Source organism: Bradyrhizobium sp. R2.2-H, assembly GCF_004346455.1.
In the GTDB taxonomy this organism is placed as follows: Bacteria; Pseudomonadota; Alphaproteobacteria; order Rhizobiales; family Xanthobacteraceae; genus Bradyrhizobium; species Bradyrhizobium diversitatis.
Genome location: NZ_SMBR01000001.1, coordinates 57,672 through 113,013 on the forward strand (window position 1 = coordinate 57,672; position 55,342 = coordinate 113,013).

The 55,342-nt window shown below is 64.7% G+C and carries 54 protein-coding genes (2 of these 54 only partly in view); 33 read left to right on the plus strand and 21 right to left on the minus strand.

From position 1 onward, the window contains the following. Window positions 1-672, minus strand: partial view of a hypothetical protein gene (locus EDE08_RS00245; protein ID WP_165935711.1) — the 5' portion only. It extends 498 nt beyond the left edge of the window; 672 of the gene's 1,170 nt are visible here — the first part of the coding sequence; it begins with the start codon at window positions 670-672; its stop codon lies beyond the left edge, outside the window. Window positions 673-674: 2 nt separating this feature from the next. Next, window positions 675-1,376 (minus strand): FecR family protein, encoded by a 702-nt coding sequence (locus EDE08_RS00250; RefSeq protein WP_165935710.1) that lies wholly within the window; start codon window positions 1,374-1,376, stop codon window positions 675-677. A 51-nt stretch (window positions 1,377-1,427) separates the two neighbouring features. On the opposite strand from EDE08_RS00250, the gene EDE08_RS00255 reads away from it, so the two are divergent. Further along, on the plus strand, window positions 1,428-2,858 hold the full coding sequence (locus tag EDE08_RS00255) for a phospholipid carrier-dependent glycosyltransferase (protein WP_131866090.1): 1,431 nt from the start codon (window positions 1,428-1,430) through the stop codon (window positions 2,856-2,858). A 56-nt stretch (window positions 2,859-2,914) separates the two neighbouring features. Here the strand turns inward: EDE08_RS00255 and EDE08_RS00260 are convergent, their stop codons facing one another. Beyond that, a complete protein-coding gene (locus EDE08_RS00260; protein ID WP_131866092.1) occupies window positions 2,915-3,556 on the minus strand; it encodes an OmpA family protein in 642 nt (213 codons plus the stop codon). 337 nt (window positions 3,557-3,893) lie between these two features. Between EDE08_RS00260 and EDE08_RS00265 the strand changes: the two genes are divergently transcribed. Together EDE08_RS00265 and EDE08_RS00270 are read left to right on the plus strand one after the other, a co-directional pair. Next, on the plus strand, window positions 3,894-4,139 hold the full coding sequence (locus EDE08_RS00265; RefSeq protein WP_131866094.1) for a hypothetical protein: 246 nt from the start codon (window positions 3,894-3,896) through the stop codon (window positions 4,137-4,139). Window positions 4,140-4,249: 110 nt separating this feature from the next. After that, window positions 4,250-5,416: a winged helix-turn-helix domain-containing protein gene (locus EDE08_RS00270; protein ID WP_131866096.1), complete on the plus strand. Its 1,167-nt coding sequence runs from the start codon at window positions 4,250-4,252 to the stop codon at window positions 5,414-5,416. A gap of 39 nt (window positions 5,417-5,455) precedes the next feature. On the opposite strand, the gene EDE08_RS00275 is transcribed toward EDE08_RS00270, so the two are convergent. Then, entirely contained in the window at window positions 5,456-5,884 is a 429-nt protein-coding gene (locus tag EDE08_RS00275) for a ribosomal maturation YjgA family protein (RefSeq protein WP_165935709.1), read from the minus strand. Window positions 5,885-5,963: 79 nt separating this feature from the next. Here EDE08_RS00275 and EDE08_RS00280 point away from each other — a divergent pair, with 79 nt between their 5' ends. The 10 genes from EDE08_RS00280 to EDE08_RS00325 all read left to right on the plus strand — a co-directional run bounded on the left by EDE08_RS00280 (window position 5,964) and on the right by EDE08_RS00325 (window position 20,274). Beyond that, a complete protein-coding gene (locus EDE08_RS00280) occupies window positions 5,964-7,304 on the plus strand; it encodes an MFS transporter (RefSeq protein WP_131866100.1) in 1,341 nt (446 codons plus the stop codon). 297 nt (window positions 7,305-7,601) lie between these two features. Continuing rightward, a complete protein-coding gene (locus EDE08_RS00285; RefSeq protein WP_131866102.1) occupies window positions 7,602-8,708 on the plus strand; it encodes an efflux RND transporter periplasmic adaptor subunit in 1,107 nt (368 codons plus the stop codon). Between the two features lie 282 nt (window positions 8,709-8,990). Further along, window positions 8,991-12,128, plus strand: coding sequence for an efflux RND transporter permease subunit (locus EDE08_RS00290; RefSeq protein ID WP_131866104.1), 3,138 nt, complete (start codon window positions 8,991-8,993; stop codon window positions 12,126-12,128). Window positions 12,129-12,162: 34 nt separating this feature from the next. Beyond that, window positions 12,163-12,762 (plus strand): TetR/AcrR family transcriptional regulator, encoded by a 600-nt coding sequence (locus tag EDE08_RS00295; RefSeq protein ID WP_061878580.1) that lies wholly within the window; start codon window positions 12,163-12,165, stop codon window positions 12,760-12,762. A gap of 155 nt (window positions 12,763-12,917) precedes the next feature. Next, on the plus strand, window positions 12,918-13,541 hold the full coding sequence (locus EDE08_RS00300) for a flavin reductase family protein (RefSeq protein WP_165935708.1): 624 nt from the start codon (window positions 12,918-12,920) through the stop codon (window positions 13,539-13,541). A gap of 269 nt (window positions 13,542-13,810) precedes the next feature. Continuing rightward, window positions 13,811-16,078 carry an acyl-CoA dehydrogenase gene (locus tag EDE08_RS00305; RefSeq protein WP_165935707.1) on the plus strand — a complete coding sequence of 756 codons (2,268 nt, stop codon included), beginning with the start codon at window positions 13,811-13,813 and terminating at the stop codon, window positions 16,076-16,078. Continuing rightward, complete coding sequence (locus EDE08_RS00310; protein ID WP_131866108.1) at window positions 16,078-17,361, plus strand: acetyl-CoA C-acetyltransferase; 1,284 nt, start codon at window positions 16,078-16,080, stop codon at window positions 17,359-17,361. The genes EDE08_RS00305 and EDE08_RS00310 overlap by 1 nt, the downstream gene beginning before the upstream one ends. Before the next feature lie 2 nt (window positions 17,362-17,363). Then, a complete protein-coding gene (locus EDE08_RS00315) occupies window positions 17,364-19,460 on the plus strand; it encodes a 3-hydroxyacyl-CoA dehydrogenase NAD-binding domain-containing protein (protein ID WP_165935706.1) in 2,097 nt (698 codons plus the stop codon). A 7-nt stretch (window positions 19,461-19,467) separates the two neighbouring features. Further along, entirely contained in the window at window positions 19,468-19,878 is a 411-nt protein-coding gene (locus tag EDE08_RS00320; RefSeq protein WP_028179661.1) for an acyl-CoA thioesterase, read from the plus strand. Window positions 19,879-20,082: 204 nt separating this feature from the next. Continuing rightward, window positions 20,083-20,274: a hypothetical protein gene (locus EDE08_RS00325; RefSeq protein WP_024341426.1), complete on the plus strand. Its 192-nt coding sequence runs from the start codon at window positions 20,083-20,085 to the stop codon at window positions 20,272-20,274. A gap of 138 nt (window positions 20,275-20,412) precedes the next feature. Here the strand turns inward: EDE08_RS00325 and EDE08_RS00330 are convergent, their stop codons facing one another. Beyond that, window positions 20,413-20,850, minus strand: coding sequence for a nuclear transport factor 2 family protein (locus EDE08_RS00330; protein WP_131866112.1), 438 nt, complete (start codon window positions 20,848-20,850; stop codon window positions 20,413-20,415). 154 nt (window positions 20,851-21,004) lie between these two features. On the opposite strand from EDE08_RS00330, the gene EDE08_RS00335 reads away from it, so the two are divergent. Together EDE08_RS00335 and EDE08_RS00340 are read left to right on the plus strand one after the other, a co-directional pair. Next, window positions 21,005-21,691, plus strand: coding sequence for an HAD family hydrolase (locus tag EDE08_RS00335; protein WP_131866114.1), 687 nt, complete (start codon window positions 21,005-21,007; stop codon window positions 21,689-21,691). Between the two features lie 107 nt (window positions 21,692-21,798). Next, on the plus strand, window positions 21,799-22,644 hold the full coding sequence (locus tag EDE08_RS00340; RefSeq protein WP_131866116.1) for a DeoR/GlpR family DNA-binding transcription regulator: 846 nt from the start codon (window positions 21,799-21,801) through the stop codon (window positions 22,642-22,644). A gap of 3 nt (window positions 22,645-22,647) precedes the next feature. Here EDE08_RS00340 and EDE08_RS00345 read toward each other — a convergent pair whose 3' ends face one another. Both EDE08_RS00345 and EDE08_RS00350 read right to left on the minus strand, forming a co-directional pair. Beyond that, window positions 22,648-23,073, minus strand: coding sequence for a type II toxin-antitoxin system VapC family toxin (locus tag EDE08_RS00345; protein ID WP_131866118.1), 426 nt, complete (start codon window positions 23,071-23,073; stop codon window positions 22,648-22,650). Continuing rightward, on the minus strand, window positions 23,070-23,354 hold the full coding sequence (locus EDE08_RS00350; protein ID WP_131867378.1) for a type II toxin-antitoxin system Phd/YefM family antitoxin: 285 nt from the start codon (window positions 23,352-23,354) through the stop codon (window positions 23,070-23,072). The genes EDE08_RS00345 and EDE08_RS00350 overlap by 4 nt, the downstream gene beginning before the upstream one ends. A 188-nt stretch (window positions 23,355-23,542) precedes the next feature. Here EDE08_RS00350 and glpD point away from each other — a divergent pair, with 188 nt between their 5' ends. From glpD to EDE08_RS00385, 7 genes are all read left to right on the plus strand, one after another. Beyond that, window positions 23,543-25,093 carry a glycerol-3-phosphate dehydrogenase gene (glpD, locus tag EDE08_RS00355; protein WP_131866120.1) on the plus strand — a complete coding sequence of 517 codons (1,551 nt, stop codon included), beginning with the start codon at window positions 23,543-23,545 and terminating at the stop codon, window positions 25,091-25,093. Next, window positions 25,090-26,229: an ABC transporter ATP-binding protein gene (locus EDE08_RS00360; RefSeq protein ID WP_131866122.1), complete on the plus strand. Its 1,140-nt coding sequence runs from the start codon at window positions 25,090-25,092 to the stop codon at window positions 26,227-26,229. Before glpD ends, EDE08_RS00360 begins: the two co-directional genes overlap by 4 nt. Before the next feature lie 12 nt (window positions 26,230-26,241). Beyond that, the gene (locus tag EDE08_RS00365; protein ID WP_131866124.1) at window positions 26,242-27,327 is read left to right on the plus strand and encodes an ABC transporter ATP-binding protein; all 1,086 of its coding nucleotides are present in this window, start codon (window positions 26,242-26,244) and stop codon (window positions 27,325-27,327) included. Next, a complete protein-coding gene (locus EDE08_RS00370; protein WP_131866126.1) occupies window positions 27,327-28,301 on the plus strand; it encodes a carbohydrate ABC transporter permease in 975 nt (324 codons plus the stop codon). Before EDE08_RS00365 ends, EDE08_RS00370 begins: the two co-directional genes overlap by 1 nt. After that, window positions 28,301-29,107 carry a carbohydrate ABC transporter permease gene (locus EDE08_RS00375; protein ID WP_131866128.1) on the plus strand — a complete coding sequence of 269 codons (807 nt, stop codon included), beginning with the start codon at window positions 28,301-28,303 and terminating at the stop codon, window positions 29,105-29,107. The genes EDE08_RS00370 and EDE08_RS00375 overlap by 1 nt, the downstream gene beginning before the upstream one ends. A 64-nt stretch (window positions 29,108-29,171) precedes the next feature. Then, complete coding sequence (locus tag EDE08_RS00380; RefSeq protein ID WP_131866130.1) at window positions 29,172-29,501, plus strand: DUF2160 domain-containing protein; 330 nt, start codon at window positions 29,172-29,174, stop codon at window positions 29,499-29,501. A gap of 130 nt (window positions 29,502-29,631) precedes the next feature. Then, on the plus strand, window positions 29,632-31,374 hold the full coding sequence (locus tag EDE08_RS00385) for an ABC transporter substrate-binding protein (protein WP_165935725.1): 1,743 nt from the start codon (window positions 29,632-29,634) through the stop codon (window positions 31,372-31,374). A 112-nt stretch (window positions 31,375-31,486) separates the two neighbouring features. Here the strand turns inward: EDE08_RS00385 and EDE08_RS00390 are convergent, their stop codons facing one another. After that, on the minus strand, window positions 31,487-32,194 hold the full coding sequence (locus tag EDE08_RS00390) for a TetR/AcrR family transcriptional regulator (protein WP_131866134.1): 708 nt from the start codon (window positions 32,192-32,194) through the stop codon (window positions 31,487-31,489). Between the two features lie 161 nt (window positions 32,195-32,355). Between EDE08_RS00390 and EDE08_RS00395 the strand changes: the two genes are divergently transcribed. Beyond that, the gene (locus tag EDE08_RS00395; protein ID WP_131867380.1) at window positions 32,356-33,552 is read left to right on the plus strand and encodes an ABC transporter substrate-binding protein; all 1,197 of its coding nucleotides are present in this window, start codon (window positions 32,356-32,358) and stop codon (window positions 33,550-33,552) included. A gap of 18 nt (window positions 33,553-33,570) precedes the next feature. After that, window positions 33,571-34,614, plus strand: a complete 1,044-nt coding sequence (locus EDE08_RS00400; protein WP_131866136.1) for an aromatic ring-hydroxylating dioxygenase subunit alpha — start codon at window positions 33,571-33,573, stop codon at window positions 34,612-34,614. Between the two features lie 209 nt (window positions 34,615-34,823). Here the strand turns inward: EDE08_RS00400 and EDE08_RS00405 are convergent, their stop codons facing one another. The 5 genes from EDE08_RS00405 to EDE08_RS00425 form a co-directional block, all read right to left on the minus strand. After that, the gene (locus tag EDE08_RS00405) at window positions 34,824-35,924 is read right to left on the minus strand and encodes an alkene reductase (RefSeq protein ID WP_131866138.1); all 1,101 of its coding nucleotides are present in this window, start codon (window positions 35,922-35,924) and stop codon (window positions 34,824-34,826) included. Between the two features lie 181 nt (window positions 35,925-36,105). Further along, the gene (locus EDE08_RS00410; RefSeq protein WP_131866140.1) at window positions 36,106-36,609 is read right to left on the minus strand and encodes a DUF1993 domain-containing protein; all 504 of its coding nucleotides are present in this window, start codon (window positions 36,607-36,609) and stop codon (window positions 36,106-36,108) included. Between the two features lie 110 nt (window positions 36,610-36,719). Further along, entirely contained in the window at window positions 36,720-38,015 is a 1,296-nt protein-coding gene (locus EDE08_RS00415) for a lytic murein transglycosylase (RefSeq protein ID WP_131866142.1), read from the minus strand. A gap of 120 nt (window positions 38,016-38,135) precedes the next feature. Further along, the gene (locus tag EDE08_RS00420; RefSeq protein WP_245524687.1) at window positions 38,136-40,073 is read right to left on the minus strand and encodes a glycosyltransferase; all 1,938 of its coding nucleotides are present in this window, start codon (window positions 40,071-40,073) and stop codon (window positions 38,136-38,138) included. Continuing rightward, complete coding sequence (locus EDE08_RS00425; protein WP_131866146.1) at window positions 40,073-41,428, minus strand: HlyD family secretion protein; 1,356 nt, start codon at window positions 41,426-41,428, stop codon at window positions 40,073-40,075. The genes EDE08_RS00420 and EDE08_RS00425 overlap by 1 nt, the downstream gene beginning before the upstream one ends. 284 nt (window positions 41,429-41,712) lie before the next feature. Here EDE08_RS00425 and htpX point away from each other — a divergent pair, with 284 nt between their 5' ends. After that, a complete protein-coding gene (htpX, locus tag EDE08_RS00430; protein WP_131866148.1) occupies window positions 41,713-42,660 on the plus strand; it encodes a zinc metalloprotease HtpX in 948 nt (315 codons plus the stop codon). Window positions 42,661-42,795: 135 nt separating this feature from the next. Continuing rightward, window positions 42,796-43,437 (plus strand): tetratricopeptide repeat protein, encoded by a 642-nt coding sequence (locus tag EDE08_RS00435; RefSeq protein WP_207912870.1) that lies wholly within the window; start codon window positions 42,796-42,798, stop codon window positions 43,435-43,437. 5 nt (window positions 43,438-43,442) lie between these two features. On the opposite strand, the gene EDE08_RS00440 is transcribed toward EDE08_RS00435, so the two are convergent. Further along, on the minus strand, window positions 43,443-43,793 hold the full coding sequence (locus EDE08_RS00440) for a hypothetical protein (protein ID WP_131866152.1): 351 nt from the start codon (window positions 43,791-43,793) through the stop codon (window positions 43,443-43,445). Between the two features lie 175 nt (window positions 43,794-43,968). Then, a complete protein-coding gene (locus EDE08_RS00445; protein ID WP_131866154.1) occupies window positions 43,969-44,769 on the minus strand; it encodes a hypothetical protein in 801 nt (266 codons plus the stop codon). Between the two features lie 228 nt (window positions 44,770-44,997). On the opposite strand from EDE08_RS00445, the gene EDE08_RS38165 reads away from it, so the two are divergent. After that, entirely contained in the window at window positions 44,998-45,291 is a 294-nt protein-coding gene (locus EDE08_RS38165) for an antibiotic biosynthesis monooxygenase (RefSeq protein WP_014497428.1), read from the plus strand. 170 nt (window positions 45,292-45,461) lie between these two features. Here EDE08_RS38165 and EDE08_RS00455 read toward each other — a convergent pair whose 3' ends face one another. After that, window positions 45,462-46,907: a helix-turn-helix domain-containing protein gene (locus tag EDE08_RS00455; RefSeq protein ID WP_131866156.1), complete on the minus strand. Its 1,446-nt coding sequence runs from the start codon at window positions 46,905-46,907 to the stop codon at window positions 45,462-45,464. A 230-nt stretch (window positions 46,908-47,137) separates the two neighbouring features. Between EDE08_RS00455 and EDE08_RS00460 the strand changes: the two genes are divergently transcribed. The 3 genes from EDE08_RS00460 to EDE08_RS00470 all read left to right on the plus strand — a co-directional run bounded on the left by EDE08_RS00460 (window position 47,138) and on the right by EDE08_RS00470 (window position 49,767). Continuing rightward, complete coding sequence (locus tag EDE08_RS00460) at window positions 47,138-48,769, plus strand: isocitrate lyase (protein WP_131866158.1); 1,632 nt, start codon at window positions 47,138-47,140, stop codon at window positions 48,767-48,769. 32 nt (window positions 48,770-48,801) lie between these two features. After that, entirely contained in the window at window positions 48,802-49,014 is a 213-nt protein-coding gene (locus EDE08_RS00465) for a DUF4170 domain-containing protein (protein WP_027575539.1), read from the plus strand. Between the two features lie 198 nt (window positions 49,015-49,212). Continuing rightward, window positions 49,213-49,767 carry a hypothetical protein gene (locus EDE08_RS00470; protein ID WP_131866160.1) on the plus strand — a complete coding sequence of 185 codons (555 nt, stop codon included), beginning with the start codon at window positions 49,213-49,215 and terminating at the stop codon, window positions 49,765-49,767. Window positions 49,768-49,888: 121 nt separating this feature from the next. Here the strand turns inward: EDE08_RS00470 and EDE08_RS00475 are convergent, their stop codons facing one another. Beyond that, window positions 49,889-50,770 (minus strand): metallophosphoesterase family protein, encoded by an 882-nt coding sequence (locus EDE08_RS00475; RefSeq protein ID WP_131867382.1) that lies wholly within the window; start codon window positions 50,768-50,770, stop codon window positions 49,889-49,891. A gap of 107 nt (window positions 50,771-50,877) precedes the next feature. On the opposite strand from EDE08_RS00475, the gene EDE08_RS00480 reads away from it, so the two are divergent. Beyond that, window positions 50,878-51,369 (plus strand): NUDIX domain-containing protein, encoded by a 492-nt coding sequence (locus tag EDE08_RS00480; RefSeq protein WP_131866162.1) that lies wholly within the window; start codon window positions 50,878-50,880, stop codon window positions 51,367-51,369. A gap of 224 nt (window positions 51,370-51,593) precedes the next feature. Beyond that, the gene (locus EDE08_RS00485) at window positions 51,594-52,109 is read left to right on the plus strand and encodes a GNAT family N-acetyltransferase (RefSeq protein ID WP_131866164.1); all 516 of its coding nucleotides are present in this window, start codon (window positions 51,594-51,596) and stop codon (window positions 52,107-52,109) included. A gap of 116 nt (window positions 52,110-52,225) precedes the next feature. Here EDE08_RS00485 and EDE08_RS00490 read toward each other — a convergent pair whose 3' ends face one another. Genes EDE08_RS00490 through EDE08_RS00500 form a run of 3 tightly spaced genes read right to left on the minus strand, consistent with a single transcriptional unit; the run spans window position 52,226 to window position 54,397 of the window. Further along, on the minus strand, window positions 52,226-53,338 hold the full coding sequence (locus tag EDE08_RS00490) for a helix-turn-helix transcriptional regulator (protein ID WP_131866166.1): 1,113 nt from the start codon (window positions 53,336-53,338) through the stop codon (window positions 52,226-52,228). A gap of 32 nt (window positions 53,339-53,370) precedes the next feature. Then, window positions 53,371-53,550, minus strand: coding sequence for a hypothetical protein (locus EDE08_RS00495; RefSeq protein WP_131866169.1), 180 nt, complete (start codon window positions 53,548-53,550; stop codon window positions 53,371-53,373). A gap of 16 nt (window positions 53,551-53,566) precedes the next feature. Next, entirely contained in the window at window positions 53,567-54,397 is an 831-nt protein-coding gene (locus tag EDE08_RS00500) for a sulfite exporter TauE/SafE family protein (protein WP_131866171.1), read from the minus strand. A 350-nt stretch (window positions 54,398-54,747) separates the two neighbouring features. On the opposite strand from EDE08_RS00500, the gene EDE08_RS00505 reads away from it, so the two are divergent. Next, entirely contained in the window at window positions 54,748-54,936 is a 189-nt protein-coding gene (locus EDE08_RS00505) for a hypothetical protein (RefSeq protein ID WP_131866174.1), read from the plus strand. A 74-nt stretch (window positions 54,937-55,010) separates the two neighbouring features. Here the strand turns inward: EDE08_RS00505 and EDE08_RS00510 are convergent, their stop codons facing one another. Beyond that, window positions 55,011-55,342, minus strand: the 3' portion of a protein-coding gene (locus EDE08_RS00510; protein ID WP_131866176.1) for a TonB-dependent receptor. The gene runs 2,047 nt beyond the window's last position; 332 of the gene's 2,379 nt are visible here — the last part of the coding sequence; its start codon lies beyond the right edge, outside the window; its stop codon occupies window positions 55,011-55,013.

Sequence of the window (55,342 nt, forward strand, 5' to 3'; positions counted from 1 at the left end):
CGGGCCGAGACTGGTATCGTAGCTGCGCGTGTAGCGCGCCTTCTCCCATGGCGTCAGGATCGTGCCGACGTCGAAGAACGGCCGCGACGAGCCCCAATCGGTAAAGTCATAGCGCAACGCGAAAGCGCCGATCGGTGCGCTCGTGATCTTGTAGCCGCCCTCGTCGTAATGCGTGTAGGCGATGCCGGCGAGCAGCGACAGATTGTTGGTCAGCGCCTTGCGGCCGTGGATGCCGGCCGAGAACGAGCCGGCCGAGCCGAATGCGCTGATGCAGTCGCCGCAATTGATCTGCTCGTTGACGCCGAGCAGCACCGTGCCGAGCACCCGGTTGGTGATCATCTGATTGAAGCGCTGGTTGGCGAGGCCGCCGATCGAATTGCCGCTGGAAGCCGCGCCGGTCGGTGTCGGGCTCGGCGACGGATATGGGCTGGGAGAAGGATACGGACTCGGCGACGGTGAGGGCGCAGGGCTTGGTGAGGGCGCAGGACTCGGGGAGGGCGCTGGCGAGGGCGAGTAGGTCGGCGATGGATAAGGCGTCGGCTCGCCGCACTCGGACCCGCACTCCGACGTCTGCGCAGCCGCCGGACGGGCCCCCGAGGCGACAAGCGCAAACGCGGCAAATGCGGCGAGCACGCCGATGAGGATGAGGCGCTGGAAGCGGTATTTCGTCATCGTCAGCGCCCGCACAGCATGCCGTCGTCCTGGACGGCAGGCATGATGGTCGGCGAGGCGCCGGCGTACTGGTTGACCGCGCACAATCCGGCACTCGCGGCGCAGTTGGCGGCAAACGTCCAGGGCGGCGTATTGGACTTGGTGATGCTCACCTTGCCGCCGGTTGAGGTGATGATCGCGGTGTCGCCTGGCTGGGTGAGCTGCACGCACTGGGAGCTCTTGGTGCAGACGCTGGCCGCGCCGTCCTGAAGCACGACCACGGAGCGCCCGCGTTGCGAGAGGATGTCGAGCGTGGTGCCGCGCACACCGATGGTCGCAAGCGGCGTCGTGATCTTGTAGGCGGCTTTGTCGGAACGCCCGGTGACGAAGCGGAAGGCGCCGGTGGTCATGCGGATCGCGACGTCGCGATAGCTGCGCTCGTCGTTGAAGACGGTGCGGTCGAGCTTCAGCGTGGCGCTCGGGCCGAGCGACAGATTGGTGCTGTCCGCCATCACGAAACGCGCCGCGCTGTCGGCGCCGGTCCGCACGGTCTCGTCGCGCAGCATGCTGTCGCCGACATTGATCGGCGTCGTGGTCGCGGCCACGCGCACGACCTCGTTCTGGATCACGACGGCTTCGCCGACGCGAGTCTGCGCCTGCGCGCTGGAGCCGGCGCACAATGCGGCCGACGAGAGGATGGAGAAAAGCCAAAAACGCAAATTCATTTCGCAACCGATCGATGTGCCCCTGATCGTACCGGATCGCGCTCGCTTGCGATGTGGCGTAATTATCACAAGCGGCGCGGGACGTGCGCTATGCTTAGTGACAGTTGCGGCAGAATGCGTTCAATGAAAACGACGATCCTTGTTTTTGTCCGCGGTGACGCAAATTTGCCACGCAAGATATCTCAACAGCAGCCGTTCGAGGCGTTCGCAGTTCCAAAACTGTCGCGGAGCGCAGTGCTTGCTGTCGCGATTTTCCTGGTAGCGCATCTGGCGCTGCTGATCGGTCTCGCCACGCCGGAAAAATTCGTCTTCGACGAGGTGCATTACGTCCCGGCGGCGCGGCAGATGCTGGCGCCCGTGATGTCGCAGCCGATGCTCAATCCGATGCATCCGCCGCTCGCCAAGGAGCTGATCGCGGCATCGATCGCAGCCTTCGGCGACAACGCGCTTGGCTGGCGTTACCCCGCGACGTTGTTCGGTGCGTTGGCGATCGTCGCAATCTATCTGTGCGGGCTCGCGCTGTTTTCCGCGCAAGGGCCCGCGATCGCCGCGGCGCTGATTGCGGCGTTCAACCAGATGCTGTACGTGCAGGCGCGCATCGCGATGCTCGACATCTTTGCGCTCGGATTCGGCCTGCTTGCGACCGCCGCCTTCATGCATGGTTTTCGCAGAGAGCGGCCGCAGGCAATGTTCGCGCTCGCGGGCAGCTTGTTCGGCTGTGCTGCGGCCTGCAAATGGAGCGGCCTGTTTCCGCTGGGCGTCTGCATCGTCATCGTTGCGGTGATCCGCCTGATGCAGGGCTGGCGTACGCTGTTCGCCGACGCGAGGCCGGACGACTGGTATCGGCCGGAGCTGTGGCCCGGCTTGAGGCTGCATAATGTCGCGCTCTGCTTCGTCGCCTTGCCGATGGTGACCTACCTTGCCGCTTTCGTCCCGCTCCATGGCGTGTCGCTGCCGGATCTGATCGAGGCGCAGCGGCGGATCTTCGCCGACAACACCACGACGGCCATCGCCGGCCACACCTATATGAGCGCATGGCCGTCCTGGCCGTTGCTCGCGCGCCCGGTGTGGTTCCTGTTTGACAAGACGGGAGATGACAACGTCGCTGCGATCGTCTTTCTTGGCAATCCGCTGGTGCTCTGGCCGGCTCTGATCGCGCTGGTCATCGTGTTGTGGGATTTCATCCTGGCGCGGCGGTGGGATGCATTCCTGATCGCGGCATTCTATTTCGGTCCCTGGCTCGCCTGGGCGTTGCTGCCGCGTACGCTTGGCTTCATCTATTACTACCTGCCGGCCGCGACCGCGGCGTCGCTGGCGCTGGTCTATGTGCTGCGCCGGGAGGGGCTGCCACGCTGGCTGCTGTGGGCCTATGTCGGCGTCGCTGCGGCCGGCTTTGCGGTGATGCTGCCGATCTCCGCGGCCTTCATCGGCACGTCCATGCGAACATTCGGCCGCCTGATGCTGTTTCAAAGCTGGATATGACGTCGCCGCCTGCCGGGTTGCGGCAGGCGGCGTGTCTCTTGCGCCACGATCGCGCGTTACTTCGCTGCGGTCTTGGTGTCCATGTTCACGACCTGGACGCGGCGGTTGATCGCGTCGGTGCCGTTGGCGGCATCCTTCAGCTTGGTCTCGCCGTAGCCGACGGTGACGAGATCGGTGCCGTTGAGGCCGTAGTTCTGCACCAGGTATTTCTTGATGGTGTCGGCGCGCCGTTCGGAGAGCCCTTGATTGTACTCTTCGCCGCCGGTCGCGTCGGTGTGGCCGGCGACCACGAAGGTCGAGCCCTTCAGCGCCGGATCGGACAGCGCCTTGCCGAGCGCCTGCACCGATGCCAGCGACGTCCTGGCGATGTCGGCCGAGTTGTAGTCGAACTGGATCTCCAGATCGATCTTCGGCTTGGTCGCAGCTAACTCGGCGATCTGCTCGCGCTCGCCGGTCGAGAGCGACCGGGTCGGGCGGTTGCGCACCGTGTTCAGGAAGGTCGCTTCCTTGGCTTGCGCGGTCGTGTCGGCCTGCGGACCGACGGACAGGCCCCGGGTTGCCGGCTTGGGCTTCAGTGCATCGATGATTTTGTCGGTGGAGACATTGCTGTCGCCGGCCAGTGCCAGCCCCGCCGTCATCGACAGGGCTGCGGAAAGAGCAATCGCCTTCAGTGCAAAAGACTTATCAAAACGGGTCATTGTCGAATCCTCGCTGCTACGCCTGATGGCGATTTGATGCTGGGAGCCTAGGGGAGGTTCAAAAGCCCCGATGTGATCTTCCTCACATTCGAAATTGGCCGCGGAGACTCTGATCCGGTTCGATCGTCTGCGGTTGGGGCGGAACTGGGAACCCCGGAAATCCCCGTTCCCGGTCGTCGAAAGAGCGTCGGGGGAGCGCCCAAAAGCCGCACGCCGAGATGGGGCTGATTCGGCTGTGCAGCAACGAAATGTCTTCTCCCTGAAAAACTTGCCGTCGAAGAATGGCAGTTGTGGTGGCCGGCATCAGGCCGGCTGCCTTTTCCGGAGGAGAAGATTGATGAAGACCCTGTTGCTCGCGACGGCATTCGTGGCGCTTGCGCTGTCCCCCGCATCCGCCGCCAAGATGGCGTGCACCAGTGCAAATATGGCCAAGCTCGTTGCCGGGATGGGCGGCGAAGACACGCCGGGCAAGATCGCAGCGAGGAAATCGATGGCCGCTGCCAATTCCGACATGAGCAAAGGCAACATGCGCGGCGCCTGCAAGCATTATATGAGCGCCGAGAAGGCGATGGCGATGAAGTAGGCTCCCGCGATCCCGGACGTGATGGCCGCGCTGGCAGCAGATGGCAGCGCGGCTTTTTCGTGTCCCAGCTTCTTTGCCTCGCGGCGAATCCGGCTACATTGCATTCCGCAATGCCCCGCGCCCCGAAACCACTTCCGCTCTCGACCAAACAGGCCCGGCAGATCTGGCTGCATGCCCAGCGGCTCGACGTGCGCGAGCCGTTCGGGGAGGGCGCGCAGGCCGTCGCCGACGCGACTGCTCATCTCGGCTACGTGCAGATCGACACCATCAACGTCATCGAGCGCTGCCATCATCATATCCTGTTCAGCAGGATCCCGTCCTACCGCCGCGACGATCTTCGCCAGGCCCACAGCGTCGACAAGAGCGTGTTCGAGTACTGGACGCACGCGCTCTCCTACGTGCCGGCCGCCGACTTCCGCTTCTTCCTGCCGGCGATGCGCGAGCACCGGCGCGAGGGACACAGATGGTTCGGCTCGGTGAAGCCGGCCGACACGCGCAAGGTGATGCGACTGCTGCGCGCCGGCCCGCTGACGATCCGCGACATCGAGGATGACGTGCTCGTCGAAAAGGAGCACCTCTGGCAGAGCCGCAAGCCGTCCAAGCGCGCGTTGCAACTCGCCTTCTATACCGGCGCCGTCACCATCAGCGAGCGCCAGGGCATGCTCAAGACCTATGAGCTGATGAACCGTCATTTCGGCTGGGACAAGCTGCCGAGGCCGGCATCGGCAAGGGAGATCACGGCCTATCTGCTCGACCGCGCGCTGCGCGCGCAGGGCGTGGTCAGTCTCGATTCGATCTGCCATCTCGACGCGCCGAGCAAGAAACCGGTCGCGCGCCTGATCGCCGCGCGCGTCCGCCGCGGCGAGCTCGTGCCTGTTACGCTCGAGGGCGCCGGCAAGCAGGAGCATTGGGCCTCGCCCGCAGCGCTGGAGGCGGGCGGCGAAGGGCCGCCGCCCGATCTCGTCCACATTCTTTCGCCGTTCGATCCCCTGATCATCCAGCGCAAGCGCACCAATCTCATCTTCGGCTACAACCATCTGTTCGAAGCCTACGTGCCGAAGGCCAAGCGCAAGCTCGGCTACTTCGCGCTGCCCGTGCTGGTCGGCAACGAGATCGTCGCCGCGCTCGATCTCAAGACCGACCGGCAGGCGAAGAAGCTGTTGATGCAGAAATGGACCTGGGTCGGGCAGGGCAGGAAGACGGCGGGGCGCAGGGAGCTCAAGCGTGTGATCGAGGACGAGCTCGATCGCTTCGAGCGGTTTCAATTGGCGGAGTGAAATCTGCGCAGGGCGATCAGCGCTCTGCGCAGCCGCGCGCTATCCCTCCCTACGCCGTTGGACGAGCCGATCGATCCAAACGCCGAAAGCGATCCCGACCGCGTAAGCGGCCAAATTCCACAGCGAAAAGATTCTCCCGAGCAACAGCGCGCCGGCCGCTGTCAGCCGGAACGCATCGAGCCATGGCGTGTGCATCAACCGGGAGAATTCCACGATGACCGCAATCACGGCCGCGATGGCCGCAATCTGCGTCCGCGTCAGGCGTGGCAGCACAACCCCGACCAGCAAGAACACCATCGTCGCCCATAACAGCGAGCCGCCATATTTCACCACGAAGGCGGGAAGCCCGAGCGGAAAGCCGTACCAGCGCAGCGACAACCCGCAGACGATCACCATCGCGGCGAGGGCGGCGCGGATCAGCGATGTCAGGCGCGGCGCAACAGGTTGATCCGGCTGCGCCCCGCGCATTGCTCGCTCCATTGACTCTTTGCCCGCGATGCTCAAAACCGCCACTCAGCCCTAGAAAAGCAACAACCCGGGGGAAGCCATGAGCCAGACCACCTATGCCGGTTCTGCCGGCGGTGCCAACAGCGCCAGCAAGAGCGACATCGAGACCTTGACCATCCGCGCGATCTCCTGGCGCCTGATTCCATTCCTGGTGCTGGCCTACTTCTTCTCCTATCTCGACCGCGTCAATCTCGGCTTCGCCGCGCTGACCATGAATGCGGAGCTGAAGTTCACGCCGCTGATCTTCTCCTGGGGCGCCGGCATCTTCTTCATCGGCTATTTCATCTTCGAGGTGCCGAGCAACCTTGCGCTGGAAAAATTCGGCGCCAGCCGCTGGATTGCCCGCATCATGGTGACCTGGGGCATCATCTCGGCACTGATGGCGATGGTCAGCGGCGTGACGAGCTTCTACGTGCTGCGCTTCCTGCTCGGCGTCGCCGAGGCCGGCTTCTTCCCCGGAATCATCCTCTATCTCACCTACTGGTATCCGGCCCAATATCGCGCCCGCTTCCTCGCGGCCTTCGCCATCGCCGTTCCGGTTTCGACCGTGATCGGCGCGCCGATCTCGGGCCTGCTGCTTGGGCTCGACGGCATGATGGGGCTGAAGGGCTGGCAGTGGCTGTTCATCATCGAGGGCGTTCCTTCCGTGCTGCTCGGCATCGTCACATGGTTCTATCTCACCGACAGACCGGAGAAGGCGGACTGGCTCTCGGCCGAGCAGAAGGCCTGGCTGAAGGCGAAACTCGATTCGGAGATCGCGGCAAAGCAGGCGGTGAAGCACTTGTCGCTGGGCGAGGCGCTGTCCTCGCCGAAGGTGATCGCGCTCAGCCTGATCTATTTCGGCTTCGTCGGCGCGCTGTATGGCATGCAGTTCTGGTTGCCGCAGATCGTCAAGGCGTTCGGCCTCACCAACGCGCAGACCGGTTTCGTCACCGCAATTCCCTATCTGTTCGGCACCATTGCCATGGTCCTGTGGGCGAGACATTCGGATGCGAGTCGCGAGCGCGTCATGCATGTCGGCGCACCGCTGCTGCTCACAGCCGTCGCTCTCGGCATCTCCTCCTCTCTCTCAGATCCCACCCTGACGATGGTGGCGCTGACGGTCGCTGCGATCGGCGTATTCTGCTGCTTCGGTGTGTTCTGGACGTTGCCGACCGCCTGGCTCTCCGGCACGGCGGCGGCCGGCGCGATCGCCCTGATCAACTCGATCGGCAATCTCGCCGGTTTCGGCGGGCCCTATTTGATCGGCTGGGTCAAGGAAGCCACCGGCCAGACCTCCACCGGTTTGCTCGTCCTCGCCGTGCTGCCCCTGATCGCCGGTTTGCTAGTCTTCGTCGGCGGCCACGACAGCAAGCACGAGTTCGCCGAGCAGGGGCGGTAGGCGCACTAGCCTTGCAAGCCTTATAGAGAGGGCAAAGGCGCGCCCTTGCGCACCATCTTTCCCTACGCTGGCCGGGTTGGTGGGCACGCTCCGCTTTGCCCGCCCTTCACTCGCTGCCTTCCCCGTCAGGGCTTGGCGGACGCGCCCTTGCGCGCTCTACAATTGCAACCTTCGCAGCCTGGCCGTCCCAATCCTTACCACCCCTTAACGATCACGCATTCCTGATGACTGACGATTATTGACTTTCGTCAGTGATTAGTCGACATTCCTCAAATCGAGATACAGGAGTGTCCTTCGATGTTCGTCCGGTCGGTTTTATCCAGCTATTCCAAGCTCTTGGCGGGTGTGTCGCTGGCTCTGATGGCCGCGGCCCTGGCCGGGTGCAATGATACTGTCGCCGAGAAGGCCGAGCCGCCGCGGCCGGTTTTGGTTGCGACGGCGCATTATAGTGCCGAGACGCCGGAGCGCAGCTTCGTCGGCACCATCAGGCCGCGGATCGAGAGCGATCTCGGCTTCCGCGTCGCCGGCAAGGTTGCCAAGCGCCTGGTCGAGGTCGGCCAGACTGTCGAAATTGGCCAGCCGCTGGCCACCCTCGACGAGGTCGACCTGAAGCTCCAGGCCGAGCAGGCCGTCGCCGAGCAGACCGCCGCGACCGGTGTGCTGGCCCAGGCCGCCGCCGCCGAGCAGCGAGCCAAGGACCTGAAGGCCAAGGGCTGGACCACCGATGCGCAACTGGATTCGAGTCGTGCCGCCGCCGACGAGGCCCGTGCGCGCCTGGACCGGGCCGAGCGCTCGGTCGAACTGACCAAGAATTCCCTTTCCTACGCGACGCTCAACGCCGACGCCCGAGGCGTCGTCACCGCAACGCTGATCGAGCCCGGCCAGGTGGTTGCCGCGGGCCAGGCCTCGATCCGTGTCGCCCGCTTTGCCGAAAAGGAAGCGGTCGTCGCGATCCCTGAGACGCTGGTCGGACGCGCCAAGTCGGGCGTCGCCAGCGTCACTCTTTGGTCCGAGCCGAACAAGAAGTATGCGGCCAAGCTGCGCGAGATCGCGCCGGCGGCCGACCCGGCCACGCGCACCTATCTGGCAAAGTTCTCGCTGCCCGAGGCCGACGACAAGGTCGCGCTCGGCATGACGGCGACGCTGACGCTGTCTGACGCCGCGACCGAACGCGTCGCTCGGCTGCCGCTGTCGGCGCTGTTCAACGAAGGCGGCAAGCCGTCCTTCTATGTCGTCGACGACAATGGCGGCGTCACGCTCAAGCCGGTGGCGGTGAAGTCTTACGAGAGCAAGGACGTCGTCATCACGGGCGGAGTCGAGGAGGGCGCCAAGATCGTCGCCCTCGGCGTGCAGAAGCTCGATCCGGGCCAGCGGGTGCGGGTCGTATCGTCGCTGTCCTTCTAGTTTCCGTCACTCTGGGGCGCGCGCAGCGTGAACTACGGTGCGCAACTACGCACCTGAGAATCTCGAGATTCCGGGTCCGGTCCTTCGGACCATCCCGGAATGACCAGGAAATAGAGTTACGTCGTGTGAGGTGAGTTTCGGCCTTTGTCCCTAAGCAAAGGCTGAAGCGGCGAAGCGATCCAGAACCTGCCCAGCCCCCTGGATTGCTTCGCTGCCTCGCGACGACGGCTTGAATAGAGCGGCTGTCGTATTTGCAACTGGATCTTCTTTTCGGAGAGAGCGATGAAGCGCTTCAACCTTTCGGCCTGGGCCGTCAGCCATCCGACGCTGGTTCTCTTCCTGATGATCGTGCTCGGCGTTGCCGGCTTCTTCTCCTATGAGAAGCTCGGCCGCGCCGAGGATCCGTTCTTCACGGTGAAGGTGGTCAACGTCTCCGTGATATGGCCCGGCGCGACCGCGCAGGAGATGCAGACCCAGGTCGCCGATCCCATCGAGAAGAAGATCCAGGAGCTGCCCTATTTCGAGAAGGTGCAGACCTATTCCAAGCCCGCCTTCACCGCGCTCCAGGTCACGTTCCGCGACAACACGCCGCCGAAGGACGTGCCTTATCTCTTCTACCTCCTGCGCAAGAAGCTGGTCGACGTGCAGGGCCAGCTGCCGTCCGGCATCCTCGGGCCCGTCGTCAACGACGAGTTCTCCGACGTCGATTCCATCCTCTACATGATGACCGGCGACGGCGCCGACTATGCCCAGCTCAAGAAGGTCTCCGAAGGTTTCCGCCAGCGCCTGCTCAAGGTGCCCGGCGTCACCAAGGTCGACGTCTACGGCAACCAGGACGAGCGCATCTTCGTCGAGTTCTCCCACGCCAAGCTCGCCACCCTCGGCATCACGCCGCAGGCGTTGTTCGATTCGCTCGCCAAGCAGAACAACGTGACGCCGGCCGGCACGGTCGAAACCTCCTCGCAGCGCGTGCCGCTGCGCGTCACCGGCGCGCTCGACGGTGCCAAGGCCGTCGCCGAAACGCCCGTCGAGAGCAACGGCCGTGTGTTCCGCCTCGGCGACATCGCCACCGTCACCCACGGCTATGTCGATCCGCCGAGCTTCGTCGTCCGCCAGGAAGGCAAGCCCGCCATCGGCATCGGCGTCGTCACCGCCAAGGGCGCCAACATCCTCGAGCTCGGCAAGGAGGTCCAGAAGGCCACGGACGACTTCATGAAGGCGGTGCCGCAGGGCATCGACGTCAAGCTGATCGCCGATCAGCCCAAGGTGGTCGAGCACGCCGTCGGCGAGTTCGTGCACTCGTTCATGGAAGCACTCGTCATCGTGCTGTTCGTCTCGTTCCTGGCGCTGGGCTGGCGCACCGGCATCGTGGTCGCGCTGTCGGTGCCCCTGGTGCTCGGCATCGTCTTCATCGTCATGAACACGATGTCGCTCGACCTGCACCGCATCACGCTCGGCGCGCTGATCATCGCGCTCGGCCTGCTCGTCGACGACGCCATCATCGCAGTCGAGATGATGGTGGTGAAGATGGAGCAGGGCTGGGACCGCATGCGTGCGGCGTCCTTTGCCTGGGAATCTACCGCGTTTCCGATGCTCACGGGAACGCTGGTCACGGCCGCTGGCTTCCTTCCCATCGGCTTTGCCAATTCCGCGGTCGGCGAATATGCCGGCAGCATCTTCTGGATCGTGGCAATCGCGCTGGTCGCCTCCTGGTTCGTGGCGGTGATCTTCACGCCCTATATCGGCGTCAAGCTGCTGCCCGAGATGAAGGCGCACCACAACCACGATCCGCACGCGGTCTACGAGACCCGCATGTACCGGGGCCTGCGCGCCATCGTGAAATGGTGCGTCAACCACCGCATCACCGTGGTGGCCGCGACCGTCGGCGTCTTCGTCGCCTCGATCGTCGGCTTCGGCCATGTCCAGCAGCAGTTCTTCCCGCTCTCGGAGCGCCCGGAGCTGTTCCTGCAGCTGCGCCTGCCCGAAGGCACCGCCTTCAACGTCACCGAGAAGGCGGTGAAGAAGGCCGAAACGCTGCTGAAGGACGACAAGGACATCGAGACCTATACCGCCTATGTCGGCCAGGGCTCGCCGCGCTTCTGGCTCGGCCTCAACCCGCAGCTTCCGAACGAGGCCTTTGCCGAGATCGTCATCGTTGCCAAGGGGGTCGAGGCGCGCGAGCGCATCAAGGCCAAGATCGAGGCCGCGGCTGCCGAGGGCTTCCTGACCGAGGCGCGCGTGCGCGTCGACCGCTTCAACTTCGGTCCGCCGGTCGGCTTCCCCGTGCAGTTCCGCGTGATCGGCCCCGATGCCAACAAGGTCCGCGAGATCGCCTACCAGGTCCGCGACGTCATGCGGGAGAACAAGAGCGTCAAGGATGTCCAGCTCGACTGGAACGAGCAGTCGCCCTACCTCAAGCTCGTCGTCGACCAGGACCGCGCCCGCGCCATGGGTCTCACCCCGCAGGACGTCTCGCAGGCACTGGCGATGCTGATCTCGGGCTCGCAGGTCACCACCGTGCGCGACGGCATCGAGAAGGTCGGCGTAGTCGCCCGCGCGATCCCGTCCGAACGCCTCGACCTCGGCGGTGTCGGTGATCTCACCATCACCTCGCGCAATGGCGTTGCCGTGCCGCTGCAGCAGATCGCCAAGATCGAATATGCCCATGAGGAACCGATCATGTGGCGGCGTAACCGCGACATGGCGATCACCGTGCGCTCCGACGTCGTCGACGGCGTGCAGGCCCCTGATGTCACCAACCAGATCACGCCGAAGCTCAAGCCGATCATTGACCACCTCGAGCCGGCCTACCGGATCGAGGCGGGTGGCGCCTTCGAGGAATCCGCCAAGGGCAATGCCTCGATCTTCATCCTCTTCCCGGTGATGGTCATGGTGATGCTGACGCTGCTGATGATCCAGCTGCAGAGCTTCTCGCGCCTGATCCTGGTGTTCCTGACCGCGCCGCTCGGTATCGTCGGCGCCTCGCTCGGCCTCAACGTCGCCAATGCCCCGTTTGGCTTCGTGGCGCTGCTCGGCCTGATCGCGCTCGCCGGCATGATCATGCGCAACACGGTCATCCTGGTCGACCAGATCGAGACCGACGTCAGCCACGGCCTGACCCGGCGCGAGGCGATCGTGGAAGCCACTGTCCGCCGCGCCCGTCCGGTGGTTCTGACGGCGCTCGCCGCCATCCTCGCCATGATCCCGCTGTCGCGGTCGGCCTTCTGGGGCCCGATGGCGATCACCATCATGGGCGGCCTGTTCGTCGCGACCTTCCTCACGCTGCTGTATCTGCCGGGCCTCTATGCACTTTGGTTCCGCAAGAGTCTGGACGAGGCCGGTACGCCCGAGCAGCCCGCCGCGCCGCAGCATGGCAGCGATGAACATCCAGCAATTCCGCTTGCTGAAGCGGCTGAATAAGTGAGATGAAGTGCTGAGCGATGAGTCCTGACTGATGGCCCTTATTTCGGAACATATCGAAGGCGACACCCGGGATCGTATCCTCGAGGTGGCCGAGCGGCTGTTCCGCCAGATCGGCTACCAGAAGACCACGGTCGGCGACATCGCCAAGGAGCTCCGGATGAGCCCCGCCAACGTCTATCGCTTCTTCGAATCGAAGAAGGCGATCCACCAGGCGGTGGCCCGCTCGCTGATGGGCGAGGTCGAGCTCGAGGCGCAGCGGATCGTGGCCCGGCCCGGCCCGGTCAAGGAGCGCTTCCGCGAGCTGCTCACCACCATCCATCGCATGAACACCGAGCGCTATGTCGGCGACAACAAGCTGCACGAGATGGTCGCGATCGCGATGGAGGAGGACTGGGACGTCTGCGTCGCCCATATGGAGTGCATCGCCGGCGTCGTCGGCCAGATGATCGCGCAAGGCGTCGCCTCCGGCGAGTTCGAGGCGCCGGACCTGCAACTGGCCGCGCTCTGCTCGTGCACCGCGATGATTCGCTTCTTCCACCCCCAGATGATCGCCCAGTGCGCCACCAAGCCGGGCCCGAACATCGACCAGATGATCGATTTCGTCATCGCGGGTCTGTCGCCGCGCCACTGACGGGCGCAGCGTTTTCTCCTATAAGCTCACCTGCCGTCATTCCGGGGCGCGCGAAGCGCGAACCCGGAATCTCGAGATTCCGGGTTCGGTCCCCGGGGCCGCGCTGGCGCGGTCCCGTTGGACCGCCCCGGAATGACGGAGAGCGGAGAGCCAGCGTGACCGACAAAGACCTGTACTTCTACGAGCCCTCCAAGGGCCACGGCCTCAAGCACGATCCCTTCAACGCCATCATCGCGCCGCGGCCGATCGGCTGGATCTCCTCCCGCGATACCAAGGGCCACGTCAACCTCGCGCCCTACAGCTTCTTCAACGCGTTCTGCTATGTGCCGCCAATCATCGGATTCTCTTCCACGAACTGGAAGGACACGGTGTCGAACATGGAGCAGACCAGGGAGTTCGTCTGGAATCTCACTACCATGGATCTCGCCAAGCACATGAACGCGACCGCGGCGCATGTCGCGCCCGAGGTGGACGAATTCAAGCTCGCCGGCCTTACCGCCGTCCCCGGCAAGCTCGTCAACGTGCCGCGCGTCGGTGAAAGCCCGGTCGCCTTCGAGTGCAAGGTGTCCGATATCGTCCGCCTGAAGGGTGCCGACGGCAAGGAGGCCGACGCCTGGCTGACGCTCGGTGAGGTCGTTGCCGTCCACATCGACAAGGCCTTGATCAAGGACGGCGTCTACCAGACCGCCGCCGCCCGCCCCATCGTCCGCGCCGGCCGCCGCGGCGATTATTTCGAGATCAAGCCGGAAAACATGTTCGAGATGGTGCGGCCGGATTAGGCCACTTCCGTCATTCCGGGGCGACGCGTAGCGTCGAGCCCGGAATCCATTCATCCACCGACGCTGCCGCACGATGGATTCCGGGCTCACGCTTCGCGTGCCCCGGAATGACATTCTCCCCCCATTGCCCCTCCCGGAACCGCCCCCGCACCCCGGCCGTTATCGTCCGGGGCCGTCCGGCCGCGTCAATGTCGCAGCCGAAGTCTTCACATCCGCCACCCACTTTCCGCTAAAATGCCCGCGAAACGCGCCGATGCATGAGGTCTGCCATGAGCTTCCGCCGCGACACCATCACGAAGCCGATCTTCTCCTGGGCGCGCGGCGTGCTGCCGTCGATGTCCGACACCGAGCGCGAGGCCCTGGAGGCGGGTGACGTCTGGTGGGATGCCGATCTCTTCACCGGCAACCCCGACTGGTCGAAGCTGCTGAAGGTGCCGCAGGCGAGACTGACCGATGAGGAACGGGCCTTCCTGAACGGTCCCGTCGACGAGCTCTGCGCCATGCTCGACGAGTGGAAGATCTTCTGGGAAACGCGCGACCTGCCGCAGGATGTCTGGCATTTCGTCAAGCGCGAGAAGTTCTTCGGCATGATCATCCCGAAGGAGTTCGGCGGCCTCGGCTTCTCGCCCTACGCGCATTCGGAAGTGGTGCGCAAGATCTCGACCCGCTCGATCGCGGCGGCCGTCACCGTGATGGTGCCGAACTCGCTCGGCCCGGGCGAGCTCCTGATGCGCTTCGGCACCAGGGAGCAGCAGGAACGCTGGCTGCCACGCCTCGCCGACGGCCGCGACATTCCCTGCTTCGGGCTCACCAGCCCGGAGGCCGGGTCAGATGCCGCCTCGATGATCGACACCGGCGTCATCTGCAAGGGCGAGTTCGAGGGCCGCGAGGTCGTCGGCCTCAGGCTCAACTGGCACAAGCGCTACATCACGCTCGGTCCGGTCGCGACGCTCTTGGGCCTCGCCTTCAAGGCTTACGACCCGGATCGTCTGGTCGGCGATCAGGAAGAGCTCGGCATCACCGTGGCGCTGATCCCGACGAACCTGCCCGGCGTCGAGATCGGGCAGCGCCATCTGCCATCGATGCAGGTGTTCCAGAACGGACCGAATTGGGGACGCGACGTCTTCATCCCGCTCGACTATGTCATCGGCGGCAAGGAGCGCCTCGGGCAGGGCTGGAAGATGCTGATGACGGCGCTTGCCGCCGGCCGTGGCATCTCGCTGCCGTCGCTCTCTGCCGCGGGTGCCGCCTATGCGGCGCGCACCACCGGTGCTTATGCCCGCATCCGCGAGCAATTCGGCATCTCCATCTCCAAGTTCGAAGGTGTCGAGGAGCCGCTCGCGCGAATCGTTGCGACCGCCTACCAGCTCGACGCGGCACGCCGGCTGACCTGTGCTGCGCTGAATGCCGGCATTCATCCCGCCGTCATCTCCGGCATCATGAAGCTGCATGCGACCGAGCGGATGCGCACCGCGATCGACGACGCCATGGACATCCATGGCGGCAAGGCCGTGATCGACGGGCCGCAAAACTATCTCGGCAATCTGCACCGCGCCGTCCCGGTCGGCATCACGGTCGAGGGCGCCAACATCCTGACCCGCAACCTCATCGTGTTCGGGCAAGGTGCCATCCGCGCGCACCCCTATCTGCTCGACGAGATGAATGCGCTCGCCGATTCCGACCGCGAGCGCGGCCTCACCGCGTTCGACAAGGCGTTCTGGAAGCATGTCGGCCATAGTGTCCGGACCCTGTTCCGCGCCTTTGGCCGCAGCTGGACCTTCGGCGCATTCGCGCCGGCGCCCGATGCGGGCGATGCGACGCCATTCTATCGCCAGCTCTCGCGCTACTCCGCGGCCTTTGCGCTCTGCGCCGACATGGCGCTGTTGACGCTCGGCGGCGCGCTCAAGCGCAAGGAGATGCTGTCGGCCCGCTTCGGCGACATCCTGTCCGAGCTCTATCTGCTCTCGGCCGCGCTGAAGCGCTGGCAGGACGAGGGCCGGCAGAAGGAGGATTTTGCTGCGCTGGAATGGTGCATGGCGACGGGATTCCGGACCATCGAGAACCGGCTCGCCGAGATCCTCGCCAATCTGCCCAACCGCTTCGTCGCGGGCTTCCTCAGGCTCGTGGTCCAGCCGTTCGGCGCGCGCGTGCTCGGCCCCTCCGACCGCGTCGTGCACCAATGCGCTGGCATCGTGCTCGAGCCGTCGTCGGCACGCGAGCGCCTTACGGCGGATCTGGCCCGGGTCGACGACGACGGCGGTTTTGCCCGGCTGGAGCGCGCGTTCGAACTGGTCGCCAGCACGGACGCCATCGCCAGGCGCCTGCGCGCCGCGCAGATCCGCGACTGGAAGGAAGCGGTCGCCAAGGGCGTGATCACGCAAGCCGAGGGCGAGCAGCTCGCCGCGGCCCGCGAAGCCGTCACAAAAGTGATAGAGGTCGACGATTTTGCGCCGGAGGCGCTGTCGCCGATTTACAAGAAAACCGTCAATGTGCATCAGTTCTTCCAGGAACTCGGTGAACAGAGGGCGGCGAGCTGATGGCACGACCGGTTTTCATCGTCGACGGCAGCAGGACGCCGTTCCTGAAGGCGCGTTCTGGGCCCGGTCCGTTCACGCCGGTCGATCTTGCCGTGCAGTGCGGCCGGCCGCTCCTGGCGCGGCAGCCGTTTTCGCCTGGCAGCTTCGATCAGGTCATCCTCGGCTGCGTCAACGTGATCGCGGACGAGATGAACCCGGCCCGTGTCGCCACGCTCCGGCTCGGCATGGGCGAGGACATGGTCGCCTTCACCGTGCAGATCAATTGCGGCTCCGGCATGCAGTCGATCGACACCGCCTACCGCTACATCCGAGAAGGCCATGCCGACATGATCCTCGCCGGCGGCACCGAGGCGCTCAGCCACGCGCCGCTGGTCTGGCCGAATTCCGGCGTACGCTGGTTCGCCGGCCTCGCCACCGCCAAGGGCGTTGCCGCCAAGCTCGCGGCGGCCTTCAAGCTGCGGCCGCGCTATCTCAAGCCGATTATCGGCCTCGAGCGCGGGTTGACCGATCCCGTCACCGAGCTGAACATGGGCCAGACCGCGGAAGTGGTCGGCCATCTCTTCGGCATCACGCGCGCGCAGTCCGATGCCTATGCCGCCGAAAGCCATCGCCGCCTTGCGCATGCGCAGGGCGCCGGTTTTCTCAAGGGCGAGGTCGAGACCGCGTTCTCCCGCGACGGCAAGTTCTTCGACCATGACGACGGTGTGCGTCCGGATTCGACGGTCGAGACGCTGGCAAAGCTGCGGCCGGTGTTCGAGCGCCCCTGGGGACAGGTCACCGCCGGCAATTCCTCGCAGATCACCGACGGTGCCTCCTGGGTGATCCTGGCGTCCGACGCCGCGGTCGCAAAGCACGGGCTGACGCCGAAGGCCGTCATCGTCGACAGCAACTGGGCCGCGCTCGATCCCAGCATCATGGGGCTCGGGCCCGTGATGTCGGCGACGCCGCTGCTCACGCGCAACAATCTCACGATCAAGGATGTCGAGACCTGGGAGCTGAACGAGGCCTTTGCGACGCAGGTGCTCGGCTGCCTCGCCGCCTGGAACGACGACAAATTCTGCCGCGAGATTCTTGGGCTGGACGGCGCGGCCGGCGAGATCGACCGTGACAGGCTCAACGTCGACGGCGGCGCGATTTCGCTCGGCCATCCCGTCGGCACGTCCGGCAACCGCATCGTGCTGCATCTCGTCAACGCCATGAAGCGGCTCGGCACGCGGCGTGGCGTTGCCACCGAATGCATCGGCGGCGGGCTCGGCGGCGCCATGCTGATCGAGGCGGTGTGACCATGGATTCGAAGATCATGACCGCGCTGGGCGACCGCGTCCTGACGCTCGGGCCTCCGCCCGCGGCGGACAGCCCATACAGGCATTTCAAGCTGACGCGTGACGCCGATGGGGTTGCTTGGCTGCTGTTCGACCGCGCTGATGCAAGCGCCAACACCCTGTCCTCCGATGTGATGGAGGAGTTCGACGCCGTGCTCGCCGCGATCGAGACCGAGCGTCCGGCCGGCCTCGTGATCCGCTCGGCCAAACCCTCCGGCTTCGTTGCCGGCGCCGACGTCAACGAATTTCGCGGCGCCTCTGATCCCGCCATGGTGGAGACGCGCATCCGCGCCGCGCATGCCGTTGTCGACCACCTGGAAGCCTTGAGGCTGCCGACGGTCGCGGTCATCCACGGCTTCTGCCTCGGCGGCGGACTCGAGGTCGCGCTCGCCTGCCAGGCGCGCATCGCCATCGACGGTGCGCGCTTCGGCTTCCCTGAGGTGATGCTCGGCCTGCATCCCGGGCTCGGTGGCACGGCGCGGTTCACCGCGCTGGTCAATCCGACCCAGTCGATGGCGCTGATGCTGACCGGCCGCATCATCGATGCGCGCCGCGCCAGGGCGCTCGGCCTCGTCGACACCGTGACGCAGGAGCGGCATGTCCAGGGCGCGGTGAAGGATGCGCTGTTCGGCCGCCTGAAGCGAGCCAAGCCCGGTCCGCTCACGCGCGCCGCCAACCTCGGACCGGTGCGCGGCCTGCTGGCCAAGCGCATGCGCGCGGAGGCCGCGAAGGCTGCATCGCGCGAGCATTATCCAGCGCCCTATGCGCTGATCGATCTCTGGGAAGCGCATGGCGGCAGCAAATCCGCGATGCTGAAGGCCGAGCAGGCCTCGTTCGCCAAGCTGATGGTGACGCCGACCGCGCAGAATTTGATCCGCGTCTTCTTCCTGCGCGAGCAGATGAAGAAGGCGGCAGCCGCCGGCAGCACGGTGAAGCATGTCCACGTCATCGGCGCCGGCGCCATGGGCGGCGACATCGCGGCCTGGTGTGCGGGGCAGGGCCTTCGCGTCTCGCTCGTCGACATGAAGGCGGAGCCGATCGCGGGTGCGGTGAAGCGCGCAGCCGAGCTCTATGGCAAGATCATCCGCAAGCCGACCGAGGTGCGTGACGCGCTCGATCGCCTCGTCCCCGACATCGACGGGGAGGGCGTCCGCAACGCCGATCTCATCATCGAAGCGGTGCCCGAGAAGCTCGAGCTGAAGCAGAAGGTCTATGCCGGCCTCGAGCCGCGGATGAAGCCGGGTGCGATCCTTGCGACCAACACGTCGAGCATTCCGCTTCAGGACTTGCGCACCACTCTGGCGCGGCCGGAGCGGCTGGTCGGCCTGCATTTCTTCAATCCGGTGTCGCGGCTACAATTGGTCGAGGTCGTCAGCCACGACGGCAACGATGCACAAGTGCTTAAACAGGCGCTCGCCTTCGTCGGCGCCATCGACCGCCTGCCGCTTGCCGTGAAGAGCTCGCCCGGCTTCCTCGTCAATCGCGCGCTGACGCCTTACATGCTCGAAGCCATGGTGATGCTGGACGAGAAGACGGACCAGCGCCTGATCGATGACGCGGCCGAGCAGTTCGGCATGCCGATGGGCCCGATCGAGCTGGCCGATCAGGTCGGGCTCGACATCTGCCTCGACGTCGGCGACATGCTGCGCACCAAGTTCGGCGATCTGCTGCCGCCGACGCCGGCCTGGCTTCGCGAGAAGGTCGCCAAGGGCGAGCTCGGGCGCAAGACCGGGAAGGGCTTCTACACCTGGAAGGACGGCAAGGCGGAGAAGGCCCAGCTTCCCGAGACCGGTCCGCGCGTTACGGATCAGATGATCGACCGCCTGGTGCTACCGATGTCCAATGTCTGCGTCGCGGCGCTGCGTGAGGGCATCGTCGACGATGCCGACGCGGTCGACGGCGCCATGATCTTCGGCACCGGCTACGCACCGTTCCGCGGCGGCCCGCTGAACTATGCGCGGACGCGCGGAGTCGAAAATGTCGTATCCACCCTGCGCGCGCTGGCCGAGCGATTCGGCGAGCGCTTCGCGCCTGATCCGGGCTGGGACAATTTCAAGTGAGAAAGACATGAGCGAACAAGCGACGACCGGGCCGAGCGGCGATCTCTGCATCCGCACGCTGGCGATGCCGGCCGACACGAACGCAAACGGCGACATCTTCGGCGGCTGGCTGCTGAGCCAGATGGACGTCGGCGGCGGCGTGTTCGCCTCGAAGGCTGCGAGGTCGCGCACCGTGACGGTCGCGATCGAGGCGATGAATTTTCGCAAAGCGGTCTATGTTGGCGATCTCGTCTCGGTCTACGCCAATCTCGTGCGCGTCGGGCGCACCTCGCTGACGGTGCATCTCGAGGCCTGGGCATTGCGGCGCAAGGAGCTTCATCCGTTCCTCGTCACCGACGGCAATTTCACCTACGTCTCGATCGACGACCACGGCCGTCCGCAGGAAATCCAGCGAAATGATCCGCCGATCGCGACGTAATCGCGCGCGACGCTCTGCCTCATCTTGGGAGACGCGGCGTGGGTGAGTCATCCTCGTCGCGGCTTCGCCAAGAACCAGTCATAAAACGGATGAGGTCCCGGCGTACTCAATTGCGTGTCGATTCGGGGTGGAAACGGCCTCAAATGCCTGGGAACCTTTGGGCATGAGTGTCGTTATTTGCCCGCACTGAGGGATCCACGGACCATGCCGGACAGCTACATCATTGAAGTCAATTCGCAGACCGCAGGTATCGTCGTTCGCTCTCAAGGAGGCTACTGCTTCTTCGCCTCGTCCCACCGCTTCAACCGTCTCGAAGGCCAGCTCTTCCGCAACGCCCGCGAAGCCGAACGCGCGGCGCGCAAGCTGGTTAACGGCGACGTGAAGGAAGCGGCGTAAGCGCCGTCATTCCGGGGCGCGCGAAGCGCGAACTATGGTGCGCAATCGCGCACCTGAGCATCTATCGTGCTGCAGAAATTGCCGACCAATGGATTCCGGGCCCGCGCCTTTCGGCGCGTCCCGGAATGACGTCGTTGATCACAACTTCGTCGCGGCCCGCGACAAGAGCTTCCACTCGTCGCCCTGCCTCTGCCAGTTCATCAGGATGTGAAGGTTGGTCGATACTTTTTTCCCGTCGGCCGTCATCTCCTGCTCGCCCAGCCAGTGGAAACGCACGATCGCTGCGGCGCCGACCACCTTGATGGTGGGGTCCTTGTACTCGATCGACAGGAATTTCGACTTGCCGTCGGTGGCGTTGGCGATGAAGGTTGCCTCGTCCTCGACCTTGCCGCTGGAATGGCTGTAGCTGAGATCGTCCCAGCACAGCGCAGCGAGCGCTTTCGGATCGGCCGCGATCTGGGCAAGGCGGAAGGCCTCGACCTTCTTCGCCACGGCTTCCTCTTCCGCTGACGCGGCGAGCGCAAGCGCCGAGATGGCGACAGTGGAGAGAGTCAGATCGCGTCGATCGATGGTCATCGTTTCCTCCTTTTTGATCTTGCGCCGAGTGTTGCAGCCGCGCATGACATTGTCGAGTGTCGCCTTGTCGTCATGTGATTGCGCGATTGCGCGATCGAGGCGGTATTGATACGTCTCGCGCATCGATGCGTCGCGCATTTGGGAAAGTACGGAAATGATCGAGGCCAGCTACGATGCGATGGGCAGGGCGTTGTTGTTCGACATCGACGGCACGCTCGCCGATACCGATCCGTTGCACTTGAAGGCTTTCAACCAGGTGCTCGGCCCGCGCGGCCATGTCTTCGATCACGCGCGCTTCTCCAGGGAGCTTCAGGGTTTCGCCAATGTCGCGATCGGCGAGCGCTTTCTGCCCGACGAGGCGCCGGAGCGGCGCGCCCTGATCCTCGATGAGAAGGAGGAGGTCTTCCGCACGCTCGTGGCCGGGCAGATCGCACCGCTGCCGGGCCTGATGGCGCTGCTCGACCGGGCCGACAGCGCCGGCATCCCCATGGTCGCCGTGACCAATGCGCCGCGCCTCAACGCCGAGCTGCTGCTCTCGGGGCTCGGCATCACGCATCGCTTCAAGGCGCTCGTGATCGGCGCCGAGCTGCCACACGGCAAGCCGCATCCGCTGCCCTATCAGGAAGGATTGCGTTTCGTCGGCGCGAGGCCGGAAACCTCGATCGCATTCGAGGATTCCCGCACCGGCGTGCAATCCGCCACGGCGGCCGGCATTCCTACCATCGGCATTCGCACCAGCCTCAGCCACGCCGACCTGGTTGCATCAGGCGCAGTCGCGTCCGCCAGCGCCTTCGACGATCCGGCGCTGCTCGCGCGTCTTGCGAACGCCATGGCGTGGTAAGAAATGGCGTGGTGAGGGCCCCTCATCCGTTAACCGTGATCAGCGTGCGCATTGACCGAAGACGCGAACCGCCGCACCATGCATCAATCTGATTTGAGGCCGTTGCCGTGACCGGACTAACTCATCGCCAGGCCGAAATCCTCAACATCGCGCGCGCTTCCGGCCGCGTCATGGTCGAGGAGCTCGCGCGTCGCTTCGAAGTCTCGGCGCAGACCATCCGCAAGGATCTCAACGACCTCTGCGAGCGGCGTTCGCTGACCCGCATCCATGGCGGCGCCATCATCGCCTCGGGCGTGGAGAACCTCGCCTACGAGGCGCGCCGCTTCGTTGCCGCCGACGAGAAGAAAGCGATCGGCGCGGCCGCCGCGTCGCTGATCCCGAACGGCTGCTCGCTGTTCATCAACATCGGCACCACGACGGAGGAGGTCGCGAGCGCGCTGACCTCGCACGAGGACCTGCTCGTCATCACCAACAATCTGAACGTTGCCATGCTGCTCTACCGCCATCCCCGCATCGAGGTGGTGGTCGCGGGTGGCACGGTGCGGCGCGCCGACGGCGCAGTGGTCGGCTCGACCGCGACGCAGCTGATCGGCCAGTTCAAGGTCGACTATGCCATCATCGGCGCGTCCGCGATCGACGAGGAGGGGGCGTTGCTCGACTTCGACTATCGCGAGGTGCAGGTGGCGCAGGCCATCATCGCCAATGCCCGCAGCGTCATGCTGGTCGCCGATTCCACCAAGCTGCGCCGCAGCGCGCCGGTGCGGATCGCCCACATCACCCAGATCCAGACCTTCGTCACCGACCAGGAGCTTCCCGAGCGCCTCGCCACCATCTGCCACAGCAAGGGCATCGAGGTGGTCGAGGCGATGCCGAAGGGCGCGGATATCGACGATTCCCCGGCCGAGGTGCAGGATGCGGCACCGGAAGCCGCGCCGGTCGTTCGGCTGAGATAGGTCTCAGGCATCATCCCAGGGATTGAGCAGCGGAACGCCGAACGCCGCAAGATCCTTCACATTGCGCGTGACAAGCGTGAGGTGGTGCACGAGAGCGGTTGCCGCAAAGAAGCCGTCCATGACAGACAATGCGACGCCGCCCATGCGACTCTGCGCCATGAGGTCACCCCAGCGCTCGGCGACCGCATGGTCGATGGGCAGAACGCGGTCGGCAAATCGCGCCGGTAGATCATGCGCCAGCCAGGCGGCCAGCGCCGTGCGCCGGCGGCCATCGTCCAGCAATGCGATGCCGCGGCGAAGTTCGGCGATCGTGGCAACGCTTATGAATGCCCGATCTTCGTCGATCGTATCGAGCCACGCCAAGACCTTCGGCGAAGGCGCTGGGCGCCGAACCTCCGACAGCACGTCGGTGTCGAGCAGCAGGTTCACGGTATCTCGTCGCGTGGCGCGTCCTGGACCCGTTCAAGCTCGAGGTTGGCGCCGCGCAGCGGCGAGCCCAGAAGGAATTCGGCGAGCGTACCGTTGCGTGCGGTCTTGCGCGCCCATTCGTCGGCGGAGACGACAACCGCATTCGGTTTGCCGTGTCGTGTGATGACCTGCGGGCCGGCTTGAGCGCGATCAATCACCTCGGACAGCCGCGCCTTGGCGTTGGCCAGCGTCCAGGTGTCATCAGTAGGAAGGGTGCGGGGCGCAGTAATACGATCGGTCATGCGCATGAACCATCTTGACTATAATGACTATATTGCCCCGAAATTGGCCGCGCAAGAGCCCTTTGGATCCGCCTAAGATAGGCCCACTTTCGCTTCTTCTCCTCTCTCTTTCATCTTGCTTTCGTTTTCCGGTGTGATCTAATCAAAAGCGAAAGTAGCCGCTCGACGGAACGAGCGGTCGCCGGGGGATGCGTCTGTTGGAGCGTATTTTCGATCTCGCCATCATTGGAGGCGGTGTTAACGGCTGCGGCATCGCGCGCGATGCGGTGGGCCGCGGCAACACGGTTTTCCTGTGCGAAATGAACGATCTGGCGAGCGGGACATCGTCCTGGTCGACCAAGCTGGTGCATGGCGGCCTGCGCTATCTCGAATATTACGAGTTTCGCCTGGTCCGCGAGGCGCTGATCGAGCGCGAGATCCTCTGGGGCATCGCGCCCCACATCATCCGCCCCCTGCGTTTCGTCCTGCCGCACCATGCCGGCCTGCGTCCCGCCTGGCTGCTGCGCTTGGGCCTCTTCCTCTATGACCATATCGGCGGCCGGCACCTGCTGCCCGCCACGCGCTCGGTCGATCTGAGGCGCGATGAGGTCGGCAGGCCGCTGATCCCGAATCGCTATGCCCGCGCCTTCGAATATTCCGACTGTTTCGTCGACGACGCCCGCCTCGTCGTGCTCAACGCGCGCGATGCCGCCGACAAGGGCGCCGAGATCCGCACCCGCACCCGCGCCACCGAGATTCGCCAGTCCGGCGGCCTCTGGATGGTCAGCATGGTCAATACGCTGACCGGCGAGCGCTCGCAGGTCCGGGCGCGCGCGCTCGTCAATGCCGGCGGTCCCTGGGTCGAGGACGTGCTCGGCCGCGGCGCGGGCGTCAATGCGAAGGCAAAAGTCCGCCTGGTGCAGGGCTCACATATCGTCGTGAAGAAACTTTACGATCACGACCGTGCCTACATGTTCCAGAATGCCGATGGCCGCATCATCTTCGTCATCCCGTACCAGGACGATTTCACGCTGATCGGCACCACCGATCGCGACTATGACGGCGATCCCGCCAAGGTGAAGGCGACGGCCGAGGAGATCCAGTATCTCTGCACCGCGGCGAGCGAATATCTCGCCAAGCCGGTGACGCCGGATGACGTGGTCTGGACCTATTCCGGCGTGCGGCCGCTCTATGACGATGGCGCCAGCGAAGCCAAGGCAGCGACGCGCGACTACGTGTTCGAGCTCGACACGCCCGGTGGCGTGCCGCTGCTGTCCATCTATGGCGGCAAGATCACGACCTATCGCAGGCTCGCCGAAGAGGCCCTGGAACGCCTTGCGCCCTATCTTCGCAGCGCGAAAGCGCGCGAGGGCTGGACCGGCAAATGGCCGCTGCCCGGCGGCGACATGGATGTGTCGGATATCGACGGCCTGATCGCCGAGCTCCAGCGCGGCTATCCCTTCCTCAGCCATGAGCATGCAAGGCGGCTCGCGCGCGCCTATGGAACGCGGGCGATGAAGCTGCTCGGCGATGCGAAATCATTGGCCGATCTCGGCCAGGCCTTCGGCGCAACCCTGACCGAGCGCGAGGTCCGCTATCTCATGGCCAATGAGTGGGCCGTCACGGCGGAGGACGTGGTCTGGCGCCGTTCCAAGCTCGGCCTGCGACTATCTGCCGACGAGATTGCGGCACTCGACGACTGGATCAGGACCCACGCCGTGCCGCAAAGTCCCCTGCTGGAAGCGGGAGGACGCTCATGACCGTGACACTCGATCACGTGACCCGGACCGTCGAGGGTGTCGAGCACATCCGCGATGTCTCCCTGACTCTCGAGAGCGGTACGCTCAACGTCCTGCTCGGGCCGACGCTGTCGGGCAAGACCTCGATCATGCGGCTGCTCGCCGGTCTCGACAAGCCGACCACGGGCAAGGTGCTGGTCAACGGCAAGGACGTCACCGGCGCCGACGTGCGCCAGCGCTCGGTCGCGATGGTCTATCAGCAGTTCATCAACTACCCCTCGCTCACGGTCTACGAGAACATCGCCTCGCCTCTGCGCGTGCAGGGCAAGCCGCGCGGCGAGATCGAGGCGCGCGTGGCGGAGGCGGCAAAACTGCTGCGGCTCGAGCCGTTCCTGAAGCGCACGCCGCTCCAGCTCTCCGGCGGCCAGCAGCAGCGCACCGCGATCGCGCGCGCCCTGGTCAAGGGCGCCGATCTCGTCCTGCTCGACGAGCCGCTCGCCAACCTCGACTACAAGCTGCGCGAGGAGCTGCGCGCCGAGCTTCCGCGCATCTTCGAGGCCTCGGGCGCGATCTTCGTCTATGCCACCACCGAGCCGACCGAGGCGCTGCTGCTCGGCGGCAACACGGTGTGCATGTGGGAGGGCCAGGCGCTGCAGATGGGCGAGACCGCCCGCGTCTACCGCCGGCCGCAGACCTTGCGCGTCGCGCAGGTCTTTTCCGATCCGCCGCTCAACCTCGTCGGCATCGAGAAGAAGAATGGCTCCGTGCAATATGCCGGCGGCGCGGCCTCCCCGGCCTCCGGTCTTTACGCGGGCCTGGCCGACGGGACCTATCGCGTCGGTTTCCGCGCGCATCAGCTCGCCCTCGCCAATGGCGAGGCCGATCGTCATGCCTTCCACGCCACCGTCACCGTGACCGAAATCACCGGTTCTGAGAGTTTCGTGCATCTAACCCGGGGCGGGTCGAACTGGGTGGCGGTGCTGCATGGCGTGCACGAGTTCGAGCCCGGCCAGACGCTCGATGCCGTGCTCGACCCCAATGATATCTTCGTCTTCGATGCTGCCGACCGCTTGGTCGCGGCTCCCGGCATGGCGGTTTCAAGCGAAGCGCCTAGCGGTTCGCGCGAAGAAAACGCCTCAACAGTCAGAAGCGCCTGAGGGAGATGCACCATGGCCCGCATTGACCTCGTCGATCTCGCGCATTCCTACGGCGGCAACGATGCGCCGCCGGAGAGCTTTGCACTCAAGCCCGTCACCATGACCTGGCGTCAGGGCGGCGCCTATGCGCTGCTCGGCCCCTCCGGCTGCGGCAAGACCACTTTGCTCAACGTCATCTCCGGCATCATCACGCCGTCGCGCGGAAAGATCCTGTTCGACGGCAAGGACATCACCCCGCTGTCGACCCAGAAGCGCAACATCGCCCAGGTATTCCAGTTTCCGGTGATCTACGACACCATGACGGTGGGGCAGAACCTGGCGTTTCCGCTGAAGAACCGCGGCGTGCCGAAGGCCGAGATCGACAAGCGCGTCGCCGAGATCGGTCGCCTGCTCGATCTCGAGCCCTATCTCAATCGCAAGGCGACGCGCCTCACGGCCGACGCCAAGCAGAAGATCTCGCTCGGCCGAGGCCTCGTCCGCTCGGACGTTGCCGCCGTGCTGTTCGACGAGCCGCTGACGGTGATCGATCCCGAGCTGAAATGGCAGCTGCGCTCCAAGCTGAAGGCGCTGCACCGCGAGCTCGACCTCACGATGATCTACGTCACCCACGATCAGACCGAAGCGCTGACCTTCGCCGACACCGTCGTCGTCATGCATGACGGCCGCGTGGTGCAGAGCGGCACCCCGGCCGAGCTGTTCGAGAAGCCCGCGCACACTTTCGTCGGCTATTTCATCGGCTCGCCCGGCATGAACATTCTGCCGGCGGAGGTGCGGGGGCGGGAGGCGAAGGTCGGCGGCCACGTCATCCAGCTGAACCGCGCCTACGACAATCTGCCCTCAAGCGCAAAGATCGAGATCGGCGTCCGTCCCGAATTCGTCGAGGTCGTTGCGCCGGCGCCGGGCCTGCCTACAGCGAAGATCGAGCGCCTCGACGATCTCGGCCGCATTCGTTTTGCGCGCGCCCGCTTCGGTGACGCCAAGCTCGCCGCGCGCGCGCCGGCCGGCTTTACGAGTGCCGACGGAGATGCCGGGCTGAAATTCGATCCGTCGCACGTCCACGTCTATGCCGACAGCCTTCTGGTGGAGGGAGCCGCCTGATGGACAAGACCGTTAACCAAAAAGCCTGGTTCCTGGTACTGCCGGTGTTCCTGGTCGTCGCCTTCTCGGCGGTGCTGCCGCTGATGACGGTGGTGAACTATTCGATGCAGGACACCTTCGGCAACAACCAGTTCTTCTGGAACGGCGTCGGCTGGTTCAAGGAGCTGCTCGATCCCTCGACCGATCTCGGCGGCCGCTTCCTCGCTTCCCTCGGCCGCAATCTGTTCTTCTCGCTGGTGATTCTCGCCATCGAGGTGCCGCTCGGCATTGTCGTGGCGCTGTCGATGCCACGCGAGGGCTGGACGGTCGCGGCCTGCCTCGTGATCCTCGCGCTGCCGCTGCTGATCCCGTGGAACGTGGTCGGCACGATCTGGCAGATCTTCGGGCGTCCGGACATCGGCCTGCTCGGCTATGCCCTCAACGCCATGGGCTTCGACTACAATTACGTCTCCAACGAGTTTGATGCCTGGGTCACCGTCATCGTGATGGATGTCTGGCATTGGACCAGCCTCGTTGCGCTGCTCTGCTACGCCGGCCTGAAGTCGATTCCCGAGGCCTACTACCAGGCCGCCCAGATCGACGGCGCCTCGCGCTGGGCCGTGTTCAAGGCGATCCAGCTGCCGAAGATGAACCGCGTGCTGCTGATTGCGGTGCTGCTGCGCTTCATGGACAGCTTCATGATCTACACGGAGCCGTTCGTCGTCACCGGCGGCGGGCCCGGCAATTCCACGACCTTCGTATCGATCGAACTCGTCAAGATCGCGCTCGGCCAGTTCGACCTCGGCAAGGCCGCCGCGCTGTCACTGGTCTACAACCTCATCATCCTGATCGTCTGCTGGATCTTCTACACCGTCATGACCAATGCCGGCGTCGAGCGCAAAGTCCAGGCTTCGAGCGAGCCGGCGGCGGAGCCTAAGCCTTCGTCCGGGCCCAAGCCCGTGCCCGCGCTGCAGCCAAAGGAAGGAGTGGCGTGATGCATTCGATCCCCGGCCGCCGCCTCATCATGGGGCTGTTCTTGATCTTCCTGCTGCTGCCGATCTACTGGCTCGTGAACATGAGCTTCAAGACCAACAGCGAGATCGTATCGACGATGACGCTATGGCCGCACAACCCGACGCTGCAGCATTACCAGCGCATCTTCACCGACGAGAGCTGGTACTCCGGCTACATCAACTCGCTCCAATACGTCATCCTCAACACCATCATCTCGATCTCGGTCGCGCTGCCCGCGGCCTACGCGTTCTCGCGCTACCGCTTCCTCGGCGACAAGCACCTGTTCTTCTGGCTTCTGTCGAACCGCATGGCGCCGGCTGCGGTGTATGCGCTGCCGTTCTTCAACCTCTATTCGGCGATCGGCCTGTTCGATACGCCGTGGGCGGTCGCGCTGGCGCACTGCATCTTCAACGTGCCGCTCGCGGTGTGGATCCTCGAAGGCTTCGTCTCCGGCGTGCCGCGCGAGATCGACGAGACCGCCTTCCTCGACGGCTATTCCTTCCCGCGCTTCTTCATCAAGATCCTGGTGCCGCTGATCGCGAGCGGCATCGGCGTCGCCGCCTTCTTCTGCTTCATGTTCTCCTGGGTCGAGTTGCTGCTCGCGCGCACGCTGACCTCGGTGTCGGCCAAGCCGATCGCCGCGATCATGACGCGCACGGTCTCGGCCGCCGGCATGGACTGGGGCCTGCTCGCCGCCGCCGGCGTGCTCACCATCATTCCGGGTGCGCTGGTGATCTGGTTCGTCCGCAACTACATCGCGCGCGGTTTCGCGCTCGGCCGGGTGTGACGCGCATGATCCCGAAAAGTGGAAACCGGTTTTCGGACCAGATCATGCGCAAGGAGTAAGAGCCATGGAATCTATCGCATGGATGGCCTGGACGCTGCCGACCGCGATCTTCTTCGTCGCGCTCGCCTCTACGCTTGCGGTGATGACCTGGCTCGCCGCGGTCTATCCGGAGGCCGAGCGCATCGGCGTGCTGCGCATCCCGACCACGCGCGGCGATCGCCTGTTCATCTCGCTGATCGCCGCCGCCGTCATCCACCTCGCGTGGATCGGCCTCGTCGGCACCGACCCCATCGCCACGGTGCCGATCGGAGAGGAGGGCTTCGAGATTTCGAGCCTGTGGCTCGCAAGCGGAATTTCGCTGGTCACGGCCGTGCTCATCTTCCGCACGGTCTGAAACTCGCGAAGGGACGGCCAGATCCGGGACCAACCCGGGCCTGTATAAAAGTTTGTCGCTGCAACGGAGGAACAACATGCGACAGTTTAGGAGAAGGAAAGGTCCATTGACCAAGAATAGCTTTTTGACCATGTCCAGCGCCGCCGCGATCGTTGCGGTGTCGCTTGCGGTCTCGGCGCCGGTCCGCGCCGCCGACGAGGCCGTGATCCAGAAATGGATCGCGGAATTCCAGCCCTCGACGCTGTCGAAGGAAGACCAGAAGAAGGAGCTGGAGTGGTTCGCCAAGGCCGCCGAGCCCTTCAAGGGCATGGAGATCAACGTCGTCTCCGAAACCATCACCACCCACGAATACGAAGCGCAGACGCTGGCGAAAGCGTTCTCCGAACTCACCGGCATCAAGCTCAAGCACGACCTCATCCAGGAAGGTGACGTCGTGGAGAAGCTGCAGACCCAGATGCAGTCCGGCAAGAACGTCTATGACGGCTGGATCAACGACTCCGACCTGATCGGTACCCATTTCCGCTACGGCCAGACCATCGCGCTGTCGGATTACATGACCGGTGAGGGCAAGGACGTCACCGACCCCATGCTCGACGTCAACGACTTCATCGGCAAGTCGTTCGGCACCGGGCCGGATGGCAAGCTCTATCAGCTGCCCGACCAGCAGTTCGCCAACCTCTACTGGTTCCGCTACGACTGGTTCACCAACCCCGACTTCAAGGCCAAGTTCAAGGCCAAGTACGGCTACGAGCTCGGCGTGCCCGTGAACTGGTCCGCCTATGAGGACATCGCCGAGTTCTTCACCAACGACGTCAAGGAGATCAACGGCGTCAAGGTCTATGGCCATATGGACTATGGCAAGAAGGACCCTTCGCTCGGCTGGCGCTTCACCGACGCCTGGCTGTCGATGGCCGGCAATGGCGACAAGGGCATTCCGAACGGTTTGCCGGTCGACGAATGGGGCATCCGCATGGAGGGCTGCCGTCCGGTCGGCTCTTCCGTCGAGCGTGGTGGCGACACCAACGGTCCGGCGGCGGTCTACTCGATTACCAAATATCTCGAATGGATGAAGAAGTACGCGCCTCCGCAGGCCCAGGGCATGACCTTCTCCGAGTCGGGACCCGTGCCGGCGCAGGGCAACATCGCCCAGCAGATGTTCTGGTACACCGCCTTCACCGCCGACATGGTGAAGCCGGGCATCGCCGTGATGAACGCGGACGGTACGCCGAAATGGCGTATGGCTCCCTCGCCGCACGGCTCGTACTGGAAGGAAGGCATGAAGCTCGGCTACCAGGACGCCGGTTCGCTGACGCTACTGAAATCGACCCCGCCGGACCGCCGCAAGGCAGCCTGGCTCTATCTCCAGTTCATCGTCTCCAAGTCGGTGAGCTTGAAGAAGAGCCATGTCGGTCTCACCTTCATCCGTGAATCCGACATCTGGGACAAGTCGTTCACCGAGCGTGCGCCGAAGCTCGGCGGCCTGATCGAGTTCTACCGCTCGCCCGCGCGCGTGCAGTGGACCCCGACCGGCAACAACGTGCCGGACTATCCGAAGCTCGCGCAGCTCTGGTGGCAGAACATCGGCGACGCCTCGTCCGGTGCGAAGACCCCGCAGCAGGCGATGGACGCGCTCGCCGCGGCCCAGGACTCGGTCATGGAACGCCTGGAGAAGTCGGGCGTGCAAGGTGCCTGCGGTCCGAAGCTCCACAAGAAGGAGAAGCCGGAGTACTGGTTCGCCAAGGCCGAGAAGGACGGCACCATCGCGCCCCAGCGCAAGCTCGCCAACGAGAAGCCGAAGGGCGAGACGGTCGACTACGACACGCTGATCAAGTCGTGGCCGGCGCAGCCCCCGAAGCGCGCGGAAGCGAAGTAGACCTCGCGCAGAGCGCATCACCACGAACGAAAGGCCGGGAGCGATCCCGGCCTCTTTCGTGCGCGCTGCCGTCATTCGTCATTGCGGGCGCAGCGAAGCGGCCGCAACCCGGTCACTGCTTCCGCCGCACCAGATCCTCGATCATCGTCTGCACGTGCAGGAGCCATGTCCTCCGCCGTTCCTCGTCCGCGAGGTCGACCTGCGTATAGCTCGACAGCGTGTAGAGGTTGGCGCGGTAGAAATAGGTCAGCGACAGAATCGACAGATAAAGGTGGAAGCGGTCGCAGTCCGGCCTGAACTCGCGCCGTTCGATGCCGCTCTGGAGCACGCGATCCAGCATGCCCAGCTGGGTATTGGAGAAGCTGCGGCGGATGTTGTTCTTGACGTGACGGCCCTTGAACAGGTTCTCCGTGGCGAGAATGCTCAACAGTTCGGGGTGCGCCCAGTAGTAGTTCCAGTTGAAGGCGACCAGCGCCGCGAGTGCCTGGCGCGGGCTGGAAAAATCGAGATCGAGCGCCTCTTCCGACGCGACCAGGTCGGCATAGCAATGCTCGATGACCTGGTGAAAGAGCTTCTCCTTGCTCTTGAAATAGTAATAGAGCATCCGGTCGTTGCTCTTGGCGGCCTTGCTGATGCGATCGACTCGCGCGCCGCCATAGCCCTCGCGGGCAAACTCGGCGACGGCCGCGCGCAGAATCGCCTCGCGGGTCTGATCGGGCGCTCGCGTCCGTCGCACCGTTGAGGCCTTTTTCCGCTTGGCCGGCCGCTTGAGACGGGGGCCGGCCAGTGTGCGGGCTGGCAGCTCTGTATTGTTGGCCATCGCCTATCCCAGGGGAATCACAACCAGCAGGATGGGGCCTGCCGCTTTTTTGGCAAGCCCCGCCTTTTCTTCGTCATTGACAACCAACAGCGCCTGGTATTCGCTATGTAGTAAGTACTACATACATTCGCTGATCCCAATGAAGGGAGGCTGCTGTGCGCATTTCGGCTGTTGCGAAGTTCGTTGGACTGACCCTGGCCCTGACCTGCGGCGCGGGGTGGGCGGCCGAACCGCCGCCGATCAAGATCGGCGAAATATCGAGCTACTCGGCGCTCCCGGTCGGGACCCGCGGCTATCGCCAGGGCTGGGAGCTCGCGCGCGACGAGATCAATGGCAAAGGCGGTGTGCTCGGCCGCAAGCTCGAAATCATCGCCCGTGACGATGCCGGCAAGCCGGACGTGGCCATCACCGCCGCCGGTCAGCTCGTCGATGGCGAGCAGGTCGATCTCCTGACAGGTACGATCCTCTCCCATGTCGGCCTCGCCGTCGCCGATTTCGCCAGACAGAAGCGGATATTCTTCCTCGCTTCGCAGCCGCTGACCGATGCGCTCATCTGGGAGAAGGGCAGTCGCTATACGTTTAGGCTGCGGCCGAGCACGTATACGCAAGCCTCCATCCTGGCAAAGGAGGCGGCCAAGTTCCCCGCGCGACGCTGGGCGACGATTGCGCCGAACTACGAGTTCGGTCAGGCCGCAGTGGCCAGCTTCAAGCGGGAATTGAAGCGATTGAAGCCCGACGTGGAATTCGTCTCCGAGCAGTGGCCGCCGCTCGGCAAGATCGACGCGGGCGCAGTGGTGCAGGCGATGATGGCGGAGCAGCCCGATGCTATTTTCAACGCAACGTTCGGGGCCGATCTCACGAAATTCGTGCGCGAAGGCACGACACGCAATGTGTTCGCCAAGCGCGCCGTCGTCAGCATCCTGTCCGGCGAGCCCGAATATCTCGCGCCGCTGAAGGATGAGGCGCCGCCCGGCTGGGTGGTCACCGGGTATCCCTGGAGCGAGATAAAGACCCCGGCTCACGACTTGTTTCTGAAAGCCTATGTTGCGCGTTTCAAGGAGCCTCCGAACATCGGCGCGCTGATCGGCTACGCCAACACGCTGGTGCTGGCAAAGGCGATCGAGACGGCCGGCTCGACCAGGACCGACGATCTGATCAAGGCGATGGAGCATCTCAAGGTCGACACGCCGGTGGGCCCGATCTCCTTCCGGGCGATCGACCACCAATCCACCATGGGAGTCTATGTCGGCAAGCTCGCGGTGCGGGACGGCCAGGGCGTGATGACCGACTGGCGCTATGTCGACGGCGCGGACTATCAGCCCGCCGACGCCGAAGTGCTGGCCAAGCTGAAGAACTAGGAAGGACTAGGAGCTGCCATGAAACTGCTCGCGCCGCGAAACACCTGGTATCCGCTCACATGGTCGCGCAACGTGACGCGTTCCCTCGCGCGACACCGCATTCTCGGCATGGACCTCGTCGTGTACCGGGGCGAAGCCGGCCAGGTCATTGCGCTCGACGACGCCTGTCCGCATCGATTGGCGCCCTTGTCGATGGGCAAGCTGAAGGGCGACGCCATCGAATGCGGCTATCATGGCATGACCTTCGGCGCCGACGGGCGTTGTGTCCGGATTCCCGGCCAGCCCGTGATTCCGCAGAACGCGCGGGTGCCCTCCTATCCGCTCAGGGAAAAGATGGGCCTGGTCTGGATCTGGCCCGGCGATCCCGCCCTGGCCGATCCATCGCTGATCTATGACCTGCCGCAGTTCGGCGAAGCGGGCTGGCATGCCGCGGAGGGCGACGCCCTGCGGATCGAAACCAACTATCTCAATCTCGCCGACAATCTTTGCGACCCCGCCCATGTCAGCTTCGTGCACCTGTCGACGCTCGGCAACTCGGCGAGCGAAGAGATCCCGGTGGAGCATACCTATGGCGATCGCGGCGTGCTGGTATGGCGGTGGATCCGGAATGCGCCGCCGATCCCGCTGTTCGCCAAGTACGGCAATTTCAGCGGCCACGTGGACCGCTGGCACTATTACGACTATGTCGCGCCCTGCATCGCGGTGATCGATTTCGGCAGCGCGGATGCCGGTGCGATTGACGATCCGGCGGACCGCGGCAAGGGGCTGCGCATCTTCGCCTGCCATTTCATCACGCCGGTGGACGACAATGTCTGTATCGACCACTGGCTGCACGTGCGCAATTTCGCGCTGGACGACGCCGACGTGGATCAGCGTCTGCACGGCGATTTCCGTATCGCCTTCAACGAGGACAAAGAGATACTGGAACGCATCGAACAGGTCGCGCAGGCGCGCCCCAACGTCAAATGCATCCGGCTCGCCATCGACGCCGCCCCGCAACGCATGCGACGTATCGTCGAGCGCATGGTGGCCGGCGAAGCCGAGACGCGCGCCTCGGCATAAGGGCGGCGATGTCATTCCGGGTCGATGCGAAGCATCGAGCCCGGAACCTGGATTGCTGCGCGACATCCGAGGGGCGCCAAAGCGCGATGCGATCAGGATGAATCGTCATCACGCTTTGGGTTGTTGTTTAAGCATGGTCTTTTTCGGAAAACCGCTTCGCACGTTTCCGGATCATGCTTTGGTGACGCCCCGCAACGTTGATGGGCGATCTACTCCGCCGGCTCGGCCGCCAGCGTCGGGTAGTCCGTGTATCCCTTGGCGCCGCCGCCGTAGAAGGTGTTCTTGTCCCAGTCGTTCAGAGGCGCGCCCTGCTTCAGCCGTTCGACGAGGTCGGGGTTGGAGATGAAGGGCTTGCCGAAGGCGATCAGATCGGCCGCGTTCGCGTCCAGCACCTTGGTCGCAAGCTCGAAATCGTAGCCGTTGTTGGCGACGTAGGCGCCGGCGAAGCGCTTGCGCAAGGATGCATAGTCGAACGGGGCGATGTCGCGCGGGCCGCCGGTGGCGCCTTCGACGACGTGGAGATAGACCAGCTTGAGCGCGTTGAGCCCGTCGACGATGTGATCGAACAGCGGCTGCGGGTTGCTGTCGGAGAGATCGTTGGCCGGCGTGACCGGCGAGATGCGGATGCCGGTGCGATCGCTGCCGGCCTCGGTGGCGACGGCCTTGGCGACTTCCAGCATCAGCCGCGCGCGGTTCTCGATCGAGCCGCCATAGGCGTCAGTGCGCTTGTTGGCACCGTCCCTGGCGAACTGGTCGAGCAGATAGCCGTTGGCGCCGTGGATCTCGACGCCGTCGAAGCCGGCTTCCAGCGCGTTCTTCGTCGCACGCTTGAAGTCGTCGATAATCCCGGGAATTTCGGAGAGTTCGAGTGCGCGCGGCTCGGAGACGTCGGCGAAGGTGCCGTTGACGAAGGTCTTGCCCTTGGCGCGGATCGCGCTCGGCGCGACCGGGGCGGCGCCATTGGCCTGAAGGTCGACATGCGAGATGCGGCCGACATGCCAGAGCTGGATGAAGATCTTGCCGCCGCGCTCATGCACGCGGTCCGTGACCTTGCGCCAGCCGGCGACCTGGTCCTTGCTGTAGATGCCGGGCGTGTCCTGGTAGCCCTGGCCCTGCTGCGAGACCTGGCTCGCTTCGGTGATCAGGAGCCCTGCGGAGGCGCGCTGGCCGTAATAATCGGCCGCCAGCGGACTCGGAACGAACGTGCCGGGCGCTGCACGGTTGCGCGTCAGCGGCGCCATCACAAGACGATTGGCCAGCGTGATCGGCCCGAGCTTGTAGGTCTCAAACAATTTGGTCGAACGGCTCATTGGGAATGCTTCCAGGCGGTGAGAGGTTTCGAACACTTGTGCATCGCGACATCAGGCGCAAGGGATGAGCCATACGGAAAGTGCAGGCGAGCTACGCGGCAGCGCCCGCGTAGCATAAATCATGTGCAATTCCGGCCGCGACAGCGAAATCCCGCTGTCGGGGGCCGTGCGATTTCACAAATCAGTTCGCGCCGAGGAAATCGCGCTTGCCGATCTCGACGCCGCTGTGACGCAAGATGCCGTGGGCTGTCGCCGCGTGGAAATAGAGGTTCGGCAGCGAGAACGAGCTCAGGAATTGCTGTCCCGTCATGGTAATGGTCTTGCCGGGGCCGACCGGAAAGGTGACGTCCTTGGCGTCGGCGCCCTCAAACTGCTCGGGCTTGAAGGATTTGACATAGTCGATCGTCTTCGCCAGCCGCTGCTTCAACTCCGCAAAGCTCGTTTCGGTGTCGGGCGTCGAGGGCACCTCGCTTTGCGTCAGCCGCGCACAGCCTCTGGTCGGATAGTCGCTGACCAGCTGGACCTGCCGCGACAACGGCAGCATGTCCGGGAACAGGCGCGAGCCGAGCAGGACGCCGGGATCGATCTTTTTCGCCGCGCAATGCGCCTCGGCTTTGGTGAGCAGCCCGGTCACGCTGTTCAGCATCTGCAGATAGGCGGGGACGACGGCGTCGTAGAAGGACATATGATGCTCGCTTCAATGGTGGGAGATCTCAGGAGAAAACCTGAGCCACTCACATGGGAGCCTCATGGAAAAATACAATCGTCGCAAGTGGCCTGTGCGGTGCGAAAATTCTACCGAACCGTCGCCTGGGGCTGCGCCTGCGCCGTGCCGCCGCGCATTCGCGCCAGCAGCTCCGCCGTCGGCCAGGAATCGGCTGGCAGGCCGTATTTGATCTGCATCGCCTTCACGGCAGTGCGGCTCTGCTGGCCGAGCACGCCGTCGACCTTGCCGACATTGTAGCCGGCACGCACCAGCAGCTGCTGCAATTCCTTCAGCTCGTTGAACGGCAGCTGCGCGACCGGCGCGGAGGGCTTGCGCATCGGCGCGGCGCCGGCGATGCGCGAGGCGAGATAGCCCGCGGTGGTCGAGTAGATCAGTGAGTTGTTCCATTCAGTGTAGGCCGCGAAATTCGGATAGGCGAGGAAGGCCGGACCATGGCGGCCCATCGGCAGCAGCACGGACGCCGCAAGATTGTCATTCGGCAGCGGACGTCCGTCGGGATAGGTGACGCCCAGCTGCGCCCATGTCGAGCGCGGCTCGTGCACCGTGAGATCGGTCTTGTCCCACGGCAGGTCCGGCGGCACCTTGATCTCTTCCAGCCACGGCTCGCCGCGCCGCCACTTCAAACCATTGGCGATGTAATTCGCGGTCGAGCCGATCACGTCGGCTGGCGAGCGCAACAGGTCGCGCCGTCCGTCGCCGTCATAATCGACCGCATAGTTCACGCAGTGCACGGGCAGGAACTGGGTCTGCCCGAGCTCGCCGGCCCAGGAGCCGATCATCTCGTCGGGGTGCAGATCGCCGCGATCGATGATCTTCAGCGCGGCGATGGTCTCGCCCACGAACATCTCGGAGCGGCGGCAGTCATAGGCGAGCGACACCAGCGATTTCAGCGTCGGCAGATTGCCCATGTTGGCACCGAAGTCGCTCTCGAGGCCCCAGAATGCGGCGATCACGGCCGGTGGCACGCCATATTCCTTTTCGGCGCGTGCAAAGGCCGCCGCGTATCGCTTGATATGCTGCTGTCCGTTCTGCATGCGATAGGGCGCGGCCATGCGGCCGGCGAATTCGGTGAAGAGCTGGCCGAACACGCGCTGGCCACGGTCGCGGTTGACGATGCCCTGGTCGTAGACGAGATACGGTGAAGCCTCCGCGATCGTGTGCTGCGACACGCCGGCAGCTACCGCCTGTTGCTTCACGTCCGCCAGGAAGCGATCGAAGCTCGCGCCATTGTGGCACGAGGCCGCGCGGGGCGAGGGGGCCTTGGGCGCTGCGGGCCTGGTGGGAGGTGGAAGCATCTGGGCGGAAGCGGTGGCGGTGCACGCGAAAAGCGTGACGGCCGCGATCAGAAATCGGGTCTGGACCATGGGAGTTCCGGCGGGGAAAGGACGGGCGTGGATTCGCCCGAAGTTTAGGTGAAGTGACGGCCTCAAGCCATCCTTTCGATGCTCCGCCCGCAGAGGGAATGCGGGTGATGCTGCGTCGGCCTAGCCGAACAGCCGCATCAGCAGCGCTTTGCCGACCGGGAGCGCCCTCACTCCCCGAAAGGCGCGAACATACTCGCCGGCATAGAATGCCCTGATCGCGTGCACGCGCGTGTCCATGTCTTCCTCGAACCGCACGGCGAATCCGTCCGCGGTCCGCCGCACCACGATGGCCGCGATCGGGCGGCCGTAGATGCGGCATTCGATCGTGCTGCCCGGCGCCGGCGGATCGGGGTCGATCAGGCGTGCGCCCGTGATGGAGATGTCGGCGAGCCGCGCGAGATGCGACCTGCCGTCGTGGCGCAGCAGGACGGTCTCATTGCGGCTGAACCGCTCCGCCTTTCGCTTGCGCGGCTGCTCGATGCAGACGAAGCAGACCACGGTGAGGATGACCGCGTTGTAGAGGCTCCAGGCCAGGGCCAGTCCGCCATAGGCGATGTTCTCGCCGCGCAGGTGCAGGATGAAGGCATAGGCGATGGCTGCGAGCGTGATGACGAGCGCGCCGCCATAGAGCCGCAGCAGCGGCCATTCGACGAATCGCCTGTTGCGGTCGCCGCCTTTCGCGGTGACCTTGAACTGGTGTCCTGTCGGCTTCAGCAGGCCGGCGGCCACCGCCTGGAGCACTGCAGGCGCCGCGATGAGCTGCGAGACGTCCGTCATCATCGCGAGCGAGCGGCCGCGCGACAGCCAGGCCATGCTGAGACCATGCCAGACATAGAAAGGCAGAAAGAAGCGCAACAGCTCGGTGAGGTCGGCCTGAACCGCCTTGATGCCGAACAGCAGGAACAACCAGGGCACGACGAGGCCCGCCACCTTCGACGCGTACACCGCCGACCAGCTCATGAAGGCGTCGGTCAGCGAGAGCCGGTCGATGAAGGACAGCTTCGAGTCCCGCGACAGCGGTCCGCTGCGACCGCGCACGATCTGCATCAAGCCGAGGCACCAGCGGGCGCGCTGGGTGATGTATTCCTTCAGCCCCTCCGGCGCGAGCCCGATCGTCAGGCGCTCGTTGAGATAGATCGTGTTGAGGCCGCATTCCTTGAGACGCAGCGTGACCAGGTAGTCCTCGGTCACCGAATCGGTCGGAAATCCGCCGATCTGCATCAGCCCGGCATAGCGAATGAGGGACGAGGTGCCGCAGCAAAACGCGACGCCCCAGGCGTCTTTCGCCGGCAGCAGGATGTCGAAGAAGAAGCGTTGCTCGTCGGGCCAGACATCGGTCGCGGCAAGATTGGTCTGGATCGGATCTGGATTGATGAAGTGCTGCGGGGTCTGCACCACGCCGACCGACTTATCGTCCATGAACGAGATGGTACGCGCAAGGAAATCGGGCCGCGGCACGAAGTCCGCATCGAGAATGGCGACGAATTCCGGCCGCTCCGGCAGCGCGCCGACATGCCTGAGTGCATGGTTGATGTTGCCGGCCTTGGCGTGGAGGTTGTCGTGTCGCGTGAGATAATGGCAGCCGAGCTCGCCCGAAAGGCGCCGCAGCCAGGGCCGCCTGCCGTCGTCGAGCACCCAGACGCGATAGTTGCCGTACGCCATGCCGGTCGCGCCGATGATGGTGCGTTCGAGGATCGACCGTTCCTCGTTGTAGGTGCAGATGAAGACGTCGATCAACGGCGCACGCGGGTCGGTGGCGCGGCCGTCGATCTTCGCCGCCCCGGTGCGGTCGCGCATCCGACTCAGGAACAGCAGCGACAACGCGACCGCGACCAGCGAGGCTGCCTCCAGCAGCATGAAAGGGTAGCCGATCACAGCGTCGACAGTCAGATGCGGCGGCGGGAGCGTCGACGTGACGCGCCAATGGAGATAGCGCAGCAGCAACGCCACCGACACGACGGCCAGGAACGAGCGCGCCATCGTGCTGTCGCGCCTGAGCAGCGGCACGATCGCCATGAAGGCGCCGAGCGCGATCAGGCCGGGCGTCAGCGCTGTCATCACGGCGCGGTCTCGCGCCGTGCAAACACGACGCGGCCGGTGCGCCCGACGGTGCAGGCGCGGGCCGCGGCATCGCGCGATGCCACGGTCACGCGATAGGGCTCCTTGCTCAGCGCATCCGGATTGATGGCGAGATTGGCGGGTGCGCCGGCGGCGCCGGTCAGATTGACCACGGTGCCGAAGATCGGCTCGCCGCCGTCATTCGGCTCGAAGGTCGCGCGATCGCCGAGCTGCAGGCGGTTGTAGACGGCCTCGGTGACGTTGGCGGTGATGACGGTGCCGCTGCAATCGAGCACCTTGAGCAGGGGCTGGCCGGCCTGTACGTCCTCGCCGGGCGAGGTCATCATCTCCCAGACGCGCCCCGCGACGGGTGTCGTGATGTTGGCTTCGGACAGGTCGGCGAAGCGGACCTCCTCGACGATGATCTCGTTGGCAAGCCAGGCGATGTCGGTGTCGGTGCGGGCGAGATCGGCTTCGAGGTCGCCGGCGCGCTGACGCATCTCCTCTTCGCGCTGCACCGAGCTCGGCCGGTCGTTATAGCTGTCGCCGAGGAACGAGCCGTTCTGCGCCGCGGCGAGCTCGACCCTGGCGGCATCCAGCCGCTTGCGCGCGCCGAGCTCGGTCTGCTGTGACACGGAGAGCTCGCGCGTCAGCCGCGACAGCTCGACGGTCGAGATATTGCCGGATTTGGCCAGCGACGAGGCGCGCTCGACGGCGGCGCTGGCCTCCTCGCGCCGCGCCGCCGCCGCCTCGATCGAGGTCTGGATCTCGGCGATGCGGGCTTCGAGCTGGAGCACGCGTCCGTCGCGGAATTGCGCGGCCTGCCGCGCCAGATCCTTTTGCGCGGCCTGCGCCGAGGCAAGCTTGGCGGCAAGACTCGGCCGCTCGTTCTCCAGGCGCGATTTCTGCCGCCGGAGATCGTCGAGCAGGGTGCGATCGCCGCGCGAGTTGACGACGCGCAGGACCACGGTTCCGGCCTCCAACTCGGTCTGGTCGGTGATGCGCTGGGCGGCCGCGACGCGCCCACCGATGGGCGTGCGCAACGTGACGAGGCGGGAGTTCAGCACCGCCTCGACGCTCGAATTCTCCCAGATCGCGCGCAGCGGCAGCCAGCCAAACACGGCGACGATGGCGAGCCCGATGGCGATCTTGGCACCGCGCCGCAGATACGACCAGCGACGTCTGGATTCTGGCGCCGTCTGCCCGTCCGGCGCATGGCTGGGCTCGTCATTGACGAACAGCTGCTCGTGCAGCGCCTTCTGCAAGCCTTTCGCATCAGTCTTCTGATCAGAGGAGGGGGCAGGGACAGGGGCAGATGCGGGATCGACGGAGGCGGCGCGTGAGCGGTCCATCATGACGGTCACCTTGCGAACGGAATGCCGACAAAAGGGGCAACGCGCAGGAACCGTACGACGTGCCCGGCAACCGCGGATTAAGCCAATCCTGCGCTTTCCAGGTTGCTAAGTGTCCACGTGTGTTTTTGCGCAAATAACCGTCAAGGTTTAACGGGGACCGAAAGGCTGGCCGCACTGCCATGGATCTGCGGCCCGGCGACGCACGAACCTTGCGGTCGGCGGCGGCATTCATACTTCGGGGGAGCCGGCCGAAGGCTTGCCCGCGGCCGCTCCAGGAGACGGCCATGAACTATTTTCGTACCGCAATGCTGCTCGCAGGCCTGACCGCCCTGTTCATGGGCGTGGGCTATCTGATCGGAGGCGCCTCGGGCGCCATGATCGCGCTCGTCATTGCCGCCGCGACCAACCTCTTCACCTACTGGAACTCCGACCGCATGGTGCTGTCGATGTACGGCGCCCATGAGGTCGACCGTTCGACCGCACCGCAGCTGGTCGGCCTCGTCGCCGAGCTTGCCGGGCGCGCCGGCCTGCCGATGCCGCGCGTGTTCGTGATGGACGAGATGCAGCCCAATGCGTTCGCGACCGGCCGCAACCCGGAGAACGCCGCAGTTGCCGTTACCACCGGTCTGATGAACCAGCTCAGCCGCGAGGAGCTCGCCGGCGTGATCGCGCACGAGCTCGCCCACATCAAGCATCACGACACGCTTCTGATGACCATCACTGCGACCATCGCGGGCGCGATCTCCATGCTGGCCCAGTTCGGCATGTTCTTCGGCGGCAATCGCGAGAACAACAATGGTCTGGGCATCGTCGGCTCGATCCTGATGATGATCCTCGCTCCGCTCGGCGCCATGCTGGTGCAGATGGCGATCAGCCGCACACGCGAATACGCCGCCGATAATCTCGGCGCGCGCATCGTCGGACAGCCGATGTGGCTGGCCTCGGCGCTGGTGAAGATCGAGGGCGCCGCGCATCAGGTGCCGAACTACGAGGCCGAGCGGAATCCCGCGACCGCGCACATGTTCATCATCAATCCGCTGTCGGGCCACGGCGTGGACAATCTGTTCGCGACCCACCCCTCGACCCAGAACCGTGTCGCCGCCCTCCAACAGCTCGCCTCCGAACTCGGCGGGCAGGGGGCGCCGTCGGTCGGGGCCAACGAGAACTACCCGCCGCGCGGTCCCTGGGGCCGCTCCTCGTCACGTGGTTCTTCCCGCGGTCCCTGGGGCTAGCCAACGGAACCGGTGAGGATTTGCGACTTTGTGACCTGGCGCACATAGGGTCGTCCCGGCCGGTGCTAACACCTCGACGTGACCATTCCTTCGAAAGGGGATGCGTGGCCGGCCCGCTTCCGGCCACCGTCGAAGATGACCAGAGCTGCCGTACTTTTGCTGATCGTTCTTTGCGTGCTCGTCGGCCTGTCCACGCACATGGTCGTCAATTGCGGCGACGAGGACGATCCCGACATCTGCTCGGCCGTGATCGGCTTCTCGCCGCTTCGCGGCTCGCTGATCGCTTTCGCCTATGCGGGGCGCGGGCGGATCGCGCTGCGTCACGGCGATTTCAGGCGGGCGATCGCCGATTTCGACGAGGCCATCCATCTCAATCCCAACCGCGGCTCGCTCTATCGCGACCGGGCGCTGGCGCGCCGGCAGAACGGCGAGCTCGAGGGTGCCATTGCGGATTATGACGAGGCGATCGCGCATGATCCCAAGCTCGCCGCACCCTATCACCAGCGCGGTCTTGCGCTCGCCGCCATGGGCGATCTCGATCGGGCCATCCTCAGCTACAACACTGCGGTCCGCCTCGATCCCTCCGATGCGCAGGCCCGTCTCGACCGCGGCCTCGCGTTCCTCGCCCGCGGTCAGGCCGACGATGCCCGTGCCGATTTCGAGGCCGCGCTGGCGCTGCCCGCCGGCAAGAACGGCGCCGCGCGAGAGGCAGCGCGCGCCAAGCTCGCCGAGCTCGCCAGCGCCGAGCCGACACAGGTGTCGGCGCCGCAGCGGTAAGTGGGTTACTTCGCCTTCCTGGCCTTCGCCTTCTTCGTCTTGGCCTTCTTCTCGGGCTTGTCCTTCGCCTTCTTTTCCACCTTCACCGCAATCGGCGTGCTGGCGGCCAGGCGCATCGATCGCGCGTAGCTGTCGGCGACGTTGTCGGCGGACATCTGGAGGCGCTTGGCTGCGGCGGTGGCCTGCTCCATGGTGGCCTTGGCCATCATCTTGAAGCGCTCGCCGGTCTCCTTGCCCTTGGCCTTGGCCGCAAGGCCGTTGAAGCGATCCCGCCGCTCCTTGGCGCGGGTCATCAGGCCCGTATGCAGCTGTCTGGCCAGTTGCCGGATCACGACATCCAGGTCTGCGTCCGCCATGTTCTCTCATCCTCTTCGAAAAACGGTATCGATGCGGCGGGACTATGCAGATCGGGCCCCGCCTTGGCAATTCCCGCCAGCGTGTCATCCGCAGCTTCCAGCTTGCGAAGCAAAAAAAGCCGCGCATGTTGCGCGGCTTTTCGGCTGGCTTGCTTGGCCAGACGCGTTGTCTGCTTTACTTCAGCGAGGCCACCGGGCCGTTCGACGCCGTCGGCTCGGGGTCGAAGCCGAACACGCCGACCAGGTACTTGTAATAGTCCGGCATCTTCTCCTTGAGCGCCTCGCGCGACTTCGGATCGTGGAATTCGCTTTTTCCGGCCAGGAAGATGCTCGCGGTCACGGCAAAGAATTCCATGGGATTCTTCATCGCGTAGGAATCCTTGGGCAACATGTCCTTGGATTTGGCCAGCGCGTAGTAGGTGATCACGCCCTTGTTGGCATAACCGTCCGGCAGCAGCCGCGCGTGATAGGCATGGAGAAGCTCGTGCAGCAGCACGGCCTCCTTTTCGTAGCGCATCATGTCCGGCCGCAGCATGATCACGCCGAGCCCCGAGTCGACCGCGAGGTCGACGGCGTTCGGATTGGTCCAGCGCTGCTTGTCGTGGTCCCACACCGTCAGCGTCCGCGGCACGCGGCGCTCGACGTTGGGAGCGACGCGGCCGTAGCAGGCGGTCGCGGCGCCTTCGTCGAGGCAGGCGAGCTCGCTCGCGATGATCGGCACGGTACGGAAGAAGCGCAGCACGCGCGGCGACAGGCCGGCCGCTTCGACGGCGTCGATCTGCTGCTTCAGATTGTCGGCGAGCTTGTCGACGTCCTTGCGGTCGGAGTTCTCCGACAGGTCGAACATGTAGCCGCGGTAGCCCTGGAAGCCCGGCGGCAACGACGGCGCTGCGTTGGCATCGAGCGACCCGGCATGAGATGGATTGGCAAAGAGCGCGCCGACGATGGTCGCGGTCAGCAGCAACGCAATGCGCATGATGAAGCCCCCTGATGTCGTTTCGCCCGGCAGAATAGGCCGCCGTTGCTTGCGAAACGTGAGTGGGGCGAGACTAACGCGCCGATGTTGAGGCGTGTTTAATCCCTCGTTGCAGATCGCGCAGGCGGATTAGCGTGGGGTTAACCAAGCGTGGATCGGCGGCCTGCATCGGCGTATCATCGGCTCCGGGTCATGGGCCCAAAGTCCAGATAGCCGGAGGAGGATGCCATGTATGCCGCCATCCGTCAGGCCAAGGCGAAAAGCGGGAGTGCGGAAGAGCTGGCGCGCCGCATCAAGGACGGCGCCGTTCCGATCATCAGCGACGTCGATGGTTTTCGCGCCTACTACGTCGTCTATGCCGGCGACGACACGGTCACCGCGATCTCGATCTTCGACAAGTTCGAGCAGGCCGAGGAGGCGAACCGGCGCGCGATCGCCTGGATCGAGAAGGATCTCGGCCCGTTGCTCGCCGGGCATGCGAGTGCGGCGGCGGGGCCGGTGATCGTGCATACGCTGGCGTAGTTGGGCGGGTGCCTTCGCCTCTCCCCGCTTGCGGGGAGAGGCCGGAATTCGAGCGCAGCTTGAATTCCGGGTGAGGGGGACTCTCCGCGAGTCCGACTTGTGCCGTCCTCGCGGAGAGTCCCCCTCACCCCGACCCTCTCCCCGCAAGCGGGGTGAGGGAGAACATGCCCTCATAGCTCTCGTGCATTCGAAAACGCGAAGCTCGACACCCTTCGCGTCGTCTCGTCCAGGATCAGCGTGCGCGTGATCGGGGGCTCGGCGCGCTGGGCGCAGTTTTCGCGCTCGCACAGGCGGCAGTTGACGCCGATCGGCGTGCCCTCGGTTTTCTCCAGGTCGATGCCGGCGGCATAGGTCAAGCGTGCGGCGTGACGGATCTCGCAGCCGAGGCCGATGGCGAAGCGCGGCTGCGGCAGCGGGTGCGGCGCGACGGGGCGGCGCACCATCTGCGCGATCGAGAAATAGCGCGTGCCGTCCGGCAGCTCGATCACCTGCTTGAGCAGGCGGTCCGGCGTGTCGAAGGTCGAGTGCACGTTCCACAGCGGGCAGGTGCCGCCGAATTTCGAGAACGGGAAGGTGCCGGAGGAGAAGCGCTTCGAGACGTTGCCGGCATTGTCGACGCGCAAGAGGAAGAACGGAATGCCGCGCGCGTTCGGCCGCTGCAGGGTGGTGAGGCGGTGGCAGACCTGCTCGAAGCCGGAATTGAAGCGCTGCGCCAGCACGTGGATGTCGTAATTCAGCGCTTCGGCTGCGGCAAGGAAGGCCGGATAGGGCATCATCACCGCCGCTGCGAAGTAATTGCCGAGGGTGATGCGAAACAGGCGGCGCGGCGCGTCGTCCAGCGGGCCGGCGCGGCCGACAATGGTCTCCAGGGCTTGCGCGCATTCGCCAAGGCCGAGCTGGAACGCAAGCTGGAACGCGCGGCCGGGCGGGTCAACCAGCTCCGAGATCAAGAGCTGGCGGCGATGCCGGTCGAAGCGCCGCAGCGTCTCGCGCATCACGTCGACCGGCATGATGCGGGTCTGGATCGAATGCTTTTCACGCAGGCGCGCCGCAAGCGCGGCATACAGCCCTTCGGCTGGCACGTTCAGTTCGTCGCGCAGAGTCTCTGCGGCCTGCTCGAGCTCCGGGAAATAGTTGCGGTTGGCCTCGATCAGTTCACGTACGCGCTCGACCGGATTGGCCTCATAGCGCGTGCCGACGTCGCGGTCGGCCATTTGTGCGGCGGCCAGCGTCTCGCCTTGGCGCGCCTCGGTATAGGCGGCGTAGAGCCGCTGCAGCGCGTGGGTGACGCCGGGGCAGAGCTCGGCGAGGTCGCGCAGTTCCTGCTTGGGCAGGTCGATCTGGCGGAACAAGGGATCGGAGAAGATCTCGTTGAGCTCGGCGAAGAAGCGGTCCTCGTCGGCGGTGGCGAGGTCGCGCAGGTCGAGGTCATAGGTCTCGGCAAGGCGCAGCAGGATTTGCGCGGTCACCGGGCGCTGGTTGCGTTCGATCAGGTTGACATAGCTCGGCGAGATCCCGAGCCCCTCGGCGATCTGGGTCTGCGACAGCCCCAATTGCTGCCGGATCCTCCGGAAGCGCGGGCCGACGAAGAGTTTCTTGCCGGAAACGGCGGGCATGTCTCAGGTCTCCAGGCTCATCAAGGTCAGGTCTGCTGACCCATTGATTTACAAGATTTACAAAATAACATCTATTACATGTTCTGATGTTACATGACATCACCAATCGGAAACAAGCCCTCTATCCGAATTTTCCGTTTTCGCGTTTAGCTCCTGACACGCATCTCGCAATGCACTGTCAAGAATGTCGATGGCCAGCCATCGCCATCGTCAGCGAAAGGATCAGGTCCATGAACTACCAGCCCCGCGGCATCAGCCCCCTCCTGCGTCCGGCCTCCTATCAGAGCGAGGTCGAGGCAGCCCAGGCGCTCCTCGAGACCCAGCCGACCTGGAACGGCGTGTCGGCCGAGGCCGTCGCGCGCATGCGCCTGCAGAACCGCTTCAAGACCGGTCTCGACGTCGCCCGCTACACCGCGGCCTTGATGCGTGCGGACATGGCCGCCTATGACGGCGACCCCACCAAGTACACCCAGTCGCTCGGTTGCTGGCACGGCTTCATCGCCCAGCAGAAGCTGATCTCGGTCAAGAAGCACTTCGGCAAGACCGATCGCACCTATCTCTATCTCTCGGGTTGGATGATCGCCGCGCTGCGCTCCGAGTTCGGTCCGCTGCCCGACCAGTCGATGCACGAGAAGACCTCGGTGCCGGCGCTGATCGAAGAGCTCTACACCTTCCTTCGCCAGGCGGATTCGCGCGAGCTGAACGACATCTTCCGCGCCCTCGACAAGGCGCGCAAGGAAGGCGACAAGACCCGGGAGAAGGAGCTGATCGAGAAGATCGACAACTTCCAGACCCATGTCGTGCCCGTCATCGCAGACATCGACGCCGGTTTCGGCAATGCCGAGGCGACCTATCTGCTCGCCAGGAAGATGATCGAGGCGGGCGCCTGCGCGCTGCAGATCGAGAACCAGGTCTCGGACGAGAAGCAGTGCGGCCACCAGGACGGCAAGGTCACCGTGCCGCATGAGGTCTTCCTGGCGAAGATCCGTGCCTGCCGCCACGCCTTCCTCGAACTCGGCGTCGAAGACGGCGTCATCGTGACCCGCACCGATTCGCTCGGCGCCGGCCTGACGCAGCAGATCGCCGTCAGCCACAAGCCCGGCGACATCGGCGACCAGTACAACAGCTTCCTGGATTGCGAGGAAGTCACGGCGGAGAACGCCAGGAACGGCGACGTCATCATCAACCGCAACGGCAAGATGATGCGTCCGAAGCGGCTGCCCTCCAACCTCTACCAGTTCCGTCCGGGCACCGGCGAAGACCGCTGCGTGCTGGACTGCATCACCTCGCTGCAGAACGGCGCCGACCTGCTCTGGATCGAGACCGAGAAGCCGCATATCGAGCAGATCGCGAAGATGGTCGACCGCATCCGCAAGGTCGTGCCGAACGCCAAGCTGGCCTACAACAACTCGCCCTCGTTCAACTGGACCCTCAACTTCCGTTGGCAGGTCTTCGACGCCTGGAAGGAGGCCGGCAAGGACGTCAGCAAGTACAACCGTGCCGAGCTGATGAAGGCGGAGTACGACGACACGCCGCTGGCCAAGGAAGCCGACGAGCGCATCCGCACCTTCCAGGCGGATTCGGCCAAGCGCGCCGGCATCTTCCACCACCTGATCACGTTGCCGACCTATCACACGGCGGCGCTCTCGACCGACAATCTGGCCAGGGAGTATTTCGGCGAGCAGGGCATGCTGGGCTACGTCAAGAACGTCCAGCGCGCCGAGATCCGTCAGGGCATCGCCTGCGTGAAGCATCAGAACATGGCCGGCTCCGACATCGGCGACGACCACAAGGAGTACTTCGCCGGCGAGGCGGCCCTGAAGGCAGGCGGCGCCCACAACACGATGAACCAGTTCGGCTAACGAACCACGCACCTCTCGATAGGAGACTCACAATGACCAAAGGCAGCAATTTCTGGGTGATCGGCGGCGAGTTCGGTTCGATGAACTTCCACAAGCTCGTGGAAGGCTCGGCCCAGGTCAAAGGTCCGTTCAAGTCCCGCAAGGAGGCTGAGGACTGCTGGCGCGAGGTGTCGGAAGAGAGCCGCCACAAGGCCGGCGTCCGCTTCTCGATCGTGGAAGAGCCGCAGCGCGCCCCGGCAGCCTGATCAGGCGGCCGCCGAACTCACCTAAGAAGACGTCCAAGGACGGATGGTCCCATCCAGGCCTCAAGCCTGGGTGGGATCGTCTGTTTTTGGCACAGGTGTAAAGGCTGTGGGGCGCTGTAAGTATCTGGAATTGTGGGGCTTTGCGGAGGATGTGGTTGCTGATAGGTTAATGGTGGAAAGTCGAGGACGAGGCCGACAATGTCAGAGCCCGAGACCAGCGGGATCGATCCCGGCCAGCCGCGCCCGGTGCGGCTGCGCGATGCACTGCTGCGCGCACGGATCGAGGCCGCCGACCGGACCGGCGTCGTGGTCGATCTCAGGGACGCCGAGGTGGCGCGGCTCGAGATCCTCAACGACGGGCTCGATCCCCTGTTCGCGCAGGTGCCTGATCAGATCGACCTGTTCGACCGCGGCATCAGCCAGGGCGATACGCCGAGACTCTGGATCGACGTCGTCGCCCACATCGTGATGGGGCGCGACAAGCGGATGTACCGCTTCGTCCAGGACACCCGCTTCGGCCGCATCGTGCTCGCCGAATCGCACGATACCGCCGTGATCGTCGAGGCCGTCACCGATTATGTCGCGCGCCGCATGGTCGAGCGCGAGCGTGCGATGGTGGTCCCGCCCGAACCGCAGGCACCGGCCACCGTGCCGCCGCGCCGCTCGCGCGTCTGGCCGTTCGTGTTCGGGTTCGTGCTCGGCGCCGCCGCGTTGTTCGGGGTCGCGGTGCTGGCGGCTCTGCGGAGCTGGTAGATTTCTCTTGGCCGTCATTCCGGGGCATGCGAAGCATGACCCCGGAATCCATCGAGCAACAGCGCATGCGGGTGAATGGATTCCGGGTTCGCGCTGCGGCGCGCCCCGGAATGACAGCCAACTAAATCAACCTCGCATGCTTGATCTGCCCGATTTGAAATCCGGCCCCCAGGCTCCGCACCGTCTGCTCGCAGCGCCAGCCGGCATTGTCCTTCTCGATCGTCAGCAGATTATACGCCGCCGCCGGGTAGCGTCCGTGCGCGAGCGCGGAGGCCGAGGGAACGCCGAGCGCGGGAATGTTTCCGTTGGGACCTTCGATCCATATCGTCGAATGAACGTGGTCGTGCCCGTGCAGGATCAGCTCGACGCCGTGGCGCTTGAGCAGCGCCAGCAGCGCGGGCGCGTCTGTCATCCGTTTCTGGCGGGCATCGGATTTCAGCGGATGATGCACCAGCAGCACGCGGAAGACGTCCTCCGTCGCGAGCCGTTCGAGCACCTGTTCGAGCGAGGCGAGCTGATCGGGCCCGAGCGTGCCCGTCGCCATCAGCGGCAGGGTCGGTACCGCCGTGGACAGGCTGACCAGCGCAAGCGGTCCGCGCCGGCGCACGGACGGAAAACCGATGCGGCCATCGTCGCCGGCAAGATAGGGCGCAAACGTCTCGCCGAAACGATGAAAGGTGGCGCGGACATAGGCGTCATGGTTGCCGGGAATCGCGGTCACGCGCTCAGGCGGGCCGACGCTCTCGAGCCAGGCGAGGGCCGGCGCGAATTCCGCCTCCAGCGCGAGGTTGACGAGATCGCCCGTCACCGCGACGTGGTCGGGCGCCTGCGCCCTCATATCGGCGACGAGTGCGTCGAGAACCTCGCGGCGCTGGTATTTGTGGCGGTTGCGCGTCCAGTTGACATAGCCGAGCGCGCGCTTGCCCGCGAGCTCGATCAGCCGGGGCTTCGGCAAAGGCGGCAGATGCGGGTCGGACAGATGGGCGAGCGTGAAGGGAGCCAGCGTGTTGGGAGTCATGACGCGCGATTGCCTCGCTATTGCTCTACCGTAATGGCAAGGTCGCGCCCGGCGCGCAAGCAGGGCCTGAAACGGGGCGGCAGGGAAGTCTGATGGGAGAAAGTCTGAACCGTGTGCGACGGAAAGCCGAGCCGCTGCTGCGGCGGCTCTTCCACGCCTACTTCCTGCTCGTCCGCGGCATGACGCTCGGCGTCCGCGCCGTGGTGCTGGATGCCGAGGATCGGGTCTTCCTGGTCAGGCACAGCTACGTCAGCGGCTGGTATCTGCCTGGCGGCGGCGTCGATCACGGCGAGACCATGGAGCAGGCGATGCGGCGCGAGCTCAAGGAGGAGGGCGACATCGATCTCACCGGAGACGCCGTGCTGCACGGCATCTTCCTCAACAGCCACGTCTCCCGCCGCGACCACGTTGCGGTCTACGTCGTCAGGCAGTTCAGGCAGGACCGCGTCCCTGAGCCCAACCGCGAGATCGTCGAATGCGGGTTCTTCGCGATCACCGCGCTGCCCGAGGGCACCACGCCCGGCACGCGGCTGCGGATCGCGGAAGTGCTCGACGACCGGCCCTTGATTGCGACGTGGCGCTGAGGGCGGCCTGTGCCAGTAACCGGCTCGACCGCCGCCACGGAAAGCCGGATGAAGATTACCAAACCCGCTTTCGGCCTGACCTGCCTTCCGGTCCTCGCGGGCAACATCGGAATCCTGCTGGCGCTGGTCTCGATCATCTTCGCGATCCCGATTGTGAAACGGGACTGAGGTGGGTGCCACGCCCATGGACCTCCGCATTCGCAGATGCTACTCCGCCGGATGACATGACCGACCTCTCACTGACCATCCTTCCCGAGGCCGCCGGCGACGCTCAGGCGATCGAGCGGCTGCACGAACGTACCTTCGGTCCCGGCCGCTTCGTGCTGAGCGCCTACCGGATTCGCGAGCACGTCGACCATCTGCTCGAACTGTCCTTCACCGCCCGCATCGGCACGCTGCTGGTCGGCTCGGTCAGGCAGTTGCCGATCCTGATCGGCGACACGCCCGCTCTGCTGCTCGGTCCGCTCACCGTCGAGCCGCCGTTCCGCGGCCGCGGCGTCGGCCGTGCGTTGATGGAGCGCGCGCTGAAGGATGCGAAGGCGAAAGGCCACCGCCTCGTGCTGCTGGTCGGCGACGAACCCTATTACAGCCGCGTCGGTTTCAAGCCGGTCCCCAAGGGCCGCGTCGCCATGCCGGGCCCGGTCGATGCCGCCCGCATCCTGGTGTTCGAGCTCGTCGACGGCGCCTTCGAGGGCGTGTCGGGCCCGGTCGGCCCCGACTGGAGCAAGGCGCGGGGGTAGGGGCAGCCGCAGCTCCACGCCCGGATGGAGCGTCCGCCGTAGCTCGAAGGGCGAAGGCGGAAGCGCAATCCAAGGCCAGGCGGACAAGTCCCGGCTCTCGCTCCGCTCGATCCTGGCTATGAGACTTCGCCAGGGGATCTGACGACACCTATCGTCGCGAGAAGTGCGGCAAGCTCAGCCTGACCTCTTGTGTCGGTTTTGGCAAAGACTCGCCTGAGATGCGTTTTGACCGTATTGGCGGACAGCCCCAGCATGACGGCTGCTTCGGATGTCGTCCCGCCGGAGGACGCTGCAACTGCCACGCGCGCTTCCGCCCTGGTCAAGCCATATGCGTCCGTCAATTGCTGCGAGCTCGCCGTTCCTCTTTGCGAGGGATCGATCACGAAGGCGGCGCAGGCCGCGTTGCGGATGAAGGCCCCACGGAGCATCGCGACTTCTTCGCTGCGCAGTCCCACGACGACAATAGTCAGAAGCCGCGTTCCGTCCACCGCGGGAACACTCATCGTTCCGCCGGCTCCGCCGGCCAATGTCGACCGGACAAGGTTTGCGAGGCGTCTCGAATGCGGGGCTGACCAGGTTGCCATCGAGGGTTTGAGCTTGAGCGTCCCTTCCGCTTCCAGCGAACAGGACGCCTGGTTCGCAAAGACGACATGTGCCCTGGGACCCATGACGACGACGCCGTCCGCCAGTTGATCGATCACGTCGAACGCGGCTCTCCTCAACGCGTGATACCCGGTCAGGCGAAATCCCAATGTGACGGATCTCCGCAGATGGGGAGCCAGCATTTCGATGTGCTTACGGCCGGCTGCGTCGAATTCGCCGCGGCGTGTGCTGCGGCAGATGTTGAAGGCCACACGGAAGTCGTCCTTCGCTGCCAGCGCAATCATCGCGTTGTGTCCGATGCCTTGCGGCCTGAGGACCTCGTCGTAGAAGACCGATTTTTTGAGCTCGCGCAGCGGCACCACTTCGTCCGACAGGACCACTTGCCCGATCGGCTTGTCCTCCATAGCCTCCGACCAGGCATTCTGCATATGGCGTTCCTGGTAGACTTGACTGCATTGCTGGTTCAAGCGGCCGTTGAAATCGAAGTAGACTTGCTCGGCCGTGACCGATTGTCCGAACAATACCCCGCCTTCGCTTCCTGTGAGATCGGCGATAGCGGTGAGAACGGCAGGCCAGAGGTCTTGTTGGCCGGCGGCCTCGTATATCAAATCGAGGATGCGTTCCATATTGCGATCCGGGATACGCCAGACGAGCACTTCTACTTCTTCAGAGACGCGAGAGGCACGCTCGTGCCTGCAGTTTGAACATCATGATCGGTCGTCAGCGCCAGCATCAGCATGACGGCCAGCATCGATCCATAGAAGCTGACGACCGCAAGCCGCCATTTGCGCACCACGGGGCGGTCTGACCGGGGGCGATCCTGCGGGGATTTCTGCATGGGATGCTCCGAACCTTCAGAGGGGCCTGACAAAACCGATCCCGGCAGCCATCAGCAGCAGGCCCACGATGCGGTTGAACGTGGCGGTATCGACGCGGTTGAAGATAATCAGCCCGACATAGGCGCCGAGCACGGCGGGGGCTGCATAAAAGAGGAGGCCGAGCGGCATCACCTCTGACGGCCGCAAGACCATCAGCAAGGACAGCGACAGCAGCTGGTTGACCAGGATGAAAGGCTGGATGATTGCGCGGGCGCGGTGCTTGTCGAAACCTTGGACATGGCACCACATCGAAACGAAAGCGGCAGGAAATGCTGCAAGGTCTCCGGTAATGCCTCCCAGCGCGCCAACCGTGATGCGTCCCCACAAGGGATTTTTCCCGGACCGCAGAGTCGGCTTCAGCGCCGTGAAGGCGCCATAGGTGATCAACAGAGCTCCCAACATCGGCAGCAAGGTGGACGCCGAAGTGTTGCAGAGGAGATGAAGGCCGATGGGCAACGTCAAGATGCTGCCGAAGAGGTAGGGAGCGCACCGGCGCATCTCGATCGATTCACGCAAGCGCCAGACGCAGTAGACTTGTTGGGCGATCGAAGCCACCAGGAGAATCCGGACGATCGTGATCGGCTCGCTCAAGCTATGGAAGAGGAAGGCGCCGGCGATCGGCGAGAATGCGAAGCCTGCGATACTCGAAACCAGCGCGGACAGCAGCACGACCCAGCAAGCTGCTTTCGTCGCACTCGACGAGATGGCAAGCGCGACGGCGAAGATTCCGAGACAGACCGTGGGAATTGCTGGAAATGATTTGACGACGGAGAAAGTGGAAGCTGCCTTTGGATCGACAGGCGGCATGAAAACCTCCGACAACAAGACTTTGGTGGCAATCGCGGGTATCGATCTCCGATGACCCTACCCGCGCGGCAGAACAATGCGTGTGAACCAATTCACGACGTCGAGCCGAATATCGGGCTCGGTGCTTCTGATGCTAACGACTGCGAAGCAACGCAGCGTCACCCGACCGGGTGACAAATGGTGGAACACCAAGCACGCGCGGTGAATGCCGCGTCACGTTGCTCGAAAATTGTGCGCTTCGGTCGCAAATCTGAAACGTTTAATAGAATTGTATTTCATTGATATGCAATCAGAACGATAGTTTCCCTTTCCGTCATAGTTTCGCTGCTTAGTTTGGCAAAGCAGAACCCATGTTCGCGCCGACGATGTCGGCGCCACGATGTTGGTGCCGCAATGTCGAGGATGGAATGCGTCCTTCTCTGGTCAGACTGCTGGCGGCAACGATCGGCTTGGCCGTTGGTATTGCGTTGATTGCAGGAAAGCCGCCGGCCGACGGCCATCACAAGGGCCTTCGCCACGCGCACTTCGTTGCCAACTAGAGCATGATCGAGGTTCTGTATTCCGCTCACGCGGGAGGGATAGCCCTCCCGCACAATTCATGGCCTGATCATCGCTAGAACTTGAAGTTCGCGAACGCCCGCACGCCGATGCCGGGCAGCAGCACCTGGTCCTTGTTGAAGGAGACGGCATTGCGGATGTTCTCGTTCAGCAGGTTGTTGCCGACGAGCCCAACATACATCTCGCGCGCGCCGAACCAGCTTTGATGGAGCTTCGTCCTGTAACTGACTTCGGCCTTCAGCAGGTTGTAGCCGGGCGTCGGCGTCTCCGCGATCGGTGCGATGTCGTTTTGCGCGAACGCGTGCAGCAGGTTGATCCGGGCAAACCAGTCGGCGTCGCGATAGTACACACCACCACCCAGCCGCTGGGGCGGAATGCGTGGCACGT

What these genes read in the sequence shown, in the direction of transcription:
- EDE08_RS00465 (WP_027575539.1), top strand. Translation starts at nt 48,802, where the DNA reads ATGACCAAAGGCAGCAATTTCTGGGTGATCGGCGGCGAGTTCGGTTCG.
- EDE08_RS00275 (WP_165935709.1), bottom strand. Translation starts at nt 5,884, where the DNA reads ATGCGCGGGGCGCAGCCGGATCAACCTGTTGCGCCGCGCCTGACATCG.
- EDE08_RS00380 (WP_131866130.1), top strand. Translation starts at nt 29,172, where the DNA reads ATGGAATCTATCGCATGGATGGCCTGGACGCTGCCGACCGCGATCTTC.
- EDE08_RS00445 (WP_131866154.1), bottom strand. Translation starts at nt 44,769, where the DNA reads ATGCGCATTGCGTTGCTGCTGACCGCGACCATCGTCGGCGCGCTCTTT.
- EDE08_RS00495 (WP_131866169.1), bottom strand. Translation starts at nt 53,550, where the DNA reads ATGCAGAAATCCCCGCAGGATCGCCCCCGGTCAGACCGCCCCGTGGTG.
- EDE08_RS00415 (WP_131866142.1), bottom strand. Translation starts at nt 38,015, where the DNA reads ATGGTCCAGACCCGATTTCTGATCGCGGCCGTCACGCTTTTCGCGTGC.
- EDE08_RS00270 (WP_131866096.1), top strand. Translation starts at nt 4,250, where the DNA reads ATGCCCCGCGCCCCGAAACCACTTCCGCTCTCGACCAAACAGGCCCGG.
- EDE08_RS00285 (WP_131866102.1), top strand. Translation starts at nt 7,602, where the DNA reads ATGTTCGTCCGGTCGGTTTTATCCAGCTATTCCAAGCTCTTGGCGGGT.
- EDE08_RS00425 (WP_131866146.1), bottom strand. Translation starts at nt 41,428, where the DNA reads ATGATGGACCGCTCACGCGCCGCCTCCGTCGATCCCGCATCTGCCCCT.
- EDE08_RS00350 (WP_131867378.1), bottom strand. Translation starts at nt 23,354, where the DNA reads ATGACCGATCGTATTACTGCGCCCCGCACCCTTCCTACTGATGACACC.
- EDE08_RS00470 (WP_131866160.1), top strand. Translation starts at nt 49,213, where the DNA reads ATGTCAGAGCCCGAGACCAGCGGGATCGATCCCGGCCAGCCGCGCCCG.
- EDE08_RS00335 (WP_131866114.1), top strand. Translation starts at nt 21,005, where the DNA reads ATGATCGAGGCCAGCTACGATGCGATGGGCAGGGCGTTGTTGTTCGAC.
- EDE08_RS00325 (WP_024341426.1), top strand. Translation starts at nt 20,083, where the DNA reads ATGCCGGACAGCTACATCATTGAAGTCAATTCGCAGACCGCAGGTATC.
- EDE08_RS00310 (WP_131866108.1), top strand. Translation starts at nt 16,078, where the DNA reads ATGGCACGACCGGTTTTCATCGTCGACGGCAGCAGGACGCCGTTCCTG.
- EDE08_RS00410 (WP_131866140.1), bottom strand. Translation starts at nt 36,609, where the DNA reads ATGTCCTTCTACGACGCCGTCGTCCCCGCCTATCTGCAGATGCTGAAC.
- EDE08_RS00295 (WP_061878580.1), top strand. Translation starts at nt 12,163, where the DNA reads ATGGCCCTTATTTCGGAACATATCGAAGGCGACACCCGGGATCGTATC.
- EDE08_RS00360 (WP_131866122.1), top strand. Translation starts at nt 25,090, where the DNA reads ATGACCGTGACACTCGATCACGTGACCCGGACCGTCGAGGGTGTCGAG.
- EDE08_RS00505 (WP_131866174.1), top strand. Translation starts at nt 54,748, where the DNA reads ATGTTCGCGCCGACGATGTCGGCGCCACGATGTTGGTGCCGCAATGTC.
- EDE08_RS00460 (WP_131866158.1), top strand. Translation starts at nt 47,138, where the DNA reads ATGAACTACCAGCCCCGCGGCATCAGCCCCCTCCTGCGTCCGGCCTCC.
- EDE08_RS00480 (WP_131866162.1), top strand. Translation starts at nt 50,878, where the DNA reads ATGGGAGAAAGTCTGAACCGTGTGCGACGGAAAGCCGAGCCGCTGCTG.
- EDE08_RS00290 (WP_131866104.1), top strand. Translation starts at nt 8,991, where the DNA reads ATGAAGCGCTTCAACCTTTCGGCCTGGGCCGTCAGCCATCCGACGCTG.
- EDE08_RS00455 (WP_131866156.1), bottom strand. Translation starts at nt 46,907, where the DNA reads ATGCCCGCCGTTTCCGGCAAGAAACTCTTCGTCGGCCCGCGCTTCCGG.
- EDE08_RS00265 (WP_131866094.1), top strand. Translation starts at nt 3,894, where the DNA reads ATGAAGACCCTGTTGCTCGCGACGGCATTCGTGGCGCTTGCGCTGTCC.
- EDE08_RS00385 (WP_165935725.1), top strand. Translation starts at nt 29,632, where the DNA reads ATGTCCAGCGCCGCCGCGATCGTTGCGGTGTCGCTTGCGGTCTCGGCG.
- EDE08_RS00400 (WP_131866136.1), top strand. Translation starts at nt 33,571, where the DNA reads ATGAAACTGCTCGCGCCGCGAAACACCTGGTATCCGCTCACATGGTCG.
- EDE08_RS00315 (WP_165935706.1), top strand. Translation starts at nt 17,364, where the DNA reads ATGGATTCGAAGATCATGACCGCGCTGGGCGACCGCGTCCTGACGCTC.
- htpX (WP_131866148.1), top strand. Translation starts at nt 41,713, where the DNA reads ATGAACTATTTTCGTACCGCAATGCTGCTCGCAGGCCTGACCGCCCTG.
- EDE08_RS00370 (WP_131866126.1), top strand. Translation starts at nt 27,327, where the DNA reads ATGGACAAGACCGTTAACCAAAAAGCCTGGTTCCTGGTACTGCCGGTG.
- glpD (WP_131866120.1), top strand. Translation starts at nt 23,543, where the DNA reads ATGCGTCTGTTGGAGCGTATTTTCGATCTCGCCATCATTGGAGGCGGT.
- EDE08_RS00305 (WP_165935707.1), top strand. Translation starts at nt 13,811, where the DNA reads ATGAGCTTCCGCCGCGACACCATCACGAAGCCGATCTTCTCCTGGGCG.
- EDE08_RS38165 (WP_014497428.1), top strand. Translation starts at nt 44,998, where the DNA reads ATGTATGCCGCCATCCGTCAGGCCAAGGCGAAAAGCGGGAGTGCGGAA.
- EDE08_RS00255 (WP_131866090.1), top strand. Translation starts at nt 1,428, where the DNA reads ATGTGGCGTAATTATCACAAGCGGCGCGGGACGTGCGCTATGCTTAGT.
- EDE08_RS00440 (WP_131866152.1), bottom strand. Translation starts at nt 43,793, where the DNA reads ATGGCGGACGCAGACCTGGATGTCGTGATCCGGCAACTGGCCAGACAG.
- EDE08_RS00490 (WP_131866166.1), bottom strand. Translation starts at nt 53,338, where the DNA reads ATGGAACGCATCCTCGATTTGATATACGAGGCCGCCGGCCAACAAGAC.
- EDE08_RS00485 (WP_131866164.1), top strand. Translation starts at nt 51,594, where the DNA reads ATGACCGACCTCTCACTGACCATCCTTCCCGAGGCCGCCGGCGACGCT.
- EDE08_RS00280 (WP_131866100.1), top strand. Translation starts at nt 5,964, where the DNA reads ATGAGCCAGACCACCTATGCCGGTTCTGCCGGCGGTGCCAACAGCGCC.
- EDE08_RS00250 (WP_165935710.1), bottom strand. Translation starts at nt 1,376, where the DNA reads ATGAATTTGCGTTTTTGGCTTTTCTCCATCCTCTCGTCGGCCGCATTG.
- EDE08_RS00330 (WP_131866112.1), bottom strand. Translation starts at nt 20,850, where the DNA reads ATGACCATCGATCGACGCGATCTGACTCTCTCCACTGTCGCCATCTCG.
- EDE08_RS00320 (WP_028179661.1), top strand. Translation starts at nt 19,468, where the DNA reads ATGAGCGAACAAGCGACGACCGGGCCGAGCGGCGATCTCTGCATCCGC.
- EDE08_RS00375 (WP_131866128.1), top strand. Translation starts at nt 28,301, where the DNA reads ATGCATTCGATCCCCGGCCGCCGCCTCATCATGGGGCTGTTCTTGATC.
- EDE08_RS00390 (WP_131866134.1), bottom strand. Translation starts at nt 32,194, where the DNA reads ATGGCCAACAATACAGAGCTGCCAGCCCGCACACTGGCCGGCCCCCGT.
- EDE08_RS00260 (WP_131866092.1), bottom strand. Translation starts at nt 3,556, where the DNA reads ATGACCCGTTTTGATAAGTCTTTTGCACTGAAGGCGATTGCTCTTTCC.
- EDE08_RS00500 (WP_131866171.1), bottom strand. Translation starts at nt 54,397, where the DNA reads ATGCCGCCTGTCGATCCAAAGGCAGCTTCCACTTTCTCCGTCGTCAAA.
- EDE08_RS00365 (WP_131866124.1), top strand. Translation starts at nt 26,242, where the DNA reads ATGGCCCGCATTGACCTCGTCGATCTCGCGCATTCCTACGGCGGCAAC.
- EDE08_RS00420 (WP_245524687.1), bottom strand. Translation starts at nt 40,073, where the DNA reads ATGACAGCGCTGACGCCCGGCCTGATCGCGCTCGGCGCCTTCATGGCG.
- EDE08_RS00405 (WP_131866138.1), bottom strand. Translation starts at nt 35,924, where the DNA reads ATGAGCCGTTCGACCAAATTGTTTGAGACCTACAAGCTCGGGCCGATC.
- EDE08_RS00435 (WP_207912870.1), top strand. Translation starts at nt 42,796, where the DNA reads ATGACCAGAGCTGCCGTACTTTTGCTGATCGTTCTTTGCGTGCTCGTC.